This is a genomic window from Rathayibacter sp. AY1E2 (assembly GCF_002932325.1).
Classification (GTDB): Bacteria; Actinomycetota; Actinomycetes; order Actinomycetales; family Microbacteriaceae; genus Rathayibacter.
In genome coordinates this window covers 230,687-285,875 of record NZ_PSVO01000001.1, presented here as the reverse complement: position 1 = coordinate 285,875, position 55,189 = coordinate 230,687, and the positions used below count along the sequence as shown (strand labels likewise).

Below are 55,189 nucleotides of genomic sequence, written 5' to 3'. Positions count from 1 at the left end.
GTGCGAGCATGTCCCGAGGCGTGGGCGAGCAGGACGGAGCGGCGTGAGCAGGCAGGACGGCGCGGCGTGAGCGAGCAGGACGGCACCGCATGAGCAAGCAGGACGGCACGGGGCGGCAGGTCACGACCGAGCCCTTCGACGACCCGCGCGCGAGCATCATGCACATCGACATGGACGCGTTCTTCGCCTCCGTCGAGCTGCTCGACCGGCCGGATCTGCGCGGGAGGCCGGTCATCGTGGGCCACCACGGAGCGCGCTCCGTCGTCACAGCGGCGACGTACGAGGCGCGCCGCTACGGCGTCAACTCGGCGATGCCCATGGCGGTCGCCCTCCGCCGCTGCCCGCAGGCCGTGGTCCTCGAGCCGCACATGGAGCGCTACCGCGAGGCCTCTCGCCGCGTCATGGCGATCTTCGACTCCTTCACGCCGCTGGTCGAGCGTCTGAGCATCGACGAGGCGTTCCTCGACGTCGCGGGTGCCCGCCGCATCTCGGGCTCGCCGTTCGCGATCGGCACCGAGATCCGCCGCCGGGTGCACGCCGAGCTCGGGCTGACCTGCTCGGTCGGGATCGCCAGCACCAAGTTCGTCGCCAAGCTCGCCTCCGGCCGCTCCAAGCCCGACGGTCTGCTGGTCGTCCCCGCCGACGGCGTCCGCGAGTTCCTCGATCCGCTGCCCGTGAGCGCGCTGTGGGGAGTCGGCGCGAGCACGGAGGAGGCGCTCGTCCGCCGCGGTCTGCGCACCGTCGCCGACGTCGCGACCACCCCGCTGCCGTCGCTGGTGTCCGCCCTCGGCGAGGCGACCGGGAGGCGCCTGCACGCCCTGGCGAACGGGGTGGATCCGCGGCCGGTCGACACCCGCCAGATCGAGAAGAGCGCCGGACACGAGATCACGTTCGCCGACGACGTGGCCGACCCCGAGCTCGTCCGTCGTGAGCTGCTGCGGCTCTGCGACAAGGTCGCCGTGCGGATGCGCCGCTCGGGAGTGCGCTGCCGCACCGTCGCGGTGAAGGTGCGCTTCGGCGACTTCAGCACCCTCACCCGCTCCCGCACGCTCGTCGAGGCGACGGACGTGGCCCGGGTCCTCTACGAGGCCTCCTCCGCGCTCCTCGAGGCGGCCAACCCGATGCGGCGGCCCGTGCGGCTGATCGGCGTGCGCGGCGAGCAGCTGGTCGAGGGCGACGACGTCGCGTTCTCCCTGTGGAGCGACTCCGACGACTGGCGCGACGCGGAGCTCGCGGTCGACGGCGTGGCCGCCCGCTTCGGCTCCGGGGCCGTGCGTCCCGCCTCGCTCCTGTCCCGGTCGGCTCCCGAGTCGGCCAAGGGGATCGACCTCAGCGACACGCTCGCTACGCGGAACCGATCGTCAGACTGATCGGGCGGTGGTCGGAGCCGTTCGGCGGCAGGACCGCGACGGTCGCGGCGGTGACGCCGTCGGCGAGCGCGTGGTCGAGCGAGACGAGCGGCAGCAGGGACGGCCAGGTCGCCGGGAAGCCGACTCCGCCCGTGCGGACGAGGCCCGCCTCCGCCAGCACGGGAGCGAACAGGTGGTCGTCCGTCGGCGTGTTGAAATCGCCGATGACCAGCGTCCGCTCCGACTCGTCGTCTCGGAGAGCGGTGGCGAGGTTCGAGAGCATGGTGTCCCGCTCCTCGTGGTCGCCCGGCCGGAACGAGGCCAGGTGCACCACGAACAGGCGCGCGCTGCCGACCGGCGTGTCGACGTCGACGGCGAGCGCGCGCTCCCAACCGAGACCGAGGTCGAGCGGCTCCTCGTCGGTCAGCTCGGTCCGGCTCCAGACGCCGACGGTGCTCGAGACGGACGAGTACGGGTACTCGTCCGCCAGCTCGGCGTCGACCGCGTCCACGGCGTCTCCGTCGAGCTCCTGCAGCGCGATCACGTCGGGGCCGCGGGCGGCGAGCGAGGCGGCGAGCCCACCGGCGTCGCCGCTCGTCTCGATGTTCTGGCTGACGACGGTGAACGAGCCGGAGCGCACGGTCGGCGCCGGAAGCGCGACCGGCAGCACCAGCACGCCGTAGACCATCGCCAGCACGGTGACCGCGGCCGCCGTCCGGCGCGACCGGAGGGCCGCCGCGGCCGCGATGAGGAGCAGCACGAGGAGCCCCGTCCACGGGATCCCGACCTCGAGGACCGACAGCCAGCCGATCGGATCGGGCAGCGCGCGGTGGAAGGCGAGGAAGGCGGCGAGCACGAGGCTCGCGACCGCCACCGCGGCCGAGCGCACGGGGCGGCGGCGGCGGGTGCGGGCGGACATCCGTCGATCATGGCAGCAGGTCCCCGGAGGTCCATGGACGAGTCCTGTGCGCCCCGGCGGGCCGCTTGTCGCCGCGGAGAGCCGCGGAGTACCGTCGCACCATGCCCAACATCGCAGTCTCCCTGGCCGACACCGTGACCACCGCGGGTACCGCGACGATCTACGGCGAGCCCGTCACCGTCGACGGCGTCTCGCTCGTCCCCGTCGCCCTCCGCTGGTTCGGTTTCGGCGGAGGCAGCGGCTCCGAGGACGGCCAGGAGGGCGGCGGCGGAGGCGGCGGCGCCACGGTCATCCCGATCGGCGCGTACATCAAGGACGACCTCGGCCTGCGGTTCCAGCCGAACGTTATCTCGGTCCTCGCCGTCGGCATCCCCCTCGTGTGGGTGACCGGAAAGGCCCTCGCGCGCATCATCCGCGCCCTCAAGAAGTAGCCGGAGCGGCCCCGCGTCAGCTGGCGCGCTGCTGGCGCGCGGGGTACCACTTCTTCTTCGTCCGGCCGAAGCCGACGATCAGCCGCTCGGCGTCGTCCGGCCGGCGGGGGTCGTAGATCACCGCGGCGGGCTCACCGGCCATCCACGCGTCCCCCCGCTTCAGCGGGTACTTCTGCGCGCGCTTCTCCACACCCTCGGCGGTCCGGTAGACGACCAGGAGCCTGCCCAGATCCCGTGCCGAATCGCGATCGCCGCGTGCCGGATCCGGCCCGACGACGCGCGCCGGCACCCGCGTGCCGTAGCTGAGCAGCTCGCGGCGGATCCGCGCACGGCGCTGCCAGAGCAGGGCCTGCAGCAGGAGGATCAGCAGCACGGCAAGGACGACGACCACCGACCACGACATGACGTCTATGATTGCCGACGAACACGGGAGTCCGGTGCACCGGGCTGAGAGGAAGGCAGCAGCCTTCGACCGTCGAACCTGATCTGGGTCATGCCAGCGAAGGAACGTTTCGATCTCCTCTTACCAACCCGTGCCCTCCATTCGCTTCCACGAAAGGGCACGTCAGTGCAGAACACGAACGCGCAGAACACGAACGCGCAGAACACGAACGCGCAGAACACGAACGCGCAGAACCACACCTCCTCCGCCCCGGCCCGGCGCGATCTGCGCTGGCGGGTCGTCGACATCGTGGTGGCGAGCGTCGTCGCCGTCGCGAGCGGGATCGTCTTCTGGGCCTGGGGCCTGGCGACGAACGTCCTCGGCCTCGCCTTCGAGTTCCTGCCCGGGCTCGGCGGGCTCCTCGGCGGCGGCTGGCTCTTCGCCGGCGTCCTCGGCGGCCTGATCATCCGCAAGCCCGGAGCCGCGCTCTACACCGAGCTGGTCGCCGCGGCCGTGTCGGCTCTGATCGGCACCCAGTGGGGCTTCACCGTGCTGATCTCCGGACTCGTGCAGGGACTCGGCGCGGAGATCGTCCTGGCGCTCTTCCTCTACCGCAGCGGCCGTCCGCTCGTCGCGATGCTGGCCGGTGCCGGTGCCGGGCTGGCCCTCGCGATCAACGACCTGCTGTCGTACTACGCCGTCAACGACGCGCTCTTCAAGACCGTCTACGTCGCCTCCTCGATCGTCTCGGGCGCGCTCCTGGCCGGGCTGCTGTCCTGGTTCGCGGTGCGGGGGCTCGCGGCCTCGGGAGCGCTGGACCGCTTCGCCTCCGGGCGCGAGGGGCGGACGGTCGAGGGAGCCGGCGCGGGCGCGCGATGAGCGGCGCCTCCGTCCGGGCGCGGGGCTGGAGCTGGCGGCACGCGGGACGCTCCCGCGACGCCCTCTCCGGCCTCGATCTCGCGCTGGAGCCGGGGGAGCGCGTGCTGCTCCTCGGCCCCTCCGGCGCGGGAAAGAGCACGCTGCTGCACGCCCTGGCCGGCGTCCTCGGCGGGGAGGAGGACGGCTCCGCGGCCGGTGAGCTCGAGATCGACGGAGCCGCGCCGCTCACCCGGCGCGGTGTCGCGGGGCTCGTGCTGCAGGATCCGGACACTCAGGCGGTCCTGGCGCGGGTCGGCGACGACGTCGCGTTCGCCTGCGAGAACCTCGGCGTGCCGCGCGAGGAGATCCCCGCGCGAGTGCGGGAGGCGCTCGGCGACGTCGGGCTCGACGTGCCGCTGGACCACTCCACCTCGGCGCTCTCGGGCGGGCAGAAGCAGAGGCTCGCCCTGGCGGGTGTGCTCGCCATGCGTCCGCGGCTCCTGCTCCTCGACGAGCCCACCGCCAACCTCGATCCGGACGGCGTGCGCGAGGTGCGGGCGGCGGTGGAGCGCACGGCCGCCCGCACGGGGGCGACGCTGATCGTCGTCGAGCACCGGGTCGACGTGTGGGTCGGCCTCGTCGACCGGGTCGTGGTGCTCGGGCGGGACGGCGCGGTCGTCGCCGACGGCGCTCCGGTCGAGGTCCTCGATCGGGCGCACGACGTGCTCCGCGCCTCCGGCGTCTGGCTGCCCGGTGACACCCCCGCCCGGCGCGGGGCGAGCGCGCTGCCCTCGCCCGCCGCCCTGAGCGCGCACGACCTCGCCATCGCCCGGCCCGTCCTCGGGCGCCGCCGCTCGACCATCGTGGCCTCCGGTCTCGAGCTCGCCGTCGACTCCGCGCGGGCCACGGCCGTGCTGGGACCCAACGGCGCGGGGAAGTCGACCCTCGCGCTCACGCTGGCCGGTCTCCTGCCACCGGTCGCGGGGCGGGTGACCGCCTCCGAGTCGCTCCGCGCAAGTGCTGGCCCGGAGCCGATCCGCTGGACCTCGGCTCAGCTCGCCGGACGGATCGCGATGGTGTTCCAGGAGCCGGAGCACCAGTTCCTCACCGCTCGCGTGCGCGCCGAGCTCGCGCTGGGCGCCCGCGACGAGGCGGAGCGGCATCGGGCGGAGGAGCTCCTGGAGCGCCTCGGCCTCGCACACCTCGCCGACGCCAACCCGTTCACCCTCTCCGGAGGCGAGAAGCGGCGCCTGGCCGTCGCGTCCGCCCTCACCCGGTCGCCGTCCGTGCTCGTCCTCGACGAGCCGACGTTCGGGCAGGACCGCCTGACCTGGGAGGTGCTCGTCGACCTCCTCGCCGAGCAGCGCGACGCGGGCACGGCGGTGCTCGCCGTCACCCACGACGAGGCGCTGGTCGCCGCCCTCGCCGACTCGGTCGTCAACCTCGGCGCCCGCGAGGCGGTGTCGGGATGACGCTCCTCGACTCCGTTCCCGCGCGCAGCCGGATCGCCCGGGCCAACCCGGTCGCCAAGCTCCTCGCCAGCCTGGTCATCGCGTTCGCGCTCCTCCTCACGGTCGATGCGGTCTCCGCGGCGACGGCGCTGGCGCTCGAGCTGCTGGTTCTGCCCTTCGCGGGGCTCCGGGCGGGTGAGCTCGTGCGGCGGACGGCTCCCGTCTGGATCGCGGCTCCGCTCGCCGGCCTCTCGACTGTCCTCTACGGGCGCGATAGCGGCGCCGTCTACGCGGAGTTCTTCATCGTCTCGGTCACGGAGGGATCCGTCGCCCTCGGGCTGGCCATCGCGCTGCGCGTCCTGGCGATCGGACTGCCGAGCGTGGTCCTCATCGCCACCACCGACCCGACCGACCTGGCGGACGGCCTCGCGCAGATCCTGCGCCTGCCCTCGCGCTTCGTGCTCGGCGCTCTCGCCGGCATGCGGCTCGTCGGTCTGCTCGTCGACGACTGGCGCACCCTGTCGATGGCCCGCCGGGCCCGCGGGGTCGCCGACGGCCGCGGGCCCGTCGAGGCGCTCCGCAGCCTCGCGGCCCGCACGTTCTCGCTGCTCGTGCTGGCCATCCGGCGGGGGAGCAGGCTCGCGACGGCGATGGAGGCGAAGGGCTTCGGCTCCGGCGTCCCGCGCACCTGGGCGCGGCAGTCGCGCCTCGGAGCCGGCGACCTCCTGCTGCTCGCGGGCGGAGTGCTGATCGCTGCCGTCGCCGTGACCGCCTCCGTCGTCACCGGCTCCTGGAGCTTCGTCCTGCATGGCTGAGCGGATCCTGCCGCTGACGGATCGGACGGCGGACGACCTCGCCCGGTCCGTGATCGCGCGGCGCCGTCGGACGGTGCTGCTGGACGGACCAAGCGGCTCCGGCAAATCGACGTTCGCGCGCGCGCTGGTCGAGCAGCTCCGTCTCGCGCCGACGGCACCGTCGGTCGCGCTCGTGCGGATGGACGACCTCTACCCCGGCTGGACGGGCCTGGACCGGGCGTCGCGGGAGACGGCCGGGACGCTCGTCCGCCCCCACGGCCTCGGCCTCGCGGCGCACTGGCGGCCCTGGAACTGGGCCGCGGGGACGACGGCCGGGCGCCGCGTCGTCCGCGAGACGCTTCTGGTGCTGGAGGGCTGCGGGTCGGCCGGCGCCGCCGCGCGCCGCCACGCCGATCTGGTGGTCTGGCTCGAGGCCGACGACGAGGTGCGGCGCGTGCGCGCGCTCGAGCGCGACGGCGAGCTCTTCGCTCCGCACTGGGACGCCTGGGACCGCGACTTCCGCTCCTACTGCGCCCGGGAGCGGCCCCGGGAGAACGCCGACCTCGTGCTGGACACGGGCGGCGGGGGAGCGGTGCGCGGCTGAGGGGTCCCCTCCGAGCGCGGCGACGAGCGGATGCCGGTGGGAGGCTCTCCTTCGGCGGTGGTCAGGCCCAGCCGAGCTCGTGCAGCCGGTCGTCGTCGATGCCGTAGAAGTGCGCGATCTCGTGGACGAGCGTGACGTGGATCTCGTCGCGCAGCGCGTCCAGATCGTCGCACGCGGCGAGGTGCGGCTCGCGGAACAGCACGATGCGGTCGGGCATCTCGCCGAAGCCGTAGCGCTCCCGCTCGGTGAGGGCGACACCGTCGTAGTAGCCGAGCAGATCCAGGGTCCCGTCCTCGGGCCGGTCCTCCACGACGAACACGACGTTGTCGAGCCCGTCGACCATGTCGTCCGGGAGCGCGTCGAGCTCGGAGATCACCAGGGCTTCGAAGGCGTCCTCGTCCAGCTCGAGCATCCGGGACCTCTCTGCGTCGGCGATCGCTCCCGCTCGCCGGATGTGCGAAGAGGCCCGGAGTCGGAACTCCGGGCCTCTTCCGCTGCATGCACAGCCACTGGGGTGAGTAACGGGGCTCGAACCCGCGACCTCCTAGACCACAACCAGGCGCTCTGCCAACTGAGCTATACCCACCAGGAGCGTGTTCCGGCGGGGTGACCCGCCGAAGCAACTGTACGAGAGTACTACATCCGCGAGGCGAACTCGTCCACGACGGCGGCCGACACGGCCTGCACCTCGGCGGTGCTCGGCCCCGGCTGCTCCACGAACACGGCACGGCGGTAGTACTGCAGCTCGCGGATGCTCTCGAGGATGTCGGCGAGGGCGCGGTGTCCGCCGTGCTTCTTGGGCGCGTTGAAGTAGATGCGCGGGAACCAGCGCCGTGCCAGCTCCTTGATCGTGCTGACATCGACGTTGCGGTAGTGCAGGTGGCCGTCGAGGCGCGGCATGAACTTCGCGAGGAAGGCGCGGTCGGTGCCGATCGAGTTGCCGGCGAGGGGGGCCTGCTGCTCGGCCGGGACGTGCTTCAGCACGTACTCCAGCACCTCGTACTCGGCCTCCGCGACGCTGACGCCGGAGGGGATCTCGACCAGCAGGCCGGAGGTCTCGTGCATCGACCGGACGAAGTCGCCCATGTTCTCGAGCGCGGTCGCGTCGGGCCGGATGACGAGGGAGAGCCCCTCGTCGAGCGGGTTCAGCTCGAAGTCGGTGACGACGACGGCGATCTCGACGAGCTCGTCGACGGAGAGGTCGAGCCCCGTCATCTCGCAGTCGATCCAGACAAGACGGTCGGGGGCGCTACTCATGCGGGGCAGTCTATCGGCGGCCGCCGACACCCGGTCCGGCCGTCCGGCTCCTCCTACACTGGTCCCTCGTGATCACGCTCGCCTGCTGCCTCCTGATCGTCAACGCCGTGTGGAACGCGATCGTCTGGCCGCCCTTCCTCCGCCGCGTCCGCAAGGACCCGCGGGCGCGCGACGCGGACGGCCGCGCGACGACCTTCCTCCGCGTGCACACGGTGCTCATCGGCGTGTCGCTCGCCCTCGCCGTGGTCTCCCTGGTCGTGGGAGTGCTGGGACTCGTCCGGGGCGCCTAGGCCCCGGCGGGCGCGGCCTCTGCGCTTCGGTATCGTGGTCGCAGTCCGCCCCCGTAGCTCAGCGGATAGAGCAGGAGCCTTCTAATCTCTTGGTCGCAGGTTCGATTCCTGCCGGGGGCACCATCGGATCGGGAGCGCGCCGGTCGCGGTCTCAGGCCCTGTCCCCGGTGGCCCGGGGATCAGCGTCGACGCCTCGCGCCCGTCCTTCGACCGCGTCGCGGCCTCTCCTCGGGCGGCGCTGCGCTCCTCCGAGGAGTGACGCCCGGCACCCACGGGGTTTTCCTCCGCTCCGGTGACCCTCGGACGAGGACTCGCGGAGGCTGCACCAGTAACACACCGGCAAATCGGAGGCAACACCGGCGTGTTTCCCACCCGATGTCGTTTGAGTGTCATTCAGGCACCTAGTCTTGGGGTGTCCGGAATTACAACGACGTAACGAACGGAGGTACGACCATGCTGCTCCTCGCCATCCTCGGTGGAATCGCCGTCGCGTGGACGATCGTCGCGGCGCCCCTCGCCGTACTGGTCGGCCGAGTCGCCCGTGCACGTGATGCACACAGCTAGTCAGTACACGCACCGCCCGCACCACGGAGAAGGCCCCGATCGCACTCGCGATCGGGGCCTTCTTCTCGTGGTCGGGAGCACTCAGACCGAGCTGCGCTCCTGGCCTCGGTCGTCGTCCGAGGCGGACCGCTCGAACCGGGCCTCGTCCGCCCGGACGACCGCCTCATCGTCGGCCGGCACGTCGTCGCGGTCTCCGTCGGCCGGAGCCGACGGCATCGCGTCGTGCTCCGCGTCCGGCTGCGGCTCGGCGGCAGGAGCCGAGCGCTGCGGGTCGACGGGCGGCAGCTCCTCCACGGGACGCTCGCGCGAGGGCACCTCCAGTCGGTCGACGTCGGCGAGCAGGCGGCGGGTCTCCTCCTGCGAGGCGTCCCCGGCCGACGCGGGGAGGACGATCGTGGGCGTCTGTGGGGCTGCAGAGCCTGAGGCGGAGCCCGCGCCGACGACGACCGGTGCGACGGCGGTCGGTGCGGCGGACGGGGGAGCGGTGCGCTGGGGAGCGGCCTCGGCGGTGCTCGCGGCCCGATCGGACGACGGAGCGGACTCGGCGGAGCGGTCTCGACCCGTCTCCGAGAAGCGCCAGCGCTCGAGGTCGGCGAGGAAGGCCTTCCGGGCGCGCCCGGGCTTGTCCCGCCACTGCACGAGGCGGTCGCGGAACTCGCCCACGCTCGCCTGCGTCTGGTAGCCGCCGGTGCTCGACGTGTGCTTCAGCTCGGCGAGCTCGTGAGCGGCCCAGTTGGCCGCGACTCCGGAGCCCTTGACGGGCAGGAGGCGCAGGTGCGTCTCGGCCTGCGCGGACGCGCGGTCGCTGAGGACGCGCTCCGGGCTGCTGAGGACGTTCCAGGCCGAGGCGTCGACCGCGGCGTCGACGAGCGTCGCGATGACCGCGTTCTTCCGCTCGTGATCCTGCTGACGGATGAGGCGCGCGATGGACGCTCGGAAGACGGAGGCGATCACGATCGCTCCGACCACCACGGCCAGCAGGACCACAGCGGCCGTGAAGACCGCCTGGTGTCCGTCGCTCGTGCGGATCCAGGACATGAACTCGTTCCACCACTGCATGGGGCGAACGCTATCCGGGGCGGTCGCCGCCGCCCGTTCGGCACGCCGCCGACCGGGCGGATCGGCGCGTCAGGCGACGCGGAAGACCTCGATCGCGTCGTCGACGCTCCAGAACTCGCCGAGCTCGGCGCCGGCGGGCATGCCCGCCCGCAGCAGCCGGGCGCGGTACCGCTCGCCGAGCGGATCCTCGACCAGCTCGATGTGACCGACCACGGCGCCCGAGCCGGTGCTCACGCGCCACAGCCGGGCGTTGACCCGGGTGAGCGTCGGCGGGGTGCGGGTGGCGTGCAGCGTGGACAGGGACATCGGTTCCTCCTGCTCGAGTCTCGGAGCACCCACCGGCCGAGTGCTGTCGCAGACTACGGCCGACCACCGACATCCCCGCCGGGGCGTCAGCGCAGGGTCGTGCCGTGCACCGCGAACTCCTCGATCGCGTCGATCTCCTCCTGCGAGAGGGGGCCGGCGTCCAGCGCGGCGACGTTCTGCTCGAGCTGCGCGACGCTCGACGCGCCGATGATGGCGCTCGTGACGGTGGGCACCCGGAGCACCCAGCTCAGGGCGAGCTGGGCCAGCGACTGGCCGCGCTGCTGCGCGATCGCGTTCAGGCCGCGGGCGCGCGTCAGGTACGCCTCGTCGATCCGGTCGAAGGAGAGGAAGCGCGACGTCGCCGCACGGGACCCCTCCGGCACGGTGCCGTCGAGGTAGCGGTCCGTCAGGAGCCCCTGCGCCAGCGGCGAGAAGACGATGCAGCCGGTGCCGAGCTCGTCGAGCACGGGGAAGAGGCCGTCCTCGGGTCCGCGGTCGAAGAGGGAGTAGCGGGGCTGGTGCAGGAGGAGCGGGACTCCGCTGCCCGCCAGTGCCGCCTGCGCGGCCCGGGTCTGCTCGGGCGAGTAGTTCGAGATGCCGGCGTAGAGCGCCTTGCCCGACTCCACGGCCGAGACGAGAGCGCCCATGGTCTCCTCGATCGGAGTCTCCGGGTCCGGACGGTGCGAGTAGAAGACGTCGACGTAGTCGACGCCGATCCGCTGCAGGCTCTGGTCGAGCGAGGAGAGCAGGTACTTGCGCGAGCCGCCGTCCCCGTACGGGCCGGGCCACATGTCGTATCCGGCCTTGGACGAGATGACGATCTCGTCGCGGTACGGGCGGAGGTCCTCCGCGAGGATGCGGCCGAAGGCCGTCTCGGCGGCGCCGTAGGGCGGTCCGTAGTTGTTCGCGAGGTCGAAGTGGGTGACGCCCAGGTCGAACGCGCGGCGGAGGATCGCGCGCTGCGTGTCGAGGGAGCGGTCGGATCCGAAGTTGTGCCAGAGGCCCAGCGACAGGGCGGGCAGCAGCAGGCCGCTCCGTCCGGTGCGTCGGTAGTCCATGCGGTCGTAGCGGGCGGGGGCGGCGTCGTAGCTCACGCCGCGACTCTATTGCAGGGGGCGGATCCGCGGAATGCAGGGGGCGGTGAGCGTGTTGGACCGACTGACGCCCCCGGCACCCCGGACGCGTCGACGCGACAGGAAGTGAGTCACACGCAATGCGCACATTCGTACTCGCCGGAGGATGCTTCTGGTGTCTGGACGCCGTCTACCGCGTCCTCGACGGCGTGACCGACGTCGTCTCCGGCTACACCGGCGGCCGCACGACCGAGCCCGACTACGAGGACGTCTGCTCCGGGCGCACCGGCCACGCCGAGGCCGTCGCCGTCACCTTCGACCCCGAGGTCATCCCCGAGCAGGTCGTCCTCGACGTCTTCTTCACCCTGCACGACCCGCGACAGCTGAACCGCCAGGGCAACGACGTCGGCACGCAGTACCGCTCGGCGATGTTCTACTCCTCCGACGAGGAGAAGGAGCTGTTCGAGACCGCGCGCGACCGTGCGTCCGAGTGGTGGGACGGCCCGATCGTCACCGAGATCTCGCCGCTGGGCGTGTACTACCCCGCCGAGGACTACCACCAGGACTTCTTCGCGAAGAACCCGGGCCAGGGCTACTGCATGGCGGTCGCACTGCCCAAGGTGAACAAGATCCGCAAGTCCTACTCGAGGTACATCACCGCGTCGTAACGCTCCTCCACAGGGGACGATCCGCTCGTCCTCTCCCCAGAAGGGCCCGCCTCCACCTCGGAGGCGGGCCCTTCGTCGCGACACTGGCCCTGCGGCGCCCGAGCGGTACCAGCCCCCTCCGCCCGGGCGCCGTGCCCGTCGCAGCCGTGGCGGGGCAGGAGTAGAGAGGACACGACCATGACCGACACGCTGACCGTCATCGGGACCATCGGCACCGAGCCCCGGAGCATCGACACCTCCAGCGGCACCGCGATGACCAGCTTCCGGCTCGCCTCGACGCAGCGGCGCTACGACCGCTCGGAGCAGCGCTGGGTCGACGTCTCGACCAACTGGTACACCGTCACCGCGTTCAACGGCCTGGCCGGCAACGCGCTGTCCTCCCTGTCGCGCGGCGACCGGATCCTGGTCGCCGGGCGGCTCGGGGTGAGGGCCTGGGAGGCGGGAGGCAAGGCCGGTACCGATGTGGTCCTCACGGCCGAGGGCATCGGGCACGACCTCGCCTGGGGGACCAGCAGCTTCACGAAGACCGTCGGGCGCGCCTCTGCTCCCGCCCCCGCCGCCGAGCCCGCGTGGAGCGAGGAGGCGCCGCGCGAGGGCGCCGCGGCGGGGGACTGGGGCGCGTCGGGCCATGACCGCGGTGATGCCGTGCCCGAGCCGCCGGTGGCGGCGGGCGTCGGCGGAGGCGCTCCCGGTCTCTCGGTAGGATCCGGGGAGACCCCGTTCTGATCCGGGGGACCGGAGCGAGAGCCGTCCCGGTCGGGAGGAGCCGGGCGTGACACGGAACCGAGCGGCCCGCATCGCGCTCGTGCTCGGCGGTCTCGCCGTCTGCCTCTCCGGTTGCACGTCGCCGTCGGCGCCGGACCCCGTGGTGTCCTCCTCCGCGGCCGAGGCGCCGGCACCGGCGGAGTCCGCCGCACCCGTCGCCTTCGTGCCGGGCGGGACGACGGAGCAGAACCTCCCCGTGTTCGAGCAGACCCTTCGCGCGGCGGCCGAGCCCGATCCGGAGGTGAGCGGCTCCAGCGTGGTCGACGCGCTCGTCGCGGCGGGGTTCTCCCGCGAGTCTATGCAGCTGACAGCGGACGAGACCTCGGTCGGACTCGACGCGGACTCGGTGCAGGTCTCCGTCAAGCTCGGGGAGTCGTGCCTCATCGGCCAGTACGGCCCGAAGAGCGGCGGGGTGCGGGCGGTGATCGCGGCACCGATCTCGACCGGCGCCTGCCTGGTCGGCCGGACCGTCCCGATCCAGGGCTGACCCGGCGACGCTCGAGACGAGACGCCCCTTCGTGTGCCCCGGTCGGGGTCGAGAGGGAGGAAGGGATCCTCGACATGCCTCCACACCTCCCGATCGCGAGAGAGCGGGGAAACCGTCCCGCCCCTCCGGGGGACCACTGCGAGCGGTGCGGAGAGGAGGATCGGCGCCGTCTCCTCCGGCTGGGACCGCCGGTGAAGGGTCGATCGACGCCGGCCTCCCCTCCCCGGGAGTCCGCTCCGCACGGTTAGGCTGCCCTGGCCGACACGTGTGCCCCAGCAGGGGTACCGGGACGGACGTGCCGACGGGAGCGCTCGGCACGAGGACCACGACGAGGGGGAACTCGCCATGACCACATCCCGACCGCAGACGACGACGCGAGCGAGGTGGAGGCGCACCGCCATCGCGGTCGCGAGCACGGCAGCCGTCGTCCTCGGAGTGACGACAGGAGCCGGAGCGGCCGCCGCCGCGGAGAGCCGGATGGTCGCGCTGACGAGTCCCTACAACTGGTCGACCACCGAGACGTTCTCGGCCGCCCAGACCGCTGCCGTCGCGGGCGACGTCACCGGGCTCGACGTCACGCTTTCCGACTCCGCTCGGCCGACGGGACCGTACCCGGCGTTCACGACCTACAACTGGGCCATCGGGGACTACGACCTCGCCGGGTCGGCGACCCTCGCGTCCGGAAGTCGCAGCTTCCGCATCGACCTGAAGCAGCCCCTCGCCTCGTTCGGCAGTGGAACCGTCGCTCTGCAGATCACTGCGCAGAAGCAGCCGATCAAGAACCCCGAGGAGCCGATCGGCCAGCCGGTCGACAGCGGCTACGAGCTGACCACGTCGGCCACCCTCTCCGTCGCCGAAGCCTCCGGCAGCGGCGGCGTCGGCGGGGTCGACCTCAGCGGGACCGCGCAGACGCTGCAGCGGAGCGCCGCGTACTTCGCGTACAAGAAGGACGTCGACGTCGTGGAGGTCAAGGGCGGCGACACCGTCGTCCTCGAGTCCAACCGGGACGGCTTCTACGACCTCCAGGGGCTCGCCGCCTACGTCGGTCCCAGCAGGACCGAGCGGATCCCCGCCCAGGTGGTCGCGGACAACGATCAGTCCAAGGTCACCGTGACGATCCCGTCCAGCGCCTACGACGCCTACAAGGACCGCGTGAGCAGCCTGCTCCAGGTCACCGGCATCAGCAACGGCAGGGTGGAGCAGCCCCGCGGAGCGACCATCACGTCGGACGCCGCGGTCCGCGTGACAGGAAGCGGAGCCACCACCCCGCCGGTCACGCCGACCCCGACGGCCACCGCGACCACCCCGCCGGTCACGCCGACCCCGACCACTCCTCCGGTCACGCCCACGCCGACCGCAACGCCGACCGCCCCGCCCGCCGGCTCGCCGGCCGTCTCGCGCATCTCGGGCACCGACCGTCAGGGCACCGCGGTCGAGGTGTCCAAGCGCACCTTCCCGGCGAACGTCCCCGTCGTCTACGTCGCCACCGGGCAGAACTTCCCGGACGCGCTCAGCGCCGGACCCGCCGCGGCCAAGGCGGGCGGGCCGCTGCTCCTGGTCGACCGCGACTCGATGAGCCAGGTCGTCCGCACCGAGCTGACGCGTCTCAAGCCCGCGAAGATCGTCGTCGTCGGCTCCGAGCTCAGCGTCGGCAGCCAGGTCTACAACGACCTGGCCGGGTACGCGACGAACAGGAACATCACGCGCCTCGGCGGAGTCGACCGCTACGACACCTCGAAGAAGATCCTGCAGTACGCCTTCCCCACCGGCTCCTCGAGGGCCTGGCTGGCGACGGGCGAGAAGTTCCCCGACGCTCTGAGCGCCAGCGCCGCGGCCGGCGCGAAGGACGCTCCGGTGGTGCTGACCAACGGCACCGGCTCCACGGTGGACCCCCTCACCCAGCAGATCATCAGCGGCCTCAAGATCAGGACGCTGACCATCGCGGGCTCCTCGCTCTCGGTCAGCGCCGGCATCGAGCGCTCGATCACGGGCCCGGTGATCACCCGTATCGGCGGGACCGACCGGTACGACACCTCGGAGAAGCTGAACAAGGCGGCCTTCACCTCGGCGAATACCGTCTACCTCGCGACCGGTGAGAAGTTCCCCGACGCCCTGGCCGGAGCCACGGCGGCGGGCTACACCGGGAGCCCGCTCTTCGCGGTCCAGCCCACCTGCGTGCCCCGGGCGGTCCTCGCCGACATCACCGCGTCCAAGGCGACGCAGGTGATCCTGCTCGGCAGCACGGACACGCTGTCCGAGGCGGTGGAGCGCCTGACGCCCTGCAGCTGATCCGCACCGTCGTCCGCTGACGCGATCCGCCCTCCCCACCGGCCCGGCCGGAGCGGAGGGCGGTCCGCGTTCAGGCGCTCCCTCCGACGCGGACCGGCGAGTTCCCGTTATCCTCGACTGGTGCGGACGGTCCCGCGGCCTGCGCTCCGCGTCGGCCGGGGCCCGGCGTCCCGCCCCGGTCCGAGCCTCCGTCAGCGCCTCCGCGCGGAGCAGGGGACCGGCGGGCGACCCGACTCCGCGCAGACCGACGGACTTGAGGACTGGGCATGGCTGAATACATCTACTCGATGGTGCGCGCGCGGAAGGCGGTCGGCGACAAGCTGATCCTGGACGACGTCACCATGTCGTTCCTGCCGGGAGCGAAGATCGGCGTGGTCGGGCCCAACGGCGCCGGCAAGTCGACGATCCTGAAGATCATGGCGGGGCTGGACACGCCGAGCAACGGCGAGGCGCGGCTCAGCCCGGGCTACACCGTCGGCATCCTGATGCAGGAGCCCGAGCTCGACGAGACCAAGACGGTGCTCGAGAACGTCCAGGAGGGCGTGGGCGAGATCAAGGGCAAGATCGACCGCTTCAACGAGATCTCCCTCGCGATGGCCGACCCGGACGCCGACTTCGACAGCCTCCTCGCCGAGATGGGGACCCTGCAGGAGGCGATCGACGCCGCCGACGCCTGGGACCTGGACTCGCAGCTGGAGCAGGCGATGGACGCGCTGCGCACCCCGCCGGGTGACTCCCTCGTCACCAACCTCTCGGGTGGCGAGAAGCGCCGCGTGGCGCTCACCAAGCTCCTCCTGCAGAAGCCCGACCTGCTGCTGCTCGACGAGCCCACCAACCACCTCGACGCCGAGAGCGTGCTCTGGCTCGAGCAGTTCCTCTCGAAGTACCCCGGCGCCGTGCTCGCCGTCACCCACGACCGGTACTTCCTCGACAACGTCGCGGAGTGGATCGCCGAGGTCGACCGCGGCCACCTCTACCCCTACGAGGGCAACTACTCGACTTACCTCGAGAAGAAGAGCGCCCGCCTGGAGGTCCAGGGCAAGAAGGACGCCAAGCTCGCCAAGCGGCTCACCACCGAGCTCGACTGGGTGCGCAGCAACGCCAAGGGCCGTCAGGCCAAGTCGAAGGCGCGCCTGGCGCGCTACGAGGAGATGGCGGCCGAGGCCGAGAAGACGCGCGTGCTCGACTTCGAGGAGATCGTCATCCCGGTGGGCCCCCGTCTGGGCTCCCAGGTCATCGACGCGAAGAAGCTGCACAAGCAGTTCGGCGAGCGCGTCCTCATCGACGACCTCAGCTTCACGCTGCCCCGCAACGGCATCGTCGGCGTCATCGGCCCGAACGGCGTCGGCAAGACCACGCTCTTCAAGACGATCGTGGGCTTCGAGCCGCTCGACTCGGGCGACCTGAAGATCGGCGAGACGGTCGACATCTCCTACGTCGACCAGAGCCGCGGCGGCATCGACCCGCAGAAGAACCTGTGGGAGGTCGTCTCCGACGGGCACGACTACATCACCGTCGGGAAGACCGAGATCCCCTCCCGCGCCTACGTCTCGCAGTTCGGCTTCAAGGGCCCGGACCAGCAGAAGAAGGCCGGCGTCCTCTCCGGCGGCGAGCGGAACCGCCTCAACCTCGCGCTGACGCTCAAGCAGGGCGGCAACCTGCTCCTGCTCGACGAGCCCACCAACGACCTCGACGTCGAGACCCTGGGCAGCCTCGAGAACGCGCTCCTCGAGTTCCCGGGCTGCGCCGTGGTCATCACTCACGACCGGTGGTTCCTCGACCGGATCGCGACCCACATCCTCGCCTACGAGGGCACCGAGGAGGACCCGGCCAACTGGTACTGGTTCGAGGGCAACTTCGAGGCGTACGAGGAGAACAAGATCGAGCGCCTCGGCCCGGACGCGGCGAAGCCGCACCGCTCCGCGTACCGCAAGCTCACCCGCGACTGATGCGCCTGCACGTCGCCATCCCGCTGCGCTGGTCGGACTTCGACGCCTACGCGCACGTGAACAACGCCGAGATGCTGCGCCTGCTCGAGGAGGCGCGCATCCAGGCGTTCTGGAAGCCGGACTCGCCGCAGCCCGGCGGGATGGCGACGGCGGTGCTCGACGCACGGCCGGGCGCCGAGTCGATCAGCCTCATCGCCCGGCAGGAGATCGAGTACCTCGCGCCGATCCCGTACATGCGCGCGCCGATCGACGTGGAGCTGTGGATCGGGCGGATCGGCGGGGCGAGCCTCGAGGTCTGCTACGAGCTCTACTCGCCCGCCGGCGTCGTCCCGCGGGTGCTCTTCACGAAGGCGGCCACCACTCTGGTGCTGGTCACCGCCGCGACGGGCAGGCCCCAGCGCATCCCGGAGGAGCTCCGCGAGGCGTGGGGCCCCTACGTCGAGGAGCCCATCACCTTCTCGAAGCGGGGCTGAGCTCAGCCCAGGGGGACGCGGACCATGCCCTCCTGGGCGACGCTCGCCACGAGCACGCCCTCCTGCGTGTAGATGCGCCCGAGCGAGAGCCCGCGTCCGCCGGACGCGCTCGGCGCCTCCTGCACGTAGAGGAGCCACTGGTCCACGCGCGCGGGGCGGTGCCACCACATCGCGTGGTCGAGGCTCGCTATCCGCAGGCCCGGCGTCGTCCACGCCGCACCGTGCCGGCGGAGCGTGGATTCGAGGATCGTGTAGTCGCTCGCGTAGGCGAGGGCGGCGCGGTGCAGCATCGGATCGTCCGGCAGCGGTCCGAGCGAGCGCATCCACACGCTCTGGTGCGCGACCCGCTCGGGGTCGGCCCGGAGGTACACCGGCTGCTCGACGTGCCGCACGTCGAAGGGGCGCTGCGTGGCCCAGAAGCTGCCGACCGGGTGGTCGACCCCCGCGAGGATCTCAGCGGTGCTCGGCAGCGACTCCGGGTCGGGGATCCCCTCCGGCATCGGCGCCTGGTGGTCGAGACCCTCGTCCTCGGTCTGGAACGAGGCGATCATCGAGAGGATGGGGCGTCCGTTCTGGTAGGCCTGCGTCCGCCGCGTGCAGAAGGAGCGGCCGTCGTGGATCCGGTCGACCGAGAACGTGATCGGCAGGGAGACGTCCCCGGGGCGGAGGAAGTACCCGTGCATCGAGTGCACGGAGCGCCCCTCGACGGTGCGACCGGCCGCGATGAGCGACTGCGCGAGGACCTGGCCGCCGAAGACCCGCCCCTCGGGCATCCACTGCGAGGGACCCGTCGAGATGTCCTCGCTGGTGCGGGCGCCGGTGTCCGTCAGGTCGAGCGCGGTGAGGAACGAGGACAGGGGATCGGGCACGGTACCTCCGGGGTGTCGGGCGGTGGGGCGAGCGGCCTCGGGTAAGTTTATCGACGCGATGAGTTCGTCCTTCTCCCTGGCGGATCCGCCCAGCCTGTCGGATCTGCGCGTCTTCCTCGGCCGTTCGGCCCGGGTCGAGGACGGTGCGGTCCGGCTCCTCGCCGACGACCACGTGCTGGCCGCCTACACCGCGATCCTCCAGCCCCGCGGTCTGCTCGACCGCTCCGCGACCGTGCTGGGCCTGCGCGTCTTCGCGCTCGACGAGCCCGCCGGTTTCGACCGGGTCGTGCCGATCCGTGCGCTGTCGGACCGCCTCGCCCGCCTGCAGTGGGAGCCGGGCGGAGCGGACGGCAAGCCGGTTGTGCTGCCCGACGGCGACGACGCGACGGCGGGACCCTGGGCGGGCGTCTCCCCGCCCCGCGGCGGCTGGACCCGGCGCGAGCCCGTGGACCCGGGCTTCCTGGAGCGCGTCGCGCGCGAGGGGATCGACGAGATCGCGGCGGCCGTCGGCTCCGAGACGGGCGAGCAGATCGTCGGCCGCGTGCGGTCGAGCGTCTGGGGCCGCCCGCTCGACGGCCTCGAGGACGTCCCGGCGGGAGCGGCGTTCGCCCTCTTCGCGCTCGGGTTCCTCGGCGCCGACGACCCGGTCGCCCTGCTCGAGAGCGGCGCCTGGCGCCGCCTCACCTCACGGCGCGGACACGTGCTGGTCCGCACCCCGGGCTGAGCGGCTACTCCTCGAAGGTGTTCACCATCGCGTGGGCGGCGCGCTCCAGGTAGTCCCAGAGCAGGGCGTCGTCGGCCGGAGCGAGCTCGAGATCGTCGACGGCCGTCCGCATGTGCTGGAGCCAGTGGTCGCGGGCCTCGGGGTTGATCCGGAACGGCTGGTGCCGCATCCGCAGGCGCGGGTGGCCGCGCTCCTCGCTGTAGGTGCCCGGGCCGCCCCAGTACTGCTCGAGGAAGCCGGTCAGCCGCTGGATCGCGCCCTCGAGGTCGTGCTCGGGGTACATCGGCCAGAGGACCTCGTCCTCGCGGACGCCCTCGTAGAAGCGGCGGACCAGGCGCTCGAACGTCGGCCGGCCGCCGATGTGCTCCCAGAAGCTGCGCAGCGGAGGCGCGCCGCCGATCTGCAGGCCGCTCACGAGCGCGCTCCCGTCGGGCCGGAGGTGCCGCCGCCGTCCTGGGGCGGCGTCCCGCTCCCGCGCCGCAGCGCGCGGGGGAGCCGCACGGGCTTGCCGTGCTCGGTGCTGATCGTGGGGGAGGGCGTGGTCCGCGGCGGTTTAGCGCCTCCGACGCTCGTCGCCCCCTCGAAGCCCTCGAGGACGACGGTGGCCAGCGAGGGGAGCTTCACGTCGAGCGCGTCGAGCGACTTCTTCAGGCGCAGGCGCAGCTCGCGGGCGACGTCGTCCTTGGCGGTGGTGCGGGTCTTGACCACGACCCGGATGATCAGGGCGTCGTCGGCGATGGACTCCAGGCCCCAGAGCTCGGGCTTGTCGATGATCCGGGCCCGCCAGCGACTGCTCGCCGCCAGCTCGTTCGCGGTCGCGAGGACCGTGGACTGCACCTGCTCGAGGTCCGTCTCGTAGGGCACGGCCAGGTCGACGATGACGCGCGACCAGCCCTGCGACATGTTCCCGACCCGGACGATCTCGCCGTTGCGGACGAACCAGAGGGTGCCGTTGACGTCGCGGATCTGCGTCACCCGGACGCCGACCGACTCGACCACGCCCGTCGCCTGCCCGGTGTCGACGACGTCGCCGACCCCGAGCTGGTCCTCCGCGACCATGAACAGCCCATTCAGGACGTCCTTGACGATGTTCTGCGCGCCGAAGCCGAGGCCCGCGCCGAGGGCGGCCGTCAGCAGGGCGAAGGAGCCGATGAGGTCCTTGTCGATCGTCGTCACGATCATGACCAGGGCGATGACGACGATCAGGATCGAGCTCAGGTTGTTGAGGATCGACCCGAGCGTGCGCGTGCGCTGCACCACCCGCACGGCCGCGAGCGGCGACGCGGCGATCGACTGGGTGTCCTCGACGCGCTGTCGGCGCTTCACTCCCGACACGATCTGGTCGACGACGCGGCCGATCACGAAGTGGGCGATGACGCGCACCAGCAGCGCGCCCAGCACGATCCCGAGGATCGCGACCACCTTCCAGAAGGGCTCGGACTCGAAGAAGGAGACGGTGGCGGCGACAGGATCCGGGGTGGAGGTCTGAAGAAGCAGCATGACCGCTCCAGGCTACGGGACGCCTCCCTCCGAGACGGGTGCACGAGCCCCGCGCGCGTATAGATTCGAAGCGGGTCCGCTCGGACCCGGACACCGCCCTGGGAAGGACGCCCGATGCTCCACTCCACCCGGACTCCCGCCGAGAAGCGCCGCCTCTTCCGCGAGCGCCTCGCCTCGGGCGAGCTGCTGCAGCTGCCCGGCGCGTTCACTCCGCTCTCCGCGCGCCTCATCGAGGCGAAGGGCTTCGACGGGATCTACGTCTCGGGCGCCGTGCTCTCGGCCGAGCTGGGGCTGCCGGACATCGGGCTCACCACGCTCAGCGAGGTGGCCGGCCGCTCGCAGCAGATCGCGCGCCTGACCGACCTGCCCGTCCTCGTCGACGCGGACACCGGCTTCGGCGAGCCGCTGAACGTCGCTCGCACGGTGCAGATGCTCGAGGACGCCGGAGTCGCGGGGCTGCACATCGAGGACCAGGTGAACCCCAAGCGCTGCGGGCACCTCGACGGCAAGGCGGTCGTCGACGAGGCGACCTCGGTGCGGAGGATCGCGGCGGCCGTCGACGCGCGCCGCGACTCCGATCTGGTGATCATGGCCCGCACCGACATCCGCGCCCTCGACGGCCTGCCAGCCGCGATCGACCGCGCCAAGCGCCTCGTCGACGCCGGAGCCGACGCAGTGTTCCCCGAGGCGATGCGCGACCTGTCCGAGTTCGAGGCCGTGCGCGCCGCGATCGACGTGCCGATCCTCGCCAACATGACCGAGTTCGGCAAGAGCGAGCTGTTCACCGCGCAGCAGCTCGCCGACGTCGGCGTGAACGTCGTGATCCACCCGGTCTCGCTGCTCCGGATCGCGATGGGCGCCGCGATGCGGGCACTCGACGCCCTCAAGGCGGAGGGGTCGCTCCGCTCGGAGGTCCCGGGCATGCAGACGCGCGCCGAGCTCTACGAGCTCCTCGACTACGCCTCGTACAGCCGCTTCGACGAGGGCGTCTTCGACTTCTCGCTCGCCGACCACTACGGCGCCTGAGCGCGCCGACCCGCATGAACCGGCGGCGCTCCCCGGCGCCGCCGCCCGCCTCTCGCGAAGGAGCGAAGGATGAGCACGACCGATCAGGACATCCGCAAGGGACTCGTGGGGGTCGTCGTCGACACGACGGCCGTCTCGAAGGTCGACCCGGCGTCGAACTCGCTGCTCTACCGCGGCTACCCCGTGCAGGAGCTCGCGGCGGGGACCTCGTTCGAGGACGTGGCCTGGCTGCTCTGGCACGGCGAGCTCCCCACTGCGGAGGAGGCGGCCGGGCTGGCCGCCGTGGAGCGGGCCCACCGCGCCCTGGCCCCCGAGGTGCGCACCGTGATCGACCTGCTGCCGCTGTCGGCGCACCCGATGGACGTGGTGCGGACGGCGGTGAGCGTCCTGGGCGCGCTCGAGGAGGATCCGGACGCCGACGCTCCCGAGGCCGTGCTGGAGCGCTCCGTGCGGCTCTGGGCGGCACTGCCGGCGATCGTCGCCTACGCTCAGCGCCGCCTGCGCGGCCTCGAGCCGATCGATCCGCGCGACGACCTCGACTACTCCGAGAACTTCCTCTGGACGACCTTCGGCGAGGTGCCGGAGCCGGTCGTCGTCGACGCGTTCCGCGTCTCGCTGGTGCTCTACGCCGAGCACTCCTTCAACGCCTCGACGTTCACGGCCCGCGTCGTGACGTCGACGCTGTCGGACGTCCACTCCGCCGTGACCGCCGCCGTGGGAGCGCTCAAGGGACCGCTCCACGGCGGGGCGAACGAGGCCGTGCTGCACGTGCTCGACGAGGTCGGCACCGGACCGGAGGCGGACCGGCGGTCCCGCGAGTGGCTCGCCGAGGCTCTCGGACAGCGCCGGAAGGTCATGGGGTTCGGCCACCGGGTCTACAAGTCGGGCGACTCGCGGGTGCCGACCATGGACGCCGCTCTCCGGCGGCTCGCCGAGCACGAGGGGGCCGGCGAGATGATGGAGCTGTACGACGCTCTGGCCGCGGCGATGGCCGAGCGGACGGGCATCCTGCCGAACCTCGACTACCCGTCCGGCCCCGCCTACCGGCTGATGGGCTTCGACACCGGGATCTTCACTCCGCTGTTCGTCGCCGCGCGGGTGGTGGGCTGGACGGCCCACGTGATCGAGCAGCGGGGCTCGAACGCGCTCATCCGGCCGCTGTCCGCCTATGACGGGCCGGAGCGCCGCTCGGTCCCGCAGCGCTAGGCGCCGGGAGCGGGGAGAGCCGCCCGGTCCCGCAGCGCCGAGCGCCGGGGGACCGGGCGGCTCACTGTCAGCCCCGGGTGTCGCGCTCCTGGGCGCGGAGCGCACGCTCCACGCCGGCCAGGTTCTCGATCACGAGTCGGCGCAGCGCCGGGACCTCCGGGTTCGCGTCGAGCCAGGCGCGGGTGGCGTCGACGATCTCCTGCGAGGGCGTGGCGGCCGGGTAGAAGCCGACGACCAGGTACTCGGCGATCTTGTAGCTCTTCGACTCCCAGAGGGTGCGGAGGGCGTCGAAGTAGACCGGGACCATCGCGTCGAGCAGGCGCGGGTCCGCGGCGCGCTGGAAGCCCAGGCCCGTCGAGCGGACGATCGTGTTCGGTGCCGAGTCGTCGGCCGTGACGGAGTCCCACGCCGCGCGCTTCGCCTCCGCGGTCGGCAGTGCGGCACGGGCGTGCGCGGCCGACTGCTGGCCGGTCGCCGTGTTGTCCGAGGCGAGCGCCGCGTCGATGTCGTCCGCACCGGCCCGCCCGCCGGCGACGAGAGCGATCAGCAGCTCCCAGCCGAGGTCGGTGTCGATGTCGAGGCCGCCGAGGGCGGTGGAGCCGTCGAGCAGCGCCTGCACGGCCTCGAGGTGCGCCGGGGTGGACGCGATCGCGGCGAAGAACTTCACGAACTGGAACTGCGCGTCGCTGCCCGGCTCGGCGCTCTGCGCGAGCGTCCACAGCTGATCGCCCGCCTCCTCGACGACCTCGGCCCGGTACTCCGGAGCGACGTACTGGGTGGCGGTGGCGACGAGCTGGTTGAGCACCGTCCGCAGGGTCGTGGACTCGGTCTCGGTCGCGACGTTGCCCAGGACGAGGCGGACGAAATCGCGCGGCGCCGACTCGGCGTCGCGGGTCGAGTCCCAGACCGAGCCCCAGACCAGCGAGCGGGCCAGGGGGCTGTCGATGCTCGCGAGGTGCTCGACGGCCACGGCGAGCGAGGCGTCGTCGAGGCGGACCTTCGCGTAGGCGAGGTCGTCGTCGTTGAGCAGCACGAGCGCCGGACGGGTGCGGCCGATCAGCTCGGGCACCTCGGTGCGCTCCCCGTCGACGTCCAGCTCGAGGCGGTCGACGCGGACGAGGCGCTCGCCCTCGAAGTCGTACAGGCCGATCGCCAGGCGGTGCGGGCGGATCGTCGGGTACTCCTCGACCGCGGTCTGCAGGATCGCGAAGGACGCGATCGCTCCGCTCTCGTCGACCGCGATCTCGGGGCGGAGCGTGTTCACGCCGGCCGTCTCGAGCCACTGCGCCGACCACTCGGTGAGGTCGCGCCCGCTGGTGGCCTCCAGCTCGACCAGCAGGTCGCGCAGCTCCGTGTTCGAGAAGGCGTGCTTGACGAAGTACTCGTGGACGCCGGCGAGGAACTCCTTCTCGCCGACCCACGCGACGAGCTGCTTGAGCACCGAGGCGCCCTTGGCGTAGGTGATGCCGTCGAAGTTGACCTGGACGTCCTCGAGATCGTTGATGGTCGCGACGATCGGGTGGGTCGAGGGCAGCTGGTCCTGGCGGTAGGCCCAGCTCTTCTCCATCGCGGCGAAGGTGGTCCACGCCTCGGTCCACTCCGTCGCCTCCGCGGTGGCGAGGGTGGAGGCGTACTCGGCGAACGATTCGTTGAGCCAGAGGTCGTTCCACCACTTCATCGTGACCAGGTCGCCGAACCACATGTGGGCGAGCTCGTGGAGGATCGTGACGACCCGGCGCTCCTTGATCGCGTCCGTCACCTTGGAGCGGAACACGTAGGTCTCGGTGAAGGTCACCGCTCCCGCGTTCTCCATCGCGCCGGCGTTGAACTCGGGGACGAACAGCTGGTCGTACTTCGCGAACGGGTACGGGACGCCGAACTTCTCCTCGTAGAAGGCGAAGCCCTGCTTCGTCTTCTCGAACACGTAGTCGGCGTCGAGGAAGGGCGCGAGCGAGGCCCGGGCGAAGACCCCCAGCGGGATGGTGCGGCCGTCGGAGGAGACGAGCGAGTCGGTCTCGACCACGTAGGGTCCGGCGACGAGGGCCGTGATGTAGGAGGAGATGCGCGGGGTGGGCTCGAAGCTCCAGGTCGCGATCCCCTCGCCCGCCGGGACCGGCTCGGGAGTGGGCTGGTTCGACACGACCTGCCACTGCGCGGGCGCGGTGACGGTGAAGCGGAACTCGGCCTTGAGGTCCGGCTGCTCGAACACCGCGAAGACGCGGCGGGAGTCGGGCACCTCGAACTGCGAGTACAGGTACACCTCGCCGTCGACGGGGTCGACGAAGCGGTGCAGGCCCTCGCCCGTGTTGGTGTAGAGCATGTCGGCGACGACGGTGAGCTCGTTGTCCGCAGCCAGGGAGTCGAGGCGGATCCGGACGCCGTCGGCGACGTCGGCGGGGTCGAGCTCCGCGCCGTTGAGGGTGACGGAGTGGACCGTGCCCGTGACGGCGTCGATGAAGCTCGAGGCGCCCTCGGTGGCGGAGAAGCGCACCGTGGTCGTGCTGAGGAAGGTCTCGGCTCCCCGGGTCAGGTCGAGGGCGATGTCGTAGTCGTGGACCTGGATCAGCGAGGCGCGCTCCTGCGCCTCGCTCCGGGTGAGGTTGTCTCCTGGCACGGGGGTGCTCCATCCGTTCGTCTCGGGCGCTGCCGCGGGCGCCGGGGTGCGGGCGCCGCCGATCCACCCTAGAGCTGCCGGGACCTGCCGTGGAGCCCCGTGGCGCCGATCCTGCGGAGCCGCCGGGGAGCGCGGACGCGGCCCCGGCGAGCGGCGTAGCGTGTCCCCATGACCTCTGTGGACTTCTGGTTCGACCCGTCCTGCCCGTGGGCCTGGATGACCTCGCGATTCGTGGACGAGGTGACCCCCGCGCGCGACCTCGACGTGCAGTGGCACATCATGAGCCTCGCCGTCCTCAACGAGGACAAGGACGTGGACGACTCGTACCGCGCCTTCCTCCCGCGCGCGCTGCGCTACACGCGCCTGGTCGCCGCCGTCGCCGAGCGCGAGGGCCGCGAGCACGTGAAGCCGCTCTACGACGCGCTCGGCACCCGGATCCACCCGGGGGGGCGCACCGACGTCGACGCGGTGATCGCCGAGTCGCTCGCCGAGCTCGGCCTGCCCGCGGAGCTCGCCGCCCACGCCGACTCGGACGAGTACGACGAGCCGATGCGCGCCTCCCACTTCGACGGGATCGAGCGGGTCGGCCAGGACGTCGGCACCCCGGTCATCGCGATCGGCGACGTCGCCTTCTTCGGCCCCGTCATCTCGCCGATCCCGAGGGGCGAGCAGGCGCTGACCCTCTGGGACGGCATCGTCGCCGCCGCCTCCTTCGACGGCTTCTTCGAGCTCAAGCGCTCGCGGACCCGCGACCCGCAGTTCGACTGAGCCGACCCGCGGTACTCTGGCTCCCGGCCCGGGCACCGCGGGCCCCAGACGGCTCTTCCGGAGGAGTTCTCTCGTGCGCATCCACATCGCCACGGACCACGCAGGGCTGGACTTCAGCCGTCACCTGATCGAGCACCTCGGTGCCGCCGGTCACGACGTGATCGACCACGGCCCCACGTCCTACGACCCGCTGGACGACTACCCGTCCTTCTGCATCAACGCCGCCGCCGCGGTCGTCCGCGATCAGGAGGCGGGGGTCGAGGCCCTCGGCGTCGTCTTCGGCGGCTCGGGCAACGGCGAGCAGATCGCGGCGAACAAGGTCGCGGGCGTGCGCGCGGCACTCGTCTGGAACCTGAGCACCGCCGTGCTGGCCCGCCAGCACAACGACGCGAACGTCATCTCGATCGGGGCCCGCCAGCACTCCGTCGAGGAGGCCACCGGCTTCATCGACGCGTTCGTCGCCGAGCCCTTCACCTTCGAGGAGCGGCACGTGCGCCGCATCGCGCAGCTCGCCGAGTACGAGGCCACCGGCGACATCACCGGCCGGGTCGTCGACTCCGCCGCGAAGGAGCGCTGAGTGCCCGAGGGGCACTCCGTCCACCGGATCGCCCTGCAGTTCGAGCGCGACGTCGTCGGGCACCGCGTCGCGACCAGCAGCCCCCAGGGCCGCTTCACCGAAGGAGCCGCGCTCCTCGACGGGCGCGAGGTCCTCGAGTCCACGGCCGTCGGCAAGCACCTGCTGCTGCGCTTCGAGGGCGACCTGACGCTGCACGTCCACCTCGGCCTCTACGGTGCGTGGGACTTCCTCGGGCACGTCTCGCCGCTGTTTCCGGACGGCAAGGCCGGCAGCAGCATCGGCGCTCCCCGGCGCCGCCGCGCCGTGCGCCTCTCCGAGACGGAGCACGAGACCGACTCCGACCTCGACGAGTTCCCGCCGCCGCCCGTGGGCGCGGTGCGCGTGCGCATCATGACGGAGGAGACGGTCGCCGATCTGCGCGGCCCCACCGCCTGCGAGGTGATGGACCCCGCCCAGGTGGAGGCCCTCCTCGCCCGCCTCGGTCCGGATCCGGCCGTCGACGACTCCGACGAGGCGCGCGACCGCTTCGTGAACCGGCTCCGCAGGACGGCGACGCCGGTCGGGCTGGTGCTGATGGACCAGTCCGTGGTCAGCGGCATCGGCAACATCTACCGCGCGGAGCTGCTCTACCGCGCCGGCCTCGACCCGCACACTCCCGGCAAGCAGGTGCCGCTGGAGCTCGCACAGGAGCTATGGCGGGACTGGGCGGACCTGCTCGAGGACGGCATCCGGACCGGGATGATGATCACGCGCCGCGGCCTGACGAAGACCGAGCGCTCGAAGGCCGTCCGCAGCCGCGCCGAGCGCAACTACGTCTACAAGCGCGAGGGCCTGCCCTGCCGCGTCTGCGGTACGAACGTGCTGCTCGAGGAGATCGGCGCGCGCAAGCTCTACTGGTGCCCGGTGTGCCAGTCGTGAGCTCCGGTGGAGAGACGCCGGCCCGGTCCCGCGCCCGCCGAGCCGTCCGCCCCGCGCTCCGCGAGGCCGCCCGATGACCGGCGGTCTCCTGCTCCGGGGCGCCCGCCTCCTCGGCTCGTCCCGACCCGGTGCCGTGCTCCTGCGCGACGGCCGCGTGGAAGCGGTCGGACCGGACGCCGCCGCCGCCCCGGGCGACGAGGTGCGCGACCTCGACGGGCGCTGGGTGCTCCCCGGCCTCTGGGACGAGCACGTCCACTTCTCCCAGTGGGCGATGACGGCACCGCGCCTGGACGTCTCGACAGCCGACTCGGCCCGCGGAACGGCGGACGCGGTCCGACGTCGCCTGGCGGAGGAGCCCGGTACCGGCACGCTGATCGGCTTCGGCTTCCGCGACGGCCTCTGGCCGGAGCCGCCCACGACCGCGCTCCTGGACGAGGTCTCTCCGGAACGGCCCGTCGTGCTGATCAGCGGCGACCTGCACTGCGCCTGGCTGAACTCCGCCGCGTACCGGCGCTACGCCGTCGCTCCCGAGCCCGAGCTGCTGCGCGAGGACGCTTGCTTCGAGCTCGTCACCGCACTCGGCGCCCTCGGCGACGACGAGCTCGACGCACTCGCCGACGCGGCGGCGCGGCGGGCTGCGGCTCGCGGGGTGGTCGGCGTCGTCGACCTCGAGATGCGCTGGAACGCGGGGGACTGGCCCCGTCGCGTCGACGGCGGAACCCGCTCCCTCCGCGTCGACACCGGCGTCTACCGCGACCACCTCGACCGCGCCCTCGCGGAGGGACTGCGCACGGGCGACGAGCTCGACGGCGGTGACGGCCTGCTGCGGATGGGCCCGCTCAAGGTCCTGATCGACGGCTCCCTCAACACGAGGACCGCCTACTGCGCCCACCCGTACGCCGACCACGACGGCTACGGCGTCCTCACCGTGGAGCCCGCCGAGCTGGACGAGCTGCTCGCCCGCGCGGCCGCCGGGGGCATCCGCTCCACCGTGCACGCGATCGGAGACGCCGCGGCGACGCTGGCTCTGGACGCGCTCGGCCGGGTCGGCGGGGGCCGGATCGAGCACGCTCAGCTGCTCGCGGAGACCGACCTTCCGCGGTTCGCCGCGCTCGGCGTGGAGGCCGGAGTGCAGCCCGCGCACGCGCTCGACGACCGCGAGGTGGCGGAGCGGTACTGGCCGGGACGCACCGGCCGGGCGTTCCCGCTGCGCTCGCTGCTCGACTCCGGGGCCCGCGTGGTGCTCGGCTCGGACGCTCCGGTCGCTCCGCTCGACCCGTGGGTCGCGATCTCGGCCGCGGTCGCGCGGGCGCTGCCCGGCGACGAGCCCTGGCATCCGGAGCAGCGGGTGAGCGTCGAGGAGGCGATCGTCGCCTCGACCCGGGTGCGCCGGCTCACGCCCGCGGCCGGCGATCCCGCCGATCTCGTGGTGGTCGACCGCGATCCGCTCGCCGCCGACGCGGGAGCCCTCCGATCCATGCCGGTCGCCGCGACCCTCCTGGCGGGCCGCTTCACGCACGGCGGCTGACCCGCGCCCGTCGCGACTCCGGCTGCTCCGGATCGCGCGGACGGGCCGGGGAACGACGACGGCCCGCGAGATCCGAGGATCCGCGGGCCGGTTAAGCCGTGGTGCTCAGCTCTCGCTGACGTGGGCGAAGAGGAACCAGCGGTCCTTCTCGAGGCCGCGGCCGATCTCGATCGCGACGTCCTGGCTGCTCGCGTCGATCTCGGCGAGCTCGGCGATCGCCGTGTTGACGGTCGCGATGGCGACGTCCATCTGGCGGATGATCTCGACGATCGCGTTCTCGGAGCGCTGGAAGCCGGGGGTGAGGGGTTCGGACCGCGTCGCCGAGGCGACGGTCTGGATGCGGGCGTCGACCGGGAGGCCGAGGGCGACGACGCGCTCCGCGGCGAGGTCGGCCCACTCGATGGCGCGGCCGACGATCGCGTCGAGCAGCTCGTGGACGCCGATGAAGTTGGCGCCGCGGACGTGCCAGTGCGCCTGCTTGCCGTTGACGGCGAGCGCGGTCATCTCGACGACGACGGGGCTGAGGAACTGGGCGACTCCGGATGCGACATCCGGGTTCGACGAGGTGAGCGACGTGACGGACGTGGTGGACATCGTCTGGTCCTTTCGAGAGGGGGTGACTGATCGTCAACAGTACGCAGATCCCTCGGCGCCGCAAGGAAGCGCAGGCTCGGCTCAGTCCGGTGAAGGACAGGCTCACCTCGGTCGCGGAGGGGCGTCACGGGGGCTTCCCCCCGGGTGCCCGGAGCCGTGCCGCCGGTACGCTCGACCGGGTCGCGGCGGCGGCGGGAGCGGACAGGAGGCGCGGATGAGCGGAGCATCGACGGCCCTCGGCGAGGCCTCGCGCGCCTACCTCCGGCTCTGGCGCGGACTGCCCCGGGAGGTGCTCGCGCTGGTGGCCGCGATCCCGGTCGCGCTCCTCGGCGCCTTCTGCGCCGGCGTCGCGCTGGCCGTCGCGCTCGGGCTCGTCGGAGTCCTGATCGGCCTGGTGTTCCTGCCTGCCGCCCTCTACACGGCGCGCTTCTTCTCGCGGGCCGCCGTCGGCCTCGACGTGCTGGCCGGACGGCCCGCCGTCCCCCGGCCGCAGTGGCGGCGACCGCCCTCCTCCGTCACTCCGTCGACCTTCGCCCTCTACGGTCCGGTGATCGACGGGCACTACTGGCTCGCTCTCCTGCACACGCTCGTCGTGGCTCCGGTGCTCGCGCTGCTGTCAGGACTGCTCCTGGCGCTGTGGACCTGGGCGGGCCCGGGCACGGTGGCCGCCGCGCTCACGGGGGCCCCCGGTCCGGCCCGCCTGCTGGCCGAGAGCGGAGCAGCTCTGCTGGGCGCCCCGCAGCCTCCGGCGGGACTGGTCGCCGCGGCGACGGTCGCCACGACCGTCCTCTTCGTCTCGACCCTGCCGTTCGCCACCCGCGGTCTCTCCCTCCTGCACTGGTTGGTCGACCGTCTCCTGCTCGGCCCGTGGGAGTCGGAGGCGCTCCAGCGCGAGGTCGCCGAGCTGAGCGCCTCCCGCGGCGCAGCCGTCGCCGCCGAGGACCGCGCGCTGCGCCGGCTCGAGCGCGACATCCACGACGGCCCGCAGCAGCGCCTGATCCGGGTCCAGATGGACCTGGCCTCGGCCCGCAACCGACTCGCCGCCGACCCGGAGTCCGCCGCCCGCCTGGTCGACGAGGCTCGCGAGCACGTGCGCGCCGCGCTCGACGAGCTGCGCGCCCTCTCCCGCGGAGTGGCGCCGCCGATCCTGCAGGACCGGGGCTTCGAGGCGGCGGTGCACTCGCTCGCCGAGCTCAGCCCGGTGCCGGTCGAGGTCCTCACCGAGCACCCCGTGGCGGACGTCCCGCCCGAGGTCGAGCGCAGCGTCTACTTCGTCGTCGCCGAGCTGCTCGCCAACGCCTCCAAGCACTCCCGTGCCCGATCGGTGCGGGTGCACCTCGACACCCGCGACTCCGGCACTCCGGGGGAGCGCTGGCTCGACGCCTGGGTGGTGGACGACGGAGTCGGCGGGGCGTCGCCGGTCGCCGGTCACGGTCTCGAGGGGGTCGGCGGGCGCGTCCGGGGCCTGCGCGGGATCCTGAGCGTGGAGTCGCCGGTCGGCGGGCCGACCACGGTCGGGGTGCACGTCCCCTACCGCCCGGCCGCCCTATCCTGAGGGCGTGCCCGTGATCCGCGTCGCCATCGCCGAGGACTCGGTCCTCCTGCGCGAGGGCCTGGTCCGCCTCTTCGAGGACGCGGGGTTCGCCTCCGTCGGCGCCTTCGGGGACGCGGACGCCCTGCTCGCCGATCTGGCGCAGGACCCGGCCGGGGTCGACGTCGCCGTGCTCGACGTCCGGATGCCGCCGACCTTCCGCGACGAGGGCGTCCGCGCGGCGCTGGAGATCCGCCGGCGCTACCCGCAGGTGTCGGTTCTGCTGCTCAGCCAGTACGTCGAGGTCACCTACGCGCAGGAGCTGCTCGGCTCCGGCGACGGCGGACTCGGCTACCTCCTGAAGGACCGGGTCGCCTCCGTGGAGGAGCTGCGCGACGCCGTCGAGCGCGTCGCAGCGGGCGGAACCGTCCTCGACCCGCAGGTCGTCGCCTCGCTCCTGCAGCGCAACCGCGACCCGCTCGCCTCGCTGACCCCGCGGGAGCGGGAGGTGCTGGAGCAGATGGCCCAGGGGCGCACGAACGCGGGCATCGCCTCCGCTCTCTTCGTCGGCGTGGGCGCCGTGGAGAAGAACGTGACCGCGATCTTCCAGAAGCTCGGGCTCGAGGACTCGGGCTCCGACCACCGGCGGGTGCTGGCGGTCCTCGCCTTCCTGCGCGCCGGGCGCTGACCACCGGAGAAGAGGAGAACCCGATGCCGTCGAGTCCTGCGGAGGGCGCCCGCGTCCTCGCCCTGACCGGGGACGCGCCCCGGAGATCGCCGACACCGCGTGGGTCGCTCCGGGCGCCACCGTGATCGGCTCCGTGCGCCTGGGGGAGCGGGCGAGCGTCTGGTACGGCGCCGTCCTGCGCGCCGAGCACGCGCGGATCGAGCTCGGCGCCGGCAGCAACCTCCAGGACGGCGTCGTCGTCCACGTCGACGCCGACTACGACGCGGTCATCGGCGCCGGAGTCTCGGTCGGGCACAACGCCGTGCTGCACGGCTGCACCCTCGAGGACGACGTGCTGGTCGGCATGAGCGCGACCGTCCTGAACGGGGCCGTCGTCGGCACCGGCTCGCTGATCGCCGCGGGCGCCGTCGTCCTCGAGGGGACGGTCGTCCCGCCGGGCTCGCTGGTGGCGGGCGTCCCCGGGAGGGTCCGGCGGGAGCTGACGGAGGAGGAGCGCGAGGGCATCCGCCGGAACGCCGCCTCGTACCTCGCCCTGACGGAGGAGCACCGCGGCGCGGTCGGCTGAGCACGCCCGGAACGCCTCGGAACGACGAAGAGCCCCGGACGTTTGGGGCTCTTCGAGAGGAGAGGGGCTGACGAGAATCGAACTCGCATCATCTGTTTGGAAGACAGAGGCTTTACCACTAAGCTACAGCCCCGAATCGCTGGTCTGACGTCCGCGAACCGGTGCGACCGGGTCTCTCGACCGGGCACCAGGACAGCGTAGTACATCGCGCGTGCACCGTGGACACCCCGGTCGTCCTCCGCCGCGCGGTTCCGGTCGCCGCTGCCGGGGTGCAGTACACTTGCGAAGGCCATTTCGGCGTGTCGCGCAAGCGCACGTGCGGGGACGGCTCGACGAGAGTCTCACGCACGGTGCCCAGGCCCGCGCATCCGGGGCGTAGCTCAGCTTGGCTAGAGCGCCCGCTTTGGGAGCGGGAGGTCGCAGGTTCGAATCCTGTCGCCCCGACCACGAGTACTCATCGTGACGACATCGACCCGTGACGACCGTCATCCGGCGCCGACACCAACCAGCACAGGAGATCCCCTCACGTGAAGACCACGGTAGAACAGCTGAGCCCGACCCGCGTGAAGCTCGCGATTTCGGTCACCCCGGACGAGCTCGGCCCCAGCATCACGCACGCCTACGGCCACATCGCCGAGCAGATCAACGTCCCCGGCTTCCGCAAGGGCAAGGTCCCGCCCGCCATCGTCGACCAGCGCGTCGGCAAGGCCGCGGTGCTCGAGCACGCGGTCAACGAGGGCCTCGACGGCTTCTACCGCGAGGCCGTCCGCGAGACCGAGGTCCGCCCCCTGGGCCGCCCCCAGGCCGACATCGTCGCCTGGCCGAGCGACAAGGACTTCACCGGCGACCTCGAGCTCGCCATCGAGGTCGACGTGCGCCCCGAGATCACCGTCCCGGACTACGACGGCATCGAGCTCACCGTCGAGGCGGCGGAGGTCACCGACGCCGACGTCGACGCCGAGCTGGACAAGCTCCGCAGCCGCTTCGGCACCCTGGTCACCGTGGACCGCCCGGCGAAGACCGGAGACTTCGCGCAGATCGACCTGGTCGCCTCCATCGACGGCGTCGAGGTCGACACCGCCAACGCCATCTCGTACGAGCTCGGCTCGGGCGAGCTGATCGAGGGCATCGACGAGGCGCTCGACTCGCTCACCGCGGGCGAGAGCACCACGTTCACCGCTCCGCTGCTCGGCGGCGACCACGCCGGCGAGCAGGCCGAGATCGCCGTCGCGCTCACCGCCGTCAAGGAGCGCGAGCTCCCCGAGGCCGACGACGACTTCGCGCAGATCGCCAGCGAGTTCGACACCATCGCCGAGCTGCGCGAGTCGCTCAAGGAGCAGGCCGCTCAGCAGAAGACCTTCGGCCAGGGCGGCGAGGCCCGCGAGAAGCTCGTCGAGGCGCTGCTCGCCCTCGTCGAGGTCCCCGTGCCCGCCGGTCTCGTCGAGGACGAGGTGCACCGCCACCTCGAGGGCGAGAACCGCCTCGAGGACGACGAGCACCGCGCCGAGGTCAAGGAGGCCAGCGAGAAGACCTTCAAGACGCAGATCCTCCTCGACCACGTCGTCGAGCAGGAGAAGGTCCAGGTCAGCCAGGACGAGCTCACGCAGTACCTCATCCAGGGTGCGGCGCAGTACGGCATGGAGCCGAACGAGTTCATCAAGATCCTGTCCGAGAACAACCAGATCGGCCAGATGGTCGGCGAGGTCGCCCGCAACAAGGCGCTCGCGATCGTCCTCGGCAAGGCGAAGGTCACCGACACCGAGGGCAACGCCGTCGACCTGACCGCGTTCACCGCGGTCCCCGGTGACGACGAGGCCGTCGAGGCCTCCGACGAGGCCGTCGCCTCGGACGAGACCGAGGTCGTGGAGGAGGCTCAGGCCGCCGCCGACGCCGAGGTCCCCGCGGAGCCCGTCGCCGAGGAGCCCGCTGCCGAGGAGGAGCCCGCCCCGGCCCCCAAGAAGAAGCGCGCGCCGGCCAAGAAGAAGGCCGCCGCTCCCGCCGAGGAGACCCCGGCCGCGGAGTAGTCGCCGCGAGCACGTCAGGAGCCGCCCCCCGATCCGTCGGAGGGCGGCTCCTCTCGTTGGGGGGGGCTCCGGTCCGCCCCGGGCGAACACGGGCGACTCCCGCTCCGCCCCGGGCGAACACGGCCGGATCGGGTTGGCGGCGTCCGATAGATTCGCCTCCGAAGCGACAACTGAAACGGAGCAATACATGGCCGACATGGTTATGCCCAACAGTGTTTTCGACCGCCTGCTCAAGGACCGGATCATCTGGCTCGGTTCCGAGGTGCGCGACGAGAACGCGAACGAGATCGCCGCGAAGCTCCTGCTCCTGGCAGCCGAGGACTCCGAGCGGGACATCTACCTCTACATCAACTCGCCCGGCGGCTCCATCACCGCGGGCATGGCGATCTACGACACGATGCAGTTCGTCCCGAACGACATCGTTACCGTGGGCATCGGGATGGCGGCCTCCATGGGCCAGCTGCTCCTCACCGCCGGAACCCAGGGCAAGCGCTACATCACCCCGAACGCGCGGGTGCTCCTCCACCAGCCGCACGGCGGCTTCGGCGGCACGGCCTCCGACATCCAGACCCAGGCGCAGCTCATCCTCGACATGAAGAAGCGCCTCGCCGAGATCACCGCCAAGGCGACCGGCAAGACCGTCGAGCAGGTCAACGAGGACGGCGACCGCGACCGCTGGTTCAGCGCCGAGGAGGCCCTCGCCTACGGCTTCGTCGACCACATCCGCTCGTCGGCGACCGACGTGGCCGGCGGTGGCGGAACCGCCATCGACGAGTAGTCCAGCGAACGCGCCGAGAGATCAGGAACAGACAATGACCACACCCACCTTCGGCGGAACGGCGTTCGGCTCCGGAGCCGCACCGTCCTCGCGCTACATCCTCCCCACGTTCGAGGAGCGCACGGCCTACGGCTACAAGCGCCAGGACCCGTACGCCAAGCTCTTCGAGGACCGCATCATCTTCCTCGGAGTCCAGGTCGACGACGCCTCCGCGGACGACATCATGGCCCAGCTCCTCGTGCTCGAGAGCCAGGACCCGGACCGCGACATCGTCATGTACATCAACTCGCCCGGTGGCTCCTTCACCGCGATGACGGCGATCTACGACACGATGCAGTACATCCGCCCGCACATCCAGACGGTCGTGCTCGGCCAGGCCGCCTCGGCCGCCGCCGTGCTCACCGCCGCGGGAACGCCCGGCAAGCGCCTCGCGCTGCCGAACGCGCGCATCCTCATCCACCAGCCCGCCGTGCAGCAGGGCGGGGGCCAGGCCTCGGACATCGAGATCCAGGCCGCCGAGATCATGCGCATGCGCGAGTGGCTCGAGGAGACGCTGTCGCACCACTCGAACCGCTCGATCGAGCAGGTCAAGAAGGACATCGACCGCGACAAGATCCTCGGCGCGAGCGACGCGCTCGAGTACGGGCTGATCGACCAGGTGCTCACCAGCCGCAAGAGCCTCCCGGCTCTCACGGCGTAGGGCGTCCGGGAGGGGCCGGGTGGCGGAGCGATCCGCCGCCCGGCCCCTCTCTGCGTCCTCCGTCGCCGTAGCAAAGCGCCACACGAGGCGCAAGGCACGGCGAATCCGGCCCGCCTGCCGAGCCCTCGCGGCTCAGCGGCTAGGCTCGGAGCAGTGTCAGGGGGCTCGTCCCGCTCGCACCGGCCGGAGCTCCGGGCTCCGTTGCACGACCGACCGACGCACGACAGACGCACGACAAGGAAGTGGGGCATCCCCGTGGCACGTATTGGCGAAAGCGCCGACCTGCTGAAGTGCTCCTTCTGCGGCAAGAGCCAGAAGCAGGTCCAGCAGCTCATCGCGGGACCGGGCGTCTACATCTGCGACGAGTGCGTCGAGCTCTGCAACGAGATCATCGAGGAGCGCCTCTCCGAGTCGAGCGAGGAGACGAGCCACGAGTTCGACCTCCCGAAGCCGAAGGAGATCTTCGGCTTCCTCGAGGAGTACGTGATCGGGCAGGAGCAGGCCAAGAAGGCCCTCGCCGTCGCCGTGTACAACCACTACAAGCGCGTGCGCGCCCGCAACACCATCACCGCCGCCGACGCGATCCACGACGAGGTCGAGATCGCCAAGAGCAACATCCTGCTCATCGGCCCCACGGGCTGCGGGAAGACCTACCTCGCCCAGACCCTCGCGAAGCGCCTCAACGTGCCTTTCGCCGTCGCGGACGCCACGGCCCTCACCGAGGCGGGCTACGTCGGCGAGGACGTCGAGAACATCCTCCTCAAGCTCATCCAGGCCGCCGATTACGACGTCAAGCGTGCCGAGACCGGCATCATCTACATCGACGAGGTCGACAAGATCGCGCGAAAGGCCGAGAACCCCTCGATCACGCGCGACGTCTCGGGCGAGGGAGTGCAGCAGGCGCTGCTCAAGATCCTCGAGGGCACTGTCGCCTCCGTGCCCCCGCAGGGCGGGCGGAAGCACCCGCACCAGGAGTTCATCCAGATCGACACGACGAACGTCCTCTTCATCGTCGCGGGCGCCTTCGCCGGACTCGAGGACATCATCTCGTCGCGGGCGGGCAAGCGCGGCATCGGCTTCGGCGCCCCGCTGCACAACAAGGAAGACGAGATCAACATCTTCAGCGAGGTCCTCCCGGAGGACCTGCACAAGTTCGGGCTGATCCCCGAGTTCATCGGGCGCCTCCCCGTCGTGACGACGGTCACGCAGCTGGACCAGGTCGCGCTCATGCAGATCCTCACCGAGCCGCGCAACGCACTCGTGAAGCAGTACCAGCGGATGTTCGAGATCGACGGCGTCGAGCTCGAGTTCGACCGGGGCGCTCTCGAGGCCATCGCGGACCTGGCGGTCCTCCGCCAGACCGGCGCCCGCGGACTGCGCGCGATCCTCGAGGAGGTGCTCGGCCCGATCATGTTCGAGGTGCCCTCCTCGGACGAGGTGGCGCGCGTCGTCGTCACCCGCGCCGCGGTGCTCGACAACGCGGCCCCGACGATCGTCCCCCACGCTCCCCGTCGCCAGGAGAAGAGCGCCTAGTCGCTCCCCGCCCCGCTCTGCCAGTTCACCGCGATTGGCCCGGCGGATCGTCGGGCGAGGCGCTCCCGCTTCCCTAACCTGGCGGAGCGCGCCGACGGCGCGTCCGGTCGCCTCGGTGCCGGTCGATCCTCCGGGAGGCTCCGCCATCGTCCAGCCGCTGCTCGCCGGGATCGTCGCCGCCCTGACCGGCTTCTCGAGCTCGTTCGCGATCGTGCTCGCCGGGGTGGTCGCGGTGGGCGCCACCGACGCGCAGGCCGCGTCGGGCCTCCTCGCGGTCTGCGTGCTGCAGGGGGTCCTCTGCATCGTGCTGAGCATCCGCTACCGCGTGCCGATGACCTTCGCCTGGAGCACGCCGGGAGCCGCCCTGCTGGCCGCGACCGCGACGCTCCCCGGTGGTTTCGACCGCGCGGTCGGGGCGTTCCTGGTCGCCTCCGCTCTGCTGGTGGTCACCGGGCTGTGGCCGGCGCTCGGGAGGCTCGTCGCGCGCATCCCGCGGCCGCTCGCGAACGCCATGCTCGCGGGCATCCTGTTCCCGCTCGTCCTGGCGCCGGTGCGCGCGGCGGTCGAGATCCCCTTACTCGCGCTGCCGGTGATCCTGCTCTGGCTGCTGCTCCTGCGGCTCCTGCCCCGCTGGGCGGTGCCGGCCGCGATCGCCCTGGCGATCGTGCTGCTGATCGTGACGGACGGCGCGGCACTCGCCGGTGCGCCGCTGCTCCCCGTGCCGCAGTTCGTCGCTCCGGTGTTCGAGATCGGAGCGATGGTCGGGATCGGCCTGCCGCTCTACGTGGTCACCATGGCCGGGCAGAACATCCCGGGCATCGCGGTGCTGACGAGCTTCGGCTTCGCGGCCCACTCGCGTCCCGGGATCGTCTCGACCGGTGCTCTCTCCGGGGTCTCGGCGATCTTCGGCGGCGTGCCGATCAACTACGCCGCGCTCAGCGCCGCGCTGACCGCGGGTCCCGAGGCCTCGCCGCGGCCGGAGCAGCGCTGGGTCGCCTCGGTCTCGGCGGGCGCCTCCTACCTCGTGCTGGGCGTGTTCGCCGGAGCGGCCGCCGCGCTGGTGTCCTCCGCGAGCCCGCTGCTGATCGAGGCGGTCGCCGGTCTGGCGCTGCTGGGGGTGTTCGTGTCGGCGGTGCAGGCCGCTGTGGAGGACGCGCGGCTGCGGCTGCCGGCGGCGGCGACGCTCCTGGTCACCGCCTCCGGCACGACCATCGCGGGGATCGGATCGGCGTTCTGGGGCCTGGTCGTGGGACTCGTCCTCCTCGCCTGGCTCGTCCCCCGGCGCCGCTAGAGGAGGCCGCGGCGCGCGAGCAGCGGCTCGGTCCGCGCATCCCGCCCGCGGAACGCGCGGTACGCGTCGAGCGGATCGCGGGAGCCGCCGAGCTCGAGCACCCCGCGGCGGAAGCGCTCGCCCGCCGAGCGGTCGAGGCCGCCGTTCTCCTCGAACCACTCGACCGTGTCCGCGTCGAGGATCTCGCTCCAGATGTAGGAGTAGTAGCCCGCGGAGTAGCCGCCGGAGAAGACGTGCGCGAAGTACGTGCTGCGGTAGCGGGGCGGCACGGCGGGAAGGAGGAGGCCCGCGCCGTCGAGCACGTCGCGCTCGAAGGCGGCCGCGTCGCGCGGCTCGACCGGGGCCGGCAGGGAGTGCCAGGCGAGGTCGAGCAGGGCGGACGCCAGGTACTCGCTCGTCGCGAAGCCCTCGCCCCACAGCGCGGACGCCTCGAGGCGCTCGACGGTCCCCGCGGGCAGGGCCTCGCCGGTCTCGACGTGGCGGGCGTACTCGGCGAGGAGCCCGGGGCGGCGCACCCACGTCTCGTTCACCTGGCTCGGGAACTCGACGAAGTCCCGGAACACCGCGGTTCCGGCGAAGCGCGGGTACCGCGTGCTCGCGAACAGGCCGTGCAGGGCGTGCCCGAACTCGTGGAACAGCGTCTCCACCTCGTCGAGGCTGAGAAGGGCGGGCTCGCCCGGGCCCGGAGCCGACAGGTTCAGGTTGTTCACGACGACGGCGGAGTCACCGAGCAGCGACGTGCGGCTGGAGAGGGAGTTCATCCACGCCCCGCCGCGTTTCGAGTCGCGGGTGAAGGGATCGAGCAGGAACAGGCCCAGCGGGGTCCCGGCCTCCTCGTGCACCTCGAACACGCGGACGTGCTCGCTGTAGCCGGCCAGGTCGCTCCGCTCCGAGAAGCGGACGCCGTAGAGACCGGTGGCGGCGGCGAACACGCCGTGCCGGAGCACCCGCTCCAGCTCGAAGAAGGGACGCAGTGCGCTGGAGTCGACGGAGTAGCTCTCCGACCGCACGCGCTCCTCGTAGTAGGCACGATCCCACGCCTCGATCGTGAAGCGCGGCGCTCCGGCGGCGTCCTGCTCGGCGTCGGCGGAGGCCTGCATCCGCTCGAGCTCGATCCTCGCGTTCCGGGCGGCGGGAGCGGCGAGCTCGTGCAGCAGCGACAGGACGCGCTCCGGCGAGCCCGCGGTCTGGCCCGAGATCACGAACTCGGCGTGCGAGGCCGCGCCCAGCAGAGCTGCGCGCTCGGCCCGCAGCGCGACGATCCGCTGCAGGGTCGCGGTGGTGTCGTGCGGCCCGCCTTCCGCACCGCGGCCGACAGAGGCGCGCAGGACGCGCTCGCGGACGCCGCGGTCGCGCAGACGCGCGAGCCAGGGGTGGCCGGAGTAGAGGGGCAGGGTGATCAGCCAGCCGTCGACGCCGCGGTCGGCGGCGGCGCGCGCGGCGGCCGAGACGTCGGACTCGTCGAGCCCGTCGAGACCGGCGACGTCGTCGAGGAGGACGGCCCGGTCGTTCGACTCGGCGAGCAGATCCTTCTCGAAGCGCGTGGTCAGGGTCGACAGCTGCTCGTTCAGCTCGCCGAGCCGTGCCTTCCCCGCGTCGTCGAGGAGCGCACCGGAGCGCTCGAACCCGGTGATCCTCCGCTCGAGGAGGTAGGTCGTCTCGGCGTCGAGGTCGAGCTCCGTCGACTGCTCGGCGAGAGCGCGGAGCCGGGCGAACAGGCGCGGGTCGAGGCTGATCGCATCGCTGTGGGCCGAGAGCAGCGGAGCGAGCTCGGCCGCCAGAGCGTCGGTGAGCGGAGTGCGGTCGGAGGCGGCGACGGTGAAGAAGACGGCGCTCACCCGGCGCAGCTCGCGGCCCGCCCGCTCGAGGGCGACGAGGGTGTTCTCGACGGTCGGCGGCTCGGAGGCGCCGGTGATCGCGTCGATCTCGGCGCGGTGCCGGCGGAGGGCCTCGAGGAACGCCGGGCGGTAGGCCTCGGGGTCGACGGCGGCGAAGTCGGGGAGCCCGTGGGGGAGTCCGCTCGGCTCGAGCAGGACGGCGACGAGATCGGGAGCGCTCATCCTGCGAGCCTAGAGCGCGAGCGAGGGAGAGGGCTCCGACTCAGGATCGCAGGACGCGCGCGCTCACCGGACTCGACGACCGCGCCGCGAAGGGGCGTCAGCCCCAGTCGTCGTCGTCCTCGCCCTCCACGCGGCCCTGCGGCTGCGTGATGTAGGCAGCGTCCTCGTCGGGACGGTAGGTGATCGTCGTGCCGTCGTCGAGTTCGAGCACGGGCCTGCCCTCGAGCCAGGTGAGCGTCCAGCGCCAGTCGGCGGTCGCCGTGCCGGCCGCGGCGAGCTCGCCTTCGACGTCGCCGACGGCGGTGACGACGATCTCGGGGAGGGTCTGCGGCGGCACCTGGCCGACCGACCAGCGGGTTCCGAGCTGCATGGGAGGGGTCCTCTCGACGGTGGGGAGGGAGGCGGGACCATTCCCGCCTCCCGGGAGCGGCGCTACGCCTCGGTCTCGAGCTCGATGCCGACCGCGAGGGCGTCGCCCTCGGCGAAGTCGAGCGCCGCGATCCTGCCGACGGCCGCGAGGTCTCCCGCGGCGAGCCGGAGGGACGCGACGAGTTCGGCGGGCGCCGTCACCAGTGCGGAGCGGGCCGGCGTCTTCTGCGAGGCCTTCGCATCGGTCTTCGCGCGCCGGATGGCCGTGAGGACCGAGCTCGCCGCTGCCAGGACAGCGGGGTCGCCGCCCAGGCCCTCGACGGCCGGCCAGGGGCGCAGGTGCACCGAGTCGTCGTGCGACCACGACCAGGTCTCCTCCGTCGCGAACGGCAGGAACGGCGCGAACAGGCGCTGGAGGACGTCGAGCGCCCGGTGCAGGGCGGCCGCGGCGGACGCGCCGTCCTCGCTGTACGCGCGCTCCTTCACCAGCTCCAGGTAGTCGTCGCAGAACGTCCAGAAGAACGCCTCCGTCGTCTCGAGGGCGCGGGCATGGTCGTAGTTCTCGAGCGCCGTCGTCGCTTCGGCGACCACGGTGTCGAGGGTGGCCAGCATGCTGAGGTCGAGCGGGTCGGTGACCTCGGCGCCCTCGGCGAGAGGGAAGCCGTGGATGAACTTCGCCGCGTTGAGGATCTTGATCGCCAGTCGGCGGCCGATCTTGATCTGCGTCGGGTTCTGCGGGTCGAAGGCCGCGTCGGTGCCCAGGCGCGAGGAGGCGGCCCAGTAGCGGACCGCGTCCGAGCCGTGCTGCTCGAGCATCGCGGCGGGAGTGACCACGTTGCCCTTCGACTTCGACATCTTCTTGCGGTCGGGGTCGACGATGAAGCCGGAGACGGTCGCCGTGCTCCACGGGGCGCGGCCGTCCTCGAGCTGCGAGCGCAGGAGGGTCGAGAAGAGCCAGGTGCGGATGATGTCCTGGCCCTGCGGGCGCAGGTCGTAGGGAGCGACCAGCTGCCAGAGCTCGTCGTCCCGCTCCCAGCCGCCCGCGAGCTGCGGGGTCAGCGAGGAGGTCGCCCAGGTGTCCATCACGTCGAGCTCGCCCTGGAAGCCGCCCGCCGCTCCGCGCTGGTCCTCCGAGTAGCCGGGGGCCGGGTCGCTGGAGGGATCCACCGGCAGCGCCGCCTCGTCCGGCACGATCGGGGAGTCGAAGACGGGGTTGCCGTCGCCGTCGAGCGGGTACCACACCGGGATCGGCACGCCGAAGAAGCGCTGGCGCGAGATCAGCCAGTCACCGGAGAGGCCGTTCACCCAGTTCTCGTAGCGGACGCGCATGAACTCCGGCACGAAGCGCACGTCGCGGCCGAGCTCCAGCAGGCGCTCCTTGAGCACCGCGTCGCGAGCGCCGTTGCCGATGTACCACTGGCGGGTCGACACGATCTCGAGCGGCTTGTCGCCCTTCTCGAAGAACTTGACCTGGTGGGTGATGGGGCGCGGGTCGCCGACCATCTCGCCGGACTCCTTCAGCAGCGCCACGACGGCCTGCTTCGCGGAGAAGACGGTCTTGCCGGCGAGCTGCTCATAGGCGGCGCGGCCCGCGTCGCTCGTGATCGCGGCGGGAGCCTCCGAGATCAGGCGGCCGTCGAAGCCGATGATCGCACGGTTGGGCAGGTCGAGCTCCCGCCACCAGACCACGTCCGTGATGTCGCCGAAGGTGCAGATCATCGCGATGCCCGAGCCCTTGTCCTTCTGCGCGAGGTGGTGCGCGAGCACCGGGACCTCGACGTCGAAGAGCGGCGTGCGGACGGTGGTGCCGAACAGCGCCTGGTAGCGCTCGTCGTCGGGGTGCGCGACGAGGGCGACGCAGGCGGGCAGCAGCTCGGGACGGGTCGTCTCGATGAAGACGTCCTCGCCGCCGTCGCGGTGGAAGCCGAGGCGGTGGTAGGCGCCGGGCTGGTCCTTGTCCTCGAGCTCCGCCTGGGCGACGGCGGTCCGGAAGGTGATGTCCCAGAGCGTCGGGGCCTGCGCCTGGTAGGCCTCGCCGCGGGCGAGGTTGCGGAGGAAGGCGCGCTGCGAGGCGGCCTGCGACTCGTCGCCGATGGTCCGGTAGCTCTGCGACCAGTCGACGGACAGGCCGAGGGCCCGCCAGACGTCCTCGAACTGCTTCTCGTCCTCGACGGTGAGGCGCTCGCACAGCTCGACGAAGTTGCGGCGCGAGATCGGCTTCTGGTCGGCGGCCTTGCTGCTCTTGTTGTCGCCGCCCTCGAACGGAGGCGTGAAGCCGGGCTCGTAGGGGAGCGTCGGGTCGCAGCGCACACCGTAGTAGTTCTGCACGCGGCGCTCGGTGGGCAGGCCGTTGTCGTCCCAGCCCATCGGGTAGAAGACGCTCTTGCCGCGCATCCGCTGGAACCGCGCGACGACGTCGGTGTGCGTGTAGGAGAAGACGTGCCCGATGTGCAGCGACCCGGAGGCGGTGGGCGGCGGGGTGTCGATCGAGTAGACGTCGGCGCGGGTGAGGCCGGTGCGGTCGAACCGGTAGGTCCCGTCGGTCTGCCAGCGGAGGCCCCACGTGCCCTCCAGGCCCTCGAGGGCGGGCTTCGCGGGGAGGCGGTCGGCGAGGGTCATGATGCTCCGGTTCGCTATGGGCGGCACCGTGTCGGTGGTGATGGTGCCTGGATGGGGCTCCGGGGCGAGTCGCCCGCCGGCCGCGACGATTCTACCGGAGCGGCGGGAGCCGGGTCAGTCGACGACGGGGGCGAAGCCGGCGCGGACGGGCGCGAGCGCCTCGTCGAGATAGGGCACGAGCTCGCCGCGGGTGGGGCCCGCCGCGGCCCAGGCCTGCACGGCCGCCACCGCGGCTCCGACGCTCGCGTAGGCGATGGCGCGCGAGAGGTGCGAGGGCAGCGCGCGCGCGCTCCGCTCCTCCACGAAGCGGGCGATGACGGCCGCCTGCCGCGCGAGGCGGCCGAGGGCCGACGCCTGCAGCTCGTGGACGCTGCCGATCATGTCGGACTGGGTGAGCACCCACGGCACCGTCGCGGGTCCGAAGCCGGAGCCGATCGCGAGCAGCGCGTCGCCGAGCGCGTCCATCACCGGCGCCTCTGCCGCCGTCTCGGCCAGCGCCTCCGGGAGCTCGGCCAGCCGGTCGTCGACCAGCACCCAGAAGACGTCGCTCTTGGACTCGAAGTAGTTGAAGAAGGTGTTGCGCGAGACGCCCGCGCGCTGGGCGATCTGCTCGATCGTCGTGCCCGCGTAGCTCTGCTCGACGAAGAGGTCCAGTGCGGCGTCCTCGAGCATGGAGCGCGACGACGCGCGGGGCCGTCCGCGCTGCACTCCTCGCACCATGACCCGCTCCTGCTCCGCTTCCCCCGACGCGCTAGGATAGCGCCGGACGACTTCGACCCGGCCATCACCGGTGAGTCTCCGGAAGAACGGCGCCGGCTCCGGCCTGCGCCCAGTAGACCCGGACGGGTGCGGCCCGTGACAGCCGATCGAGTGGGAACGCGTCAGCGGGCACTCCTCCGGGAGCGACCGGCCGACCGGTCCAAGCGAGGTGGTACCGCGACCCGGCCCGGGGTCTGAGATCCGGGCGGGCCGTCCTCGTGCAGACCAGCAGCACTGCCAGGAGACCGCACGTGACCTACCCCCTGACCCCGCCCACCCCGCACGGAGCCGAGCCCGCCGAGGGCTCCGCGTTCGGCCGGGGCGTGTCCCCGTCGCCGCGCTTCCCCGAGATCGAGGAGCGCGTGCTCGCGTACTGGAAGGCGGACGACACCTTCCAGGAGTCGATCCGGCAGCGCGAGGGAGCGCCGGAGTGGGTCTTCTACGACGGCCCGCCGTTCGCCAACGGCCTGCCGCACTACGGGCACCTCCTCACCGGCTACGCCAAGGACGTCTTCCCCCGCTTCGAGACGATGCGCGGACGCCAGGTGCACCGCCGCTTCGGCTGGGACACCCACGGCCTGCCCGCCGAGCTCGAGGCGGAGCGGCAGCTCGGCATCACCGACAAGTCCCAGATCGAGGAGATGGGCGTCGCGGCCTTCAACGCCGCCGCGAAGGAGTCGGTGCTGCGCTACACCGGGGAGTGGCAGGACTACGTCACCCGCCAGGCGCGCTGGGTCGACTTCGACGACGACTACAAGACGCTCGACCCCACCTTCATGGAGTCGGTGATCTGGGCGTTCAAGCAGCTCTACGACAAGGGCCTCGCCTACGAGGGCCACCGCGTGCTGCCGTACTGCTGGCGCGACCAGACGCCGCTCTCGAACCACGAGCTGCGGATGGACGACGACGTCTACAAGATGCGGCAGGACCAGACGGTCACCGTCACCTTCCCGCTGGTCGGCGAGACGGCGGAGGCGCTCCAGCTGACGGCGGTCCGCGCTCTCGCGTGGACGACGACGCCGTGGACGCTGCCGACGAACCTCGCGCTCGCCGTCGGGCCGGACATCGAGTACGCGGTCGTCCCCGCCGGCCCGAACGGCGCGGCCGACGGCAGGGGCGAGCCCGAGGAGCGCGAGCTCTCGGCCGAGTACCTGCTCGCCATCGACCAGGTCGGCGCCTACGCGAAGGACCTCGGCTATCCGGACGCGGAGTCGGCCCTGGCCGCCGTCTCGCGCACCCACCGCGGCTCCGAGCTCGAGGGGATCAGCTACGACCGCCTCTGGGACCACTACGCGGACACCGAGGCCTGGGGCACGCAGAACGCGTGGCGCATCCTCGTCGCCGACTACGTGACCACCAGCGAGGGCACCGGCATCGTGCACCAGGCGCCCGCCTACGGCGAGGACGACCAGAAGGTCTGCGAGGCGGCGGGCATCCCCGTCATCATCTCGGTCGACGACGGCGGCCGCTTCCTGCCGCAGATCAGCGAGGTCGTCGGCCTCCAGGTCTTCGACGCGAACAAGCCCCTCACGCAGCTCCTGCGCGCGGGCCACCGGCTGCTCCGCCAGGCGAGCTACGAGCACTCGTACCCGCACTGCTGGCGCTGCCGCAACCCGCTGATCTACAAGGCGGTCTCGAGCTGGTTCGTCCGCGTCACCGCGATCCGCGACCGCATGGAGGAGCTCAACCAGGAGATCACCTGGGTCCCCGAGAACGTCAAGGACGGCCAGTTCGGCAAGTGGCTCTCGGGCGCGCGCGACTGGTCCATCAGCCGCAACCGCTACTTCGGCTCGCCGATCCCGGTATGGAAGAGCGACGACCCGGAGTACCCGCGGATCGACGTCTACGGCTCGCTGGACGAGCTGGAGCGCGACTTCGGCGTGCGCCCGGACGACCTGCACCGGCCGTTCATCGACGAGCTGACCCGCCCGAACCCCGACGACCCGACCGGGCGCTCGACGATGCGCCGGATCAGCGACGTCCTCGACGTCTGGTTCGACTCCGGATCGATGCCCTTCGCCCAGGTGCACTACCCGTTCGAGAACGCCGACTGGTTCGACACCCACAACCCGGCGGACTTCATCGTCGAGTACATCGGGCAGACGCGCGGCTGGTTCTACACGCTGCACGTGCTCTCCACCGCGCTCTTCGACCGCCCGGCGTTCCGCAACGTGGTCAGCCACGGCATCGTGCTGGGCAACGACGGGCAGAAGATGTCCAAGTCGCTGCGCAACTACCCGGACGTGGCCGAGGTCTTCGACCGCGACGGCTCCGACGCCATGCGCTGGTTCCTGATGTCGAGCCCGGTCCTCCGGGGCGGCAACCTCGTCGTGACGGAGGAGGGCATCCGCGAGGGCGTCCGCCAGGTGCTGCTGCCGCTGTGGAGCACCTGGTACTTCTTCTCCCTCTACGCCAACGCCTCGGCGGGCGGCGGCTACGAGGCGACCAGGCGCACCGGCTCCGAGGACGTCCTCGACCGCTACCTGCTGGCCAAGACCCGCGATCTGGTCGAGACCGTGACCGGCCGGCTCGAGGCGCTGGACTCCACGCTCGCGGCCGCCGCGCTCCGCGACTTCAGCGACGTGCTCACGAACTGGTACGTGCGCCGCTCCCGCGACCGCTTCTGGCAGGGCGTCGACGAGGACGGCCGCGGATCGGAGGCGTTCGACACGCTCTACACGGTCCTCGAGACCGTGTGCCGCGTCGCCGCCCCGCTCCTGCCTCTCGTCACGGAGCAGATCTGGCAGGGCCTGACCGGCGGCCGCAGCGTCCACCTCACCGACTGGCCGGAGGCGGACGAGTTCCCCGCCGACCCGGCGCTCGTGCACGCGATGGACGCTGTCCGCGGCATCTCGTCCACCGCGCTCTCCCTCCGCAAGCAGGCCGGGCTCCGCGTCCGCCTGCCGCTCGCGCGCCTGACCGTGGTGGTCGCGGACGCCGCCGAGCTCGCGCCGTTCGAGGCGATCCTCCGCGACGAGCTGAACGTGAAGGAGGTGTCGCTGGTGCCGCTGGTCGACTCCAGCGCCGCCGACTACGGCGTCACCTCCCGTCTCGCGGTCAACGCGCGCGCCGCCGGGCCCCGGCTCGGCAAGGGCGTGCAGACCGTGATCAGGGCCGCCAAGGCCGGCGACTGGAGCGAGACGGACGGCGTCGTCACCGCCGGCGGCGTCGACCTGGTCGAGGGCGAGTACGAGCTCACGCTCGAGGTCGGCGGCTCGGCCGGCGACGACCGCGCCATCGCCCTGCTCCCGCGCGGGGGCTTCGTGCTCCTCGACACGGCGACCACCCCCGAGCTCGAAGCGGAGGGGCTCGCCCGCGACCTCATCCGCGCGGTGCAGGACGCCCGCAAGGCGGCCGGGTTCGAGGTCAGCGACCGGATCGTCCTGGAGGTCGTGCTCGACGAGCCGAGCCTGCAGGCGCTCGAGCCGCACGCGCTCTGGATCGCGGAGGAGACCCTCGCGACCGGATGCGCGTTCACTCCGCTCACCACGGCTCTCGAGGGCGGCGAGGGCGCGATCGCCTTCGGCCCCGCGGGCACCGCCATCATCCGCGTCGAGAAGGTCGAGGCCGCCGATGTCTGATCCGTTCGAGCCGGACGACGCCGACCGCGCGGCCGCCGACGCCGTCTACGCCGCGCTGCTGGAGCGCCTGGGCGAGGCGAGCGTCCGCCCGCGCCTCGCTCCGACCCGGCGCGCCGTCGAGATCCTCGGCGACCCGCAGCGCGCCTACCCGGTGATCCAGATCGCCGGAACCAACGGCAAGACCTCGACCAGCCGGATGATCGAGAGCCTGCTGCGCGCCCACGGGCTGCGGGTGGGCCTGTTCACCAGTCCGCACCTCGAGCGCTTCAACGAGCGCATCGTCATCGACGGAGAGCCGATCTCGGACCGGAGCCTCGCCGACAACTGGCAGGACGTCGAGCCGTACCTGCGGATGACCGACGCCGAGCTGGCCGCGCAGGGCGAGGCGCCGCTGTCCTTCTTCGAGGCGATCACCGTCCTGGCCTACGCGGCCTTCGCCGACGCGCCGGTCGATGTGGCCGTCGTCGAGGTGGGGATGGGCGGCGAGTGGGACTCGACGAACGTCGCCGACGCGCAGGTCGCCGTCTTCACGCCGATCGCCCTCGACCACACCGACCGCCTCGGCTCGACGATCGAGGAGATCGCGCGCACCAAGTCGGGCATCGTCAAGCCGCTCGCCTCGGTGGTCTCCGCGAGGCAGGTCCCGGAGGCGGAGGCGGTGCTGCGGCACGCGGCCGAGGCCACCGAGTCGACGATCGTCGTCGAGGGGGCGGAGTTCGACGTCGAGTCGACGACCGTCGCCGTCGGCGGCCAGGTCGTCACCGTCCGGGGACTCGTCACCACGTACGAGCAGCTGCTGCTGCCGTTCTTCGGCGACCACCAGGCCGAGAACGCCGCCGTGGCCGTCGCCGCGGTCGAGACGTTCCTAGGAGGCGGGACGCAGGAGCTCACCGGCGACGTCCTCGACGAGGGCTTCGCCGCCGCGACCTCCCCGGGCCGCCTGCAGCTCGTCGGACTCGCTCCGCGCACCGTCGTCGACGCGGCGCACAACCCGCACGGGGCCGCGTCCCTCGCCGCCGCTCTCGGCCGCTACTTCGACTTCGACCGCGTGACGGCCGTCCTCGGCGTGCTGGCCGAGAAGGACGCCGAGGGGATCCTCCGGGAGCTCCGCCCCGTGGTGGACGAGCTGATCGTGACCACGGCGCCGAGCGATCGGGCGATGCCCGCCGAGGAGCTCGCCGCGCTCGCCCGCACCGTGTTCCCGGAGGAGGCGGTCCGCGTCGCCGACGACCCGCTGGGTGCTCTGACGGCCGGCCGCGTCCTCGCGGCGCGCACCGACAAGGGCGCCCTGCTGGTCACGGGCTCGATCACCCTCGTCGGCCGCACGATCACCGCGGCCCGCGACGAGAACTGGCTGGGCGCGTGAGGGCCGGGCGCCCGCGGCGCTCGCGGACCGTCCGGGAGAGCCTCGGCTCGATCGTGCTCGGCTTCGAGGCGGTCATCGTCTTCCTCGCCACCCTGGTGGCCTTCGGGCTGAAGGCGGCCGACCCCGTGGTCGTGCTGGTCGGGGGAGCGGTGGTCTGCCTCGCGCTCGTCGCCACTCTGGGCCTGCTGAACCGGCCGGTCGGCTTTGGCATCGGCTGGGTGCTCCAGTTCGTTATCGTGGCCTCGGGCCTGCTGGTCCCGATCATGTACGTGATCGGCGCCGCCTTCGTGGCGCTGTGGACGTACTGCATGGTGACCGGCACCCGCCTCGACGCTCAGACGCGCCGGGCGGCGGAGCCCACCGACCCCACCGAAGGAGACCGCTGAACCATGGCCACCCAGGAGACCCTCGTCCTCGTCAAGCCCGACGGCGTCGCCCGCAACCTCACCGGCGAGATCCTCCGCCGCATCGAGGCGAAGGGCTACTCCCTCGTCGACGTGAAGCTCGTCGAGGCCGACCGCGAGCTGCTCGCCGCCCACTACGCCGAGCACGAGGGCAAGCCCTTCTACGAGCCGCTCGTCGAGTTCATGGAGAGCGGCCCGATCGTCGCCCTGCGCATCGCGGGCGACCGCGTGATCGAGGGCTTCCGCGCCCTCGCCGGCACCACCGACCCGACCACGGCCGCGCCCGGCACCATCCGCGGCGACCTCGGCCGCGACTGGGGCCTCAAGGTCCAGCAGAACCTCGTGCACGGGTCCGACTCCGAGGAGTCGGCCGCGCGCGAGCTCGGCCTCTGGTTCGCCTGAGCCGCTCGGCCGCCTGCCTCTGACGACGTCCGTCAGAGGTAGGCGAGCACGTTCAGCCTCACCTGCGCGATCACCGCGATCAGCAGGTAGCAGAGCAGCGTGATGAACGGGACCCAGCCGTAGGCGGCACCGGCGAAGCGGCGCACCCCGGCGCGGACGGGGAACACGCCCTCACGGAGGTTGCGGAGCGTCACCAGCCAGAAGCCCGGGATGACGACGGCCCAGGTGAGTATGCACCAGGGGCAGAGCGTTCCGAGCGCGAAGACGCTCGTCGCGATGAGCCAGCCCACGAACACCAGGGCCAGCAGGAAGCCGACGTTGAAGGCCGCCCAGAACCACCGGTCGAACCGGGCGCCCGCGAGCAGGCCCAGCCCCACCACGATCGGCGCGATCCAGGCCGCCAGGCCGATGAGGGGGTTCGGGAAGCCGAAGACCGCGCCCTGCGCCGAGTTCAGGTTCGCACTGCACTGCACGAGCAGGCTGAAGTCGCAGCCGAGGCCCGCATCGGGGTTCTCGAGAGCGGCGAACTTGTCGTTCGTGAGGGCGAAGGCGGCGGTCCAGCCGATCACGCCGAGGACGATCAGCAGGACGGCGAAGAGGACGGGGCGCTGCTGGGTGGGGGCGTCGCGCACCCCGGGATCGCTGGACACCGGGGGATTATGGCACGCGCCGGATCGGCGCCTCTGGGAATGCGTGCGATAATCGGAGCCGTCGGTCCGGGGGACCCCGCATCGACGCGAAGAAGGTTTACCGGGCGAGCACCGGGCCACAGGAGATCGACAGCGTTCCGCGAATGGACGCGCCGGATCTCCGCTTCGCCGGGAGTCGACCGCAGGTCGCACCGCGGGGGAGCGCGTGTCGGATAGTCAGTTCCGAGAGTGCAGCTGCAACCGGAGTCCCGCGCCACGAGCGCGACGGGACCGGGGGAGCGGAAGGATTCGCGGCGGGCCGAGGCCCCTCGCACGAGAGAAGCATCCGGGAAGACGACGCGGCGGACGACCCGGCCGAGGAGTGCACCAGGAATGGTGGAAGACAACAGTACGAGCGGATCCGATCCGGACCGCGACGGGCCCCGCAGCGGGGCCAGGAAGATCAGCCGCCTCTTCGGTGGCCGCCGGGCGAGCCGGCGGACCGAGTCGAGCGCGCCAGCGACAGGGGAGACGATCATCGACAGCAACGAGACCGACCAGACCGGAGCCGAGGGCACCGAGCTGCCCGAGACCGGGAGCGCCGCGGAGGCGGCCGAGCCGTCGACGTCGACGGGCGCGGTGTTCTTCAACGCCCTCCCGCAGACCCCGGGCGCCGACCAGGAGGAGCCGCGACGGCCCTCACTGCCGAGCCCGTCGCTGCTGTTCCAGGCGCCGGTCCTGCCCGACTACGTCGAGCTGGCTCCGCTGCCTCCCCGCGGTGCGCCGCTGGGCGTCCAGGAGGAGCGCGAGAGCCCTGCCGAGGAGCAGGGCTCCGTCCGCCGCCGCTCGCGCCGCCGCAGCGGCGAGAGCGAGAGGTCCGGCTCCGACGACCCCGAGAACACCGTCGTCCGGGTCCGCCAGCCGCGCGAGCAGCGCGAGGCCCGCGAGCCCGAGCTCATCACCGAGCCGCAGCGCATCAAGGGCTCGACCCGCCTCGAGGCCAAGAAGCAGCGCCGCCGCGACGGTCGCGACGCCGGCCGGCGCCGCACGGTCGTCACCGAGTCCGAGTTCCTCGCCCGCCGGGAGGCCGTCGACCGCGTCATGGTCGTCCGCTCCAAGGAGGACAGCATCCGCATCGGCGTGCTCGAGGACGGCGTCCTCGCCGAGCACTACGTCGCCCGCTCGCAGGAGGCGTCGCTCATCGGCAACGTCTACCTCGGCCGCGTGCAGAACGTCCTCCCGAGCATGGAGGCCGCCTTCGTCGACATCGGACGCGGGCGCAACGCCGTGCTCTACTCCGGCGAGGTCGACTGGGACGCCGCGAACAACGCCGGCGGCCCCCGCCGGATCGAGCTCGCGCTCAAGCCCGGCGACCGGGTCCTCGTCCAGGTCACGAAGGACCCCGTCGGCCACAAGGGCGCCCGTCTCACGAGCCAGATCTCGCTCCCCGGCCGCTACCTCGTCTACGTGCCCAACGGTTCGATGAACGGCATCTCGCGGAAGCTCCCGGACACCGAGCGCGCCCGCCTGAAGAAGATCCTCAAGGAGGTGCTGCCCGAGAACGTGGGCGTCATCGTCCGGACCGCGGCCGAGGGCGCCACGGAGGAGCAGCTGACCGTCGACGTCGAGCGCCTGACCGCGCAGTGGACGGCTCTCAGCGCGAAGGCCGCGACCGGGCAGGCTCCCGCTCTCCTGCACAGCGAGCCGGACCTGCTGATCAAGATCGTCCGCGACGTCTTCAACGAGGACTTCGAGAAGATGGTCATCGCCGGCGACGACGCCCGCGAGACCATCGAGCTCTACCTCAGCCAGGTCGCACCCGATCTGCTCGAGCGCGTCGAGGTCTACACGGGTGAGAAGGACGCGTTCGACGAGTTCCGCATCACGGAGCAGATCGAGAAGGCGCTGGAGCGCAAGGTGTGGCTGCCCAGCGGCGGCTCGCTCGTGATCGACCGCACCGAGGCGATGACGGTGGTCGACGTCAACACCGGCAAGTTCGTCGGCTCGGGCGGGAACCTCGAGGAGACGGTCACGAAGAACAACCTGGAGGCGGCCGAGGAGATCGTCCGCCAGCTGCGCCTGCGCGACATCGGCGGCATCATCGTCGTCGACTTCATCGACATGGTGCTCGAGTCCAACCGCGACCTCGTGCTCCGCCGCCTGGTCGAGTGCCTGAGCCGCGACCGGACGAAGCACCAGGTCGCCGAGGTCACCTCGCTCGGCCTCGTGCAGATGACCCGCAAGAAGCTGGGCCTGGGCCTGCTCGAGACCTTCAGCGAGAACTGCGAGATCTGCGCCGGACGCGGCGTCATCGTCCACCACGACCCCGTGCTCAAGCACCGGTCGACCGCCGCTCCGCAGCAGGAGCAGCGCCGCCGGGGCAAGGGCGGCGAGCAGCAGCCCGCCGCCTCCGGGCGCTCGAACGGCGGGCAGAACGGGCAGGGCGCGCCGGCGACCAAGCCGGTCAGCACCCACGCCATCACGGACGACGCGAAGAACGCGCTCGCGCAGATCGCCGCCAGCACCATCCACCCCCAGGCCGTGCGCCAGGCGGCGGAGGAGGCGGCCGCGCTGGTCGAGGACGCCGCCGAGACCGTCGAGGCCATGGCGCCGGAGGAGTCCGCCACGGCACCCGAGGAGCAGCCGTCCGAGCCGAGCCGTCGCGGCGAGCGTCCCGCCCGGGGCGAGCGCCGTCGTCGCAGCCGCGACCGCGAGCCGCGCCAGGAGGCCGCCGAGACGGCGGCCGTCGAGTCGGCTCCCGTCGAGACCCCGGTCGAGAAGGAGATCGAGCCGGCCGCTGCCGCGCCGATCCTCGACATCCCGATCGCGCCGGTCACGCCTCCGCGCCGCGTCCGCAGCGAGGTCGCCGAGCACCTGCTCGACTCCGTGCTCGACGCTCTGCCGGCCCCGAAGCAGCCCGGCCAGGGCCGTGCGAAGAGCCGGCGCGTCACGACGGCCGCGCTCACCGGAGTCGCGGTCATCCCCGAGCAGACCCCGCGCCGCGCCGACCAGTAGCGCGACCCGGTGTCAGGAGGGCCCGGTGCCCGGCGAGAGCCGGCGCCGGGCCCTCTCGGCATCCCGGTCGCGCCCGCGGACGCGGAGCCCGCTCCGCCTCAGCCGCTCGACCAGCTCCCGCGCGCCGACGGGGACCGCGCCCGCGGCGACGAGCTCGTCGATCCGCTCCTCGGGCACGTCGTAGTGGTCCAGGTCGAAGCCGCGCTCGGGCACGCCGAGACGGCGCGCGAAGTCGTGGAGCTCCTCGAGCGAGACGTCGCTCACGAGGTGCGCCCACAGCCGGCCGTGCGCCGGCCAGCGCGCGGCGTCGACGAGGATGGCCATTCCCCGATCGTAGGCGGCGCGCCGTCCGTCCACGCGCCTCCTCCTCGACTATCGTGACGGGGTCGCCGGTCGGGTGGACACGGCTTCGCAGTCGTGTGCGTTTGACCGTGGAGCGCGGATCCCGTACTCTTGACCGTTGGTGTGGCGCGATCCATGTGCTCACGCAGATTTCCGTTGTCGCTCCGCCCCTCACGGGGCGCGGGCCGCGGTGCCGGTTCCCTCGTGTCGTGAGGAGACGGGTACGAACCGGAAGACCGGG

The 55,189-nt window shown here is 72.2% G+C and carries 51 protein-coding genes, 4 tRNA genes and 1 riboswitch; of the genes, 35 read left to right on the top strand and 20 right to left on the bottom strand.

Annotation, left to right across the window (positions count from 1 at the left end; genetic code table 11):
* The first annotated feature begins 89 nt into the window (after positions 1-89).
* On the top strand, positions 90-1,370 hold the full coding sequence (gene dinB, locus C5C49_RS01285; RefSeq protein WP_104223726.1) for a DNA polymerase IV: 1,281 nt from the start codon (positions 90-92) through the stop codon (positions 1,368-1,370).
* Here dinB and C5C49_RS01280 read toward each other — a convergent pair.
* On the bottom strand, positions 1,345-2,268 hold the full coding sequence (locus C5C49_RS01280; protein ID WP_104345231.1) for an endonuclease/exonuclease/phosphatase family protein: 924 nt from the start codon (positions 2,266-2,268) through the stop codon (positions 1,345-1,347). The genes dinB and C5C49_RS01280 overlap by 26 nt on opposite strands.
* A 101-nt stretch (positions 2,269-2,369) precedes the next feature.
* Between C5C49_RS01280 and C5C49_RS01275 the strand changes: the two genes are divergently transcribed.
* Complete coding sequence (locus tag C5C49_RS01275; RefSeq protein WP_104345230.1) at positions 2,370-2,699, top strand: hypothetical protein; 330 nt, start codon at positions 2,370-2,372, stop codon at positions 2,697-2,699.
* A 16-nt stretch (positions 2,700-2,715) separates the two neighbouring features.
* Here the strand turns inward: C5C49_RS01275 and C5C49_RS01270 are convergent, their stop codons facing one another.
* The gene (locus C5C49_RS01270; protein ID WP_104345229.1) at positions 2,716-3,102 is read right to left on the bottom strand and encodes a DUF3592 domain-containing protein; all 387 of its coding nucleotides are present in this window, start codon (positions 3,100-3,102) and stop codon (positions 2,716-2,718) included.
* Between the two features lie 14 nt (positions 3,103-3,116).
* Positions 3,117-3,224, top strand: a riboswitch (TPP riboswitch).
* A 43-nt stretch (positions 3,225-3,267) separates the two neighbouring features.
* Here C5C49_RS01270 and C5C49_RS01265 point away from each other — a divergent pair.
* Genes C5C49_RS01265 through C5C49_RS01250 form a run of 4 tightly spaced genes read left to right on the top strand, consistent with a single transcriptional unit; the run spans position 3,268 to position 6,788 of the window.
* The gene (locus tag C5C49_RS01265; protein WP_374953839.1) at positions 3,268-3,960 is read left to right on the top strand and encodes an ECF transporter S component; all 693 of its coding nucleotides are present in this window, start codon (positions 3,268-3,270) and stop codon (positions 3,958-3,960) included.
* Positions 3,957-5,411 (top strand): ABC transporter ATP-binding protein, encoded by a 1,455-nt coding sequence (locus C5C49_RS01260; protein ID WP_104345228.1) that lies wholly within the window; start codon positions 3,957-3,959, stop codon positions 5,409-5,411. The genes C5C49_RS01265 and C5C49_RS01260 overlap by 4 nt, the downstream gene beginning before the upstream one ends.
* Positions 5,408-6,205, top strand: coding sequence for an energy-coupling factor transporter transmembrane protein EcfT (locus tag C5C49_RS01255; RefSeq protein WP_104345227.1), 798 nt, complete (start codon positions 5,408-5,410; stop codon positions 6,203-6,205). Before C5C49_RS01260 ends, C5C49_RS01255 begins: the two co-directional genes overlap by 4 nt.
* A complete protein-coding gene (locus C5C49_RS01250) occupies positions 6,198-6,788 on the top strand; it encodes an AAA family ATPase (RefSeq protein ID WP_181135679.1) in 591 nt (196 codons plus the stop codon). Before C5C49_RS01255 ends, C5C49_RS01250 begins: the two co-directional genes overlap by 8 nt.
* A 61-nt stretch (positions 6,789-6,849) precedes the next feature.
* Here the strand turns inward: C5C49_RS01250 and C5C49_RS01245 are convergent, their stop codons facing one another.
* The 3 genes from C5C49_RS01245 to orn all read right to left on the bottom strand — a co-directional run bounded on the left by C5C49_RS01245 (position 6,850) and on the right by orn (position 8,045).
* Positions 6,850-7,200, bottom strand: a complete 351-nt coding sequence (locus tag C5C49_RS01245; RefSeq protein ID WP_104223719.1) for a metallopeptidase family protein — start codon at positions 7,198-7,200, stop codon at positions 6,850-6,852.
* A 98-nt stretch (positions 7,201-7,298) separates the two neighbouring features.
* Positions 7,299-7,374 (bottom strand) — tRNA-His (locus C5C49_RS01240).
* A 50-nt stretch (positions 7,375-7,424) separates the two neighbouring features.
* A complete protein-coding gene (orn, locus tag C5C49_RS01235) occupies positions 7,425-8,045 on the bottom strand; it encodes an oligoribonuclease (RefSeq protein WP_104223718.1) in 621 nt (206 codons plus the stop codon).
* Between the two features lie 68 nt (positions 8,046-8,113).
* Here orn and C5C49_RS01230 point away from each other — a divergent pair, with 68 nt between their 5' ends.
* Together C5C49_RS01230 and C5C49_RS01225 are read left to right on the top strand one after the other, a co-directional pair.
* Positions 8,114-8,335: an SCO4848 family membrane protein gene (locus tag C5C49_RS01230; RefSeq protein ID WP_104223717.1), complete on the top strand. Its 222-nt coding sequence runs from the start codon at positions 8,114-8,116 to the stop codon at positions 8,333-8,335.
* 47 nt (positions 8,336-8,382) lie between these two features.
* Positions 8,383-8,458, top strand: a tRNA-Arg gene (locus tag C5C49_RS01225).
* Positions 8,459-8,980: 522 nt separating this feature from the next.
* On the opposite strand, the gene C5C49_RS01220 is transcribed toward C5C49_RS01225, so the two are convergent.
* The 3 genes from C5C49_RS01220 to C5C49_RS01210 form a co-directional block, all read right to left on the bottom strand.
* Positions 8,981-9,958 carry a hypothetical protein gene (locus C5C49_RS01220; RefSeq protein WP_104345226.1) on the bottom strand — a complete coding sequence of 326 codons (978 nt, stop codon included), beginning with the start codon at positions 9,956-9,958 and terminating at the stop codon, positions 8,981-8,983.
* Positions 9,959-10,027: 69 nt separating this feature from the next.
* The gene (locus tag C5C49_RS16815) at positions 10,028-10,264 is read right to left on the bottom strand and encodes a hypothetical protein (RefSeq protein WP_104223715.1); all 237 of its coding nucleotides are present in this window, start codon (positions 10,262-10,264) and stop codon (positions 10,028-10,030) included.
* A gap of 86 nt (positions 10,265-10,350) precedes the next feature.
* Positions 10,351-11,358, bottom strand: coding sequence for an aldo/keto reductase (locus C5C49_RS01210; protein ID WP_104345225.1), 1,008 nt, complete (start codon positions 11,356-11,358; stop codon positions 10,351-10,353).
* A 119-nt stretch (positions 11,359-11,477) separates the two neighbouring features.
* Between C5C49_RS01210 and msrA the strand changes: the two genes are divergently transcribed.
* The 6 genes from msrA (at position 11,478) to C5C49_RS01175 (ending at position 17,968) form a co-directional block, all read left to right on the top strand.
* A complete protein-coding gene (gene msrA / locus C5C49_RS01205) occupies positions 11,478-12,005 on the top strand; it encodes a peptide-methionine (S)-S-oxide reductase MsrA (RefSeq protein WP_104223713.1) in 528 nt (175 codons plus the stop codon).
* Between the two features lie 177 nt (positions 12,006-12,182).
* Positions 12,183-12,731 carry a single-stranded DNA-binding protein gene (locus tag C5C49_RS01195; RefSeq protein WP_104345224.1) on the top strand — a complete coding sequence of 183 codons (549 nt, stop codon included), beginning with the start codon at positions 12,183-12,185 and terminating at the stop codon, positions 12,729-12,731.
* 46 nt (positions 12,732-12,777) lie between these two features.
* Positions 12,778-13,257, top strand: a complete 480-nt coding sequence (locus C5C49_RS01190) for a DUF6993 domain-containing protein (RefSeq protein WP_104345223.1) — start codon at positions 12,778-12,780, stop codon at positions 13,255-13,257.
* Between the two features lie 345 nt (positions 13,258-13,602).
* Complete coding sequence (locus C5C49_RS01185; RefSeq protein WP_104345222.1) at positions 13,603-15,546, top strand: cell wall-binding repeat-containing protein; 1,944 nt, start codon at positions 13,603-13,605, stop codon at positions 15,544-15,546.
* Between the two features lie 266 nt (positions 15,547-15,812).
* Positions 15,813-17,495 (top strand): energy-dependent translational throttle protein EttA, encoded by a 1,683-nt coding sequence (gene ettA, locus C5C49_RS01180; RefSeq protein ID WP_104223708.1) that lies wholly within the window; start codon positions 15,813-15,815, stop codon positions 17,493-17,495.
* A complete protein-coding gene (locus C5C49_RS01175) occupies positions 17,495-17,968 on the top strand; it encodes a thioesterase family protein (RefSeq protein ID WP_104223707.1) in 474 nt (157 codons plus the stop codon). The genes ettA and C5C49_RS01175 overlap by 1 nt, the downstream gene beginning before the upstream one ends.
* Before the next feature lie 2 nt (positions 17,969-17,970).
* On the opposite strand, the gene C5C49_RS01170 is transcribed toward C5C49_RS01175, so the two are convergent.
* A complete protein-coding gene (locus C5C49_RS01170; protein ID WP_244230637.1) occupies positions 17,971-18,837 on the bottom strand; it encodes an acyl-CoA thioesterase II in 867 nt (288 codons plus the stop codon).
* A gap of 58 nt (positions 18,838-18,895) precedes the next feature.
* Here C5C49_RS01170 and C5C49_RS01165 point away from each other — a divergent pair, with 58 nt between their 5' ends.
* Complete coding sequence (locus C5C49_RS01165) at positions 18,896-19,561, top strand: hypothetical protein (RefSeq protein ID WP_104223706.1); 666 nt, start codon at positions 18,896-18,898, stop codon at positions 19,559-19,561.
* A gap of 4 nt (positions 19,562-19,565) precedes the next feature.
* On the opposite strand, the gene C5C49_RS01160 is transcribed toward C5C49_RS01165, so the two are convergent.
* Both C5C49_RS01160 and C5C49_RS01155 read right to left on the bottom strand, forming a co-directional pair.
* On the bottom strand, positions 19,566-19,976 hold the full coding sequence (locus C5C49_RS01160; protein WP_308471220.1) for a globin: 411 nt from the start codon (positions 19,974-19,976) through the stop codon (positions 19,566-19,568).
* Entirely contained in the window at positions 19,973-21,061 is a 1,089-nt protein-coding gene (locus C5C49_RS01155) for a mechanosensitive ion channel family protein (protein WP_104345221.1), read from the bottom strand. The genes C5C49_RS01160 and C5C49_RS01155 overlap by 4 nt, the downstream gene beginning before the upstream one ends.
* A gap of 114 nt (positions 21,062-21,175) precedes the next feature.
* On the opposite strand from C5C49_RS01155, the gene prpB reads away from it, so the two are divergent.
* Both prpB and C5C49_RS01145 read left to right on the top strand, forming a co-directional pair.
* Positions 21,176-22,087, top strand: a complete 912-nt coding sequence (prpB, locus tag C5C49_RS01150; RefSeq protein ID WP_104223704.1) for a methylisocitrate lyase — start codon at positions 21,176-21,178, stop codon at positions 22,085-22,087.
* Positions 22,088-22,156: 69 nt separating this feature from the next.
* Entirely contained in the window at positions 22,157-23,293 is a 1,137-nt protein-coding gene (locus C5C49_RS01145; RefSeq protein ID WP_104232531.1) for a bifunctional 2-methylcitrate synthase/citrate synthase, read from the top strand.
* Positions 23,294-23,360: 67 nt separating this feature from the next.
* Here C5C49_RS01145 and pepN read toward each other — a convergent pair whose 3' ends face one another.
* The gene (pepN, locus tag C5C49_RS01140; protein ID WP_104261280.1) at positions 23,361-25,907 is read right to left on the bottom strand and encodes an aminopeptidase N; all 2,547 of its coding nucleotides are present in this window, start codon (positions 25,905-25,907) and stop codon (positions 23,361-23,363) included.
* A gap of 168 nt (positions 25,908-26,075) precedes the next feature.
* Between pepN and C5C49_RS01135 the strand changes: the two genes are divergently transcribed.
* The 4 genes from C5C49_RS01135 (at position 26,076) to C5C49_RS01120 (ending at position 29,698) form a co-directional block, all read left to right on the top strand.
* Complete coding sequence (locus C5C49_RS01135) at positions 26,076-26,675, top strand: DsbA family protein (RefSeq protein WP_104223701.1); 600 nt, start codon at positions 26,076-26,078, stop codon at positions 26,673-26,675.
* A 73-nt stretch (positions 26,676-26,748) separates the two neighbouring features.
* Positions 26,749-27,252, top strand: coding sequence for a ribose-5-phosphate isomerase (locus C5C49_RS01130; protein ID WP_104327693.1), 504 nt, complete (start codon positions 26,749-26,751; stop codon positions 27,250-27,252).
* Entirely contained in the window at positions 27,253-28,170 is a 918-nt protein-coding gene (locus C5C49_RS01125) for an Fpg/Nei family DNA glycosylase (protein WP_104328457.1), read from the top strand.
* 73 nt (positions 28,171-28,243) lie between these two features.
* The gene (locus C5C49_RS01120; RefSeq protein WP_104345220.1) at positions 28,244-29,698 is read left to right on the top strand and encodes an amidohydrolase; all 1,455 of its coding nucleotides are present in this window, start codon (positions 28,244-28,246) and stop codon (positions 29,696-29,698) included.
* 105 nt (positions 29,699-29,803) lie between these two features.
* On the opposite strand, the gene C5C49_RS01115 is transcribed toward C5C49_RS01120, so the two are convergent.
* A complete protein-coding gene (locus C5C49_RS01115; RefSeq protein ID WP_104232536.1) occupies positions 29,804-30,292 on the bottom strand; it encodes a Dps family protein in 489 nt (162 codons plus the stop codon).
* Positions 30,293-30,506: 214 nt separating this feature from the next.
* Here C5C49_RS01115 and C5C49_RS01110 point away from each other — a divergent pair, with 214 nt between their 5' ends.
* The 3 genes from C5C49_RS01110 to C5C49_RS01100 all read left to right on the top strand — a co-directional run bounded on the left by C5C49_RS01110 (position 30,507) and on the right by C5C49_RS01100 (position 33,076).
* Positions 30,507-31,847 (top strand): histidine kinase, encoded by a 1,341-nt coding sequence (locus C5C49_RS01110; protein ID WP_104283603.1) that lies wholly within the window; start codon positions 30,507-30,509, stop codon positions 31,845-31,847.
* Positions 31,848-31,851: 4 nt separating this feature from the next.
* Positions 31,852-32,511 carry a response regulator transcription factor gene (locus C5C49_RS01105; protein WP_104345219.1) on the top strand — a complete coding sequence of 220 codons (660 nt, stop codon included), beginning with the start codon at positions 31,852-31,854 and terminating at the stop codon, positions 32,509-32,511.
* An 85-nt stretch (positions 32,512-32,596) separates the two neighbouring features.
* A complete protein-coding gene (locus C5C49_RS01100) occupies positions 32,597-33,076 on the top strand; it encodes a gamma carbonic anhydrase family protein (protein WP_104345218.1) in 480 nt (159 codons plus the stop codon).
* Positions 33,077-33,138: 62 nt separating this feature from the next.
* On the opposite strand, the gene C5C49_RS01095 is transcribed toward C5C49_RS01100, so the two are convergent.
* A tRNA-Gly gene (locus C5C49_RS01095) sits at positions 33,139-33,209 on the bottom strand.
* Positions 33,210-33,445: 236 nt separating this feature from the next.
* On the opposite strand from C5C49_RS01095, the gene C5C49_RS01090 reads away from it, so the two are divergent.
* From C5C49_RS01090 to C5C49_RS01065, 6 genes are all read left to right on the top strand, one after another.
* A tRNA-Pro gene (locus C5C49_RS01090) sits at positions 33,446-33,523 on the top strand.
* Between the two features lie 80 nt (positions 33,524-33,603).
* Positions 33,604-35,100 carry a trigger factor gene (gene tig, locus C5C49_RS01085; RefSeq protein WP_104232539.1) on the top strand — a complete coding sequence of 499 codons (1,497 nt, stop codon included), beginning with the start codon at positions 33,604-33,606 and terminating at the stop codon, positions 35,098-35,100.
* Positions 35,101-35,287: 187 nt separating this feature from the next.
* Positions 35,288-35,878, top strand: a complete 591-nt coding sequence (locus C5C49_RS01080) for an ATP-dependent Clp protease proteolytic subunit (RefSeq protein ID WP_097165884.1) — start codon at positions 35,288-35,290, stop codon at positions 35,876-35,878.
* A 34-nt stretch (positions 35,879-35,912) separates the two neighbouring features.
* The gene (locus C5C49_RS01075) at positions 35,913-36,578 is read left to right on the top strand and encodes an ATP-dependent Clp protease proteolytic subunit (RefSeq protein WP_068253282.1); all 666 of its coding nucleotides are present in this window, start codon (positions 35,913-35,915) and stop codon (positions 36,576-36,578) included.
* A gap of 255 nt (positions 36,579-36,833) precedes the next feature.
* A complete protein-coding gene (clpX, locus tag C5C49_RS01070; RefSeq protein WP_104223693.1) occupies positions 36,834-38,111 on the top strand; it encodes an ATP-dependent Clp protease ATP-binding subunit ClpX in 1,278 nt (425 codons plus the stop codon).
* Positions 38,112-38,226: 115 nt separating this feature from the next.
* Entirely contained in the window at positions 38,227-39,402 is a 1,176-nt protein-coding gene (locus tag C5C49_RS01065; protein WP_104345217.1) for a benzoate/H(+) symporter BenE family transporter, read from the top strand.
* Here the strand turns inward: C5C49_RS01065 and C5C49_RS01060 are convergent.
* The 4 genes from C5C49_RS01060 to C5C49_RS01045 form a co-directional block, all read right to left on the bottom strand.
* Entirely contained in the window at positions 39,399-41,462 is a 2,064-nt protein-coding gene (locus C5C49_RS01060; RefSeq protein ID WP_104345216.1) for a M3 family metallopeptidase, read from the bottom strand. The genes C5C49_RS01065 and C5C49_RS01060 overlap by 4 nt on opposite strands.
* A gap of 97 nt (positions 41,463-41,559) precedes the next feature.
* Positions 41,560-41,832, bottom strand: a complete 273-nt coding sequence (locus tag C5C49_RS01055) for a hypothetical protein (RefSeq protein WP_104328453.1) — start codon at positions 41,830-41,832, stop codon at positions 41,560-41,562.
* Positions 41,833-41,894: 62 nt separating this feature from the next.
* Positions 41,895-44,450 carry a valine--tRNA ligase gene (valS, locus tag C5C49_RS01050; RefSeq protein WP_104345215.1) on the bottom strand — a complete coding sequence of 852 codons (2,556 nt, stop codon included), beginning with the start codon at positions 44,448-44,450 and terminating at the stop codon, positions 41,895-41,897.
* Positions 44,451-44,564: 114 nt separating this feature from the next.
* Complete coding sequence (locus C5C49_RS01045; RefSeq protein WP_104345214.1) at positions 44,565-45,170, bottom strand: TetR/AcrR family transcriptional regulator; 606 nt, start codon at positions 45,168-45,170, stop codon at positions 44,565-44,567.
* A gap of 290 nt (positions 45,171-45,460) precedes the next feature.
* On the opposite strand from C5C49_RS01045, the gene ileS reads away from it, so the two are divergent.
* The 4 genes from ileS to ndk are packed head-to-tail and all read left to right on the top strand — an operon-like array spanning position 45,461 to position 50,962.
* On the top strand, positions 45,461-48,790 hold the full coding sequence (ileS, locus tag C5C49_RS01040; protein ID WP_374953838.1) for an isoleucine--tRNA ligase: 3,330 nt from the start codon (positions 45,461-45,463) through the stop codon (positions 48,788-48,790).
* Positions 48,783-50,156, top strand: a complete 1,374-nt coding sequence (locus C5C49_RS01035) for a folylpolyglutamate synthase/dihydrofolate synthase family protein (RefSeq protein WP_104345213.1) — start codon at positions 48,783-48,785, stop codon at positions 50,154-50,156. The genes ileS and C5C49_RS01035 overlap by 8 nt, the downstream gene beginning before the upstream one ends.
* Entirely contained in the window at positions 50,153-50,542 is a 390-nt protein-coding gene (locus C5C49_RS01030) for a DUF4233 domain-containing protein (RefSeq protein WP_258068338.1), read from the top strand. The genes C5C49_RS01035 and C5C49_RS01030 overlap by 4 nt, the downstream gene beginning before the upstream one ends.
* A 3-nt stretch (positions 50,543-50,545) precedes the next feature.
* A complete protein-coding gene (gene ndk / locus C5C49_RS01025; protein ID WP_104223686.1) occupies positions 50,546-50,962 on the top strand; it encodes a nucleoside-diphosphate kinase in 417 nt (138 codons plus the stop codon).
* A 32-nt stretch (positions 50,963-50,994) separates the two neighbouring features.
* Here ndk and C5C49_RS01020 read toward each other — a convergent pair whose 3' ends face one another.
* Positions 50,995-51,612 (bottom strand): vitamin K epoxide reductase family protein, encoded by a 618-nt coding sequence (locus C5C49_RS01020; protein WP_258068337.1) that lies wholly within the window; start codon positions 51,610-51,612, stop codon positions 50,995-50,997.
* 372 nt (positions 51,613-51,984) lie between these two features.
* On the opposite strand from C5C49_RS01020, the gene C5C49_RS01015 reads away from it, so the two are divergent.
* On the top strand, positions 51,985-54,606 hold the full coding sequence (locus C5C49_RS01015) for an Rne/Rng family ribonuclease (RefSeq protein WP_104345211.1): 2,622 nt from the start codon (positions 51,985-51,987) through the stop codon (positions 54,604-54,606).
* Between the two features lie 12 nt (positions 54,607-54,618).
* Here the strand turns inward: C5C49_RS01015 and C5C49_RS01010 are convergent, their stop codons facing one another.
* The gene (locus C5C49_RS01010) at positions 54,619-54,930 is read right to left on the bottom strand and encodes a DUF4031 domain-containing protein (protein ID WP_104226718.1); all 312 of its coding nucleotides are present in this window, start codon (positions 54,928-54,930) and stop codon (positions 54,619-54,621) included.
* Between the last annotated feature and the right edge of the window lie 259 nt (positions 54,931-55,189).

What these genes read in the sequence shown, in the direction of transcription:
- C5C49_RS01075 (WP_068253282.1), top strand. Translation starts at nt 35,913, where the DNA reads ATGACCACACCCACCTTCGGCGGAACGGCGTTCGGCTCCGGAGCCGCA.
- C5C49_RS01270 (WP_104345229.1), bottom strand. Translation starts at nt 3,102, where the DNA reads ATGTCGTGGTCGGTGGTCGTCGTCCTTGCCGTGCTGCTGATCCTCCTG.
- C5C49_RS01250 (WP_181135679.1), top strand. Translation starts at nt 6,198, where the DNA reads ATGGCTGAGCGGATCCTGCCGCTGACGGATCGGACGGCGGACGACCTC.
- C5C49_RS01220 (WP_104345226.1), bottom strand. Translation starts at nt 9,958, where the DNA reads ATGCAGTGGTGGAACGAGTTCATGTCCTGGATCCGCACGAGCGACGGA.
- C5C49_RS01260 (WP_104345228.1), top strand. Translation starts at nt 3,957, where the DNA reads ATGAGCGGCGCCTCCGTCCGGGCGCGGGGCTGGAGCTGGCGGCACGCG.
- C5C49_RS01165 (WP_104223706.1), top strand. Translation starts at nt 18,896, where the DNA reads ATGAGTTCGTCCTTCTCCCTGGCGGATCCGCCCAGCCTGTCGGATCTG.
- valS (WP_104345215.1), bottom strand. Translation starts at nt 44,450, where the DNA reads ATGACCCTCGCCGACCGCCTCCCCGCGAAGCCCGCCCTCGAGGGCCTG.
- orn (WP_104223718.1), bottom strand. Translation starts at nt 8,045, where the DNA reads ATGAGTAGCGCCCCCGACCGTCTTGTCTGGATCGACTGCGAGATGACG.
- C5C49_RS01195 (WP_104345224.1), top strand. Translation starts at nt 12,183, where the DNA reads ATGACCGACACGCTGACCGTCATCGGGACCATCGGCACCGAGCCCCGG.
- C5C49_RS01175 (WP_104223707.1), top strand. Translation starts at nt 17,495, where the DNA reads ATGCGCCTGCACGTCGCCATCCCGCTGCGCTGGTCGGACTTCGACGCC.
- C5C49_RS01275 (WP_104345230.1), top strand. Translation starts at nt 2,370, where the DNA reads ATGCCCAACATCGCAGTCTCCCTGGCCGACACCGTGACCACCGCGGGT.
- C5C49_RS01280 (WP_104345231.1), bottom strand. Translation starts at nt 2,268, where the DNA reads ATGTCCGCCCGCACCCGCCGCCGCCGCCCCGTGCGCTCGGCCGCGGTG.
- C5C49_RS01135 (WP_104223701.1), top strand. Translation starts at nt 26,076, where the DNA reads ATGACCTCTGTGGACTTCTGGTTCGACCCGTCCTGCCCGTGGGCCTGG.
- dinB (WP_104223726.1), top strand. Translation starts at nt 90, where the DNA reads ATGAGCAAGCAGGACGGCACGGGGCGGCAGGTCACGACCGAGCCCTTC.
- C5C49_RS01035 (WP_104345213.1), top strand. Translation starts at nt 48,783, where the DNA reads ATGTCTGATCCGTTCGAGCCGGACGACGCCGACCGCGCGGCCGCCGAC.
- C5C49_RS01245 (WP_104223719.1), bottom strand. Translation starts at nt 7,200, where the DNA reads ATGCTCGAGCTGGACGAGGACGCCTTCGAAGCCCTGGTGATCTCCGAG.
- C5C49_RS01015 (WP_104345211.1), top strand. Translation starts at nt 51,985, where the DNA reads ATGGTGGAAGACAACAGTACGAGCGGATCCGATCCGGACCGCGACGGG.
- msrA (WP_104223713.1), top strand. Translation starts at nt 11,478, where the DNA reads ATGCGCACATTCGTACTCGCCGGAGGATGCTTCTGGTGTCTGGACGCC.
- ndk (WP_104223686.1), top strand. Translation starts at nt 50,546, where the DNA reads ATGGCCACCCAGGAGACCCTCGTCCTCGTCAAGCCCGACGGCGTCGCC.
- C5C49_RS01060 (WP_104345216.1), bottom strand. Translation starts at nt 41,462, where the DNA reads ATGAGCGCTCCCGATCTCGTCGCCGTCCTGCTCGAGCCGAGCGGACTC.
- C5C49_RS01080 (WP_097165884.1), top strand. Translation starts at nt 35,288, where the DNA reads ATGGCCGACATGGTTATGCCCAACAGTGTTTTCGACCGCCTGCTCAAG.
- C5C49_RS01255 (WP_104345227.1), top strand. Translation starts at nt 5,408, where the DNA reads ATGACGCTCCTCGACTCCGTTCCCGCGCGCAGCCGGATCGCCCGGGCC.
- C5C49_RS16815 (WP_104223715.1), bottom strand. Translation starts at nt 10,264, where the DNA reads ATGTCCCTGTCCACGCTGCACGCCACCCGCACCCCGCCGACGCTCACC.
- C5C49_RS01115 (WP_104232536.1), bottom strand. Translation starts at nt 30,292, where the DNA reads ATGTCCACCACGTCCGTCACGTCGCTCACCTCGTCGAACCCGGATGTC.
- C5C49_RS01120 (WP_104345220.1), top strand. Translation starts at nt 28,244, where the DNA reads ATGACCGGCGGTCTCCTGCTCCGGGGCGCCCGCCTCCTCGGCTCGTCC.
- C5C49_RS01185 (WP_104345222.1), top strand. Translation starts at nt 13,603, where the DNA reads ATGACCACATCCCGACCGCAGACGACGACGCGAGCGAGGTGGAGGCGC.
- C5C49_RS01145 (WP_104232531.1), top strand. Translation starts at nt 22,157, where the DNA reads ATGAGCACGACCGATCAGGACATCCGCAAGGGACTCGTGGGGGTCGTC.
- C5C49_RS01110 (WP_104283603.1), top strand. Translation starts at nt 30,507, where the DNA reads ATGAGCGGAGCATCGACGGCCCTCGGCGAGGCCTCGCGCGCCTACCTC.
- C5C49_RS01155 (WP_104345221.1), bottom strand. Translation starts at nt 21,061, where the DNA reads ATGCTGCTTCTTCAGACCTCCACCCCGGATCCTGTCGCCGCCACCGTC.
- C5C49_RS01055 (WP_104328453.1), bottom strand. Translation starts at nt 41,832, where the DNA reads ATGCAGCTCGGAACCCGCTGGTCGGTCGGCCAGGTGCCGCCGCAGACC.
- prpB (WP_104223704.1), top strand. Translation starts at nt 21,176, where the DNA reads ATGCTCCACTCCACCCGGACTCCCGCCGAGAAGCGCCGCCTCTTCCGC.
- C5C49_RS01045 (WP_104345214.1), bottom strand. Translation starts at nt 45,170, where the DNA reads ATGGTGCGAGGAGTGCAGCGCGGACGGCCCCGCGCGTCGTCGCGCTCC.
- ettA (WP_104223708.1), top strand. Translation starts at nt 15,813, where the DNA reads ATGGCTGAATACATCTACTCGATGGTGCGCGCGCGGAAGGCGGTCGGC.
- C5C49_RS01010 (WP_104226718.1), bottom strand. Translation starts at nt 54,930, where the DNA reads ATGGCCATCCTCGTCGACGCCGCGCGCTGGCCGGCGCACGGCCGGCTG.